50 protein-coding genes, 1 pseudogene and 4 riboswitches (1 of these 55 running past the window's edge) are annotated in these 56906 nt (G+C 66.9%); of the genes and pseudogenes, 15 read left to right on the forward strand and 36 right to left on the reverse strand.

Going from position 1 to position 56906, the window contains the following annotated elements:
• Window positions 1-347 precede the first annotated feature (347 nt).
• From RCH07_RS11155 to RCH07_RS11195, 9 genes are all read right to left on the reverse strand, one after another.
• The gene (locus RCH07_RS11155) at window positions 348-3371 is read right to left on the reverse strand and encodes an alpha-mannosidase (RefSeq protein WP_326967589.1); all 3024 of its coding nucleotides are present in this window, start codon (window positions 3369-3371) and stop codon (window positions 348-350) included.
• A gap of 107 nt (window positions 3372-3478) precedes the next feature.
• Complete coding sequence (gene fdhD, locus RCH07_RS11160) at window positions 3479-4351, reverse strand: formate dehydrogenase accessory sulfurtransferase FdhD (protein WP_326967535.1); 873 nt, start codon at window positions 4349-4351, stop codon at window positions 3479-3481.
• 80 nt (window positions 4352-4431) lie between these two features.
• Window positions 4432-5964: a molybdopterin molybdotransferase MoeA gene (locus RCH07_RS11165; RefSeq protein ID WP_326967536.1), complete on the reverse strand. Its 1533-nt coding sequence runs from the start codon at window positions 5962-5964 to the stop codon at window positions 4432-4434.
• Complete coding sequence (locus tag RCH07_RS11170) at window positions 5961-6248, reverse strand: DUF6457 domain-containing protein (protein WP_326967537.1); 288 nt, start codon at window positions 6246-6248, stop codon at window positions 5961-5963. The genes RCH07_RS11165 and RCH07_RS11170 overlap by 4 nt, the downstream gene beginning before the upstream one ends.
• On the reverse strand, window positions 6232-6951 hold the full coding sequence (gene mobA, locus RCH07_RS11175; protein WP_326967538.1) for a molybdenum cofactor guanylyltransferase: 720 nt from the start codon (window positions 6949-6951) through the stop codon (window positions 6232-6234). The genes RCH07_RS11170 and mobA overlap by 17 nt, the downstream gene beginning before the upstream one ends.
• A 56-nt stretch (window positions 6952-7007) precedes the next feature.
• Window positions 7008-7508: an HNH endonuclease gene (locus RCH07_RS11180; RefSeq protein WP_326967539.1), complete on the reverse strand. Its 501-nt coding sequence runs from the start codon at window positions 7506-7508 to the stop codon at window positions 7008-7010.
• A gap of 223 nt (window positions 7509-7731) precedes the next feature.
• Window positions 7732-8535, reverse strand: coding sequence for an NlpC/P60 family protein (locus RCH07_RS11185; protein ID WP_326967540.1), 804 nt, complete (start codon window positions 8533-8535; stop codon window positions 7732-7734).
• Window positions 8536-8844: 309 nt separating this feature from the next.
• A riboswitch (cyclic di-AMP (ydaO/yuaA leader) is annotated at window positions 8845-9014 on the reverse strand.
• A 137-nt stretch (window positions 9015-9151) separates the two neighbouring features.
• Entirely contained in the window at window positions 9152-9988 is an 837-nt protein-coding gene (locus RCH07_RS11190; RefSeq protein WP_326967541.1) for a M23 family metallopeptidase, read from the reverse strand.
• A gap of 5 nt (window positions 9989-9993) precedes the next feature.
• A riboswitch (cyclic di-AMP (ydaO/yuaA leader) is annotated at window positions 9994-10205 on the reverse strand.
• A gap of 164 nt (window positions 10206-10369) precedes the next feature.
• Window positions 10370-11065, reverse strand: coding sequence for a metal-dependent transcriptional regulator (locus RCH07_RS11195; protein WP_326967542.1), 696 nt, complete (start codon window positions 11063-11065; stop codon window positions 10370-10372).
• Window positions 11066-11341: 276 nt separating this feature from the next.
• Between RCH07_RS11195 and serC the strand changes: the two genes are divergently transcribed.
• Window positions 11342-12469, forward strand: coding sequence for a phosphoserine transaminase (gene serC / locus RCH07_RS11200; protein WP_326967543.1), 1128 nt, complete (start codon window positions 11342-11344; stop codon window positions 12467-12469).
• 169 nt (window positions 12470-12638) lie between these two features.
• Here the strand turns inward: serC and RCH07_RS11205 are convergent, their stop codons facing one another.
• From RCH07_RS11205 to RCH07_RS11215, 3 genes are read right to left on the reverse strand one after another with little or no spacing between them, the layout of a single operon-like run.
• Complete coding sequence (locus RCH07_RS11205) at window positions 12639-14003, reverse strand: MFS transporter (protein WP_326967544.1); 1365 nt, start codon at window positions 14001-14003, stop codon at window positions 12639-12641.
• Window positions 14004-14044: 41 nt separating this feature from the next.
• On the reverse strand, window positions 14045-14731 hold the full coding sequence (locus RCH07_RS11210) for a DUF3027 domain-containing protein (RefSeq protein WP_326967545.1): 687 nt from the start codon (window positions 14729-14731) through the stop codon (window positions 14045-14047).
• A gap of 8 nt (window positions 14732-14739) precedes the next feature.
• Entirely contained in the window at window positions 14740-15123 is a 384-nt protein-coding gene (locus tag RCH07_RS11215; RefSeq protein ID WP_326967546.1) for a cold-shock protein, read from the reverse strand.
• Between the two features lie 178 nt (window positions 15124-15301).
• On the opposite strand from RCH07_RS11215, the gene RCH07_RS11220 reads away from it, so the two are divergent.
• Genes RCH07_RS11220 through RCH07_RS11230 form a run of 3 tightly spaced genes read left to right on the forward strand, consistent with a single transcriptional unit; the run spans window position 15302 to window position 19735 of the window.
• Window positions 15302-15535, forward strand: coding sequence for a hypothetical protein (locus RCH07_RS11220; RefSeq protein ID WP_326967547.1), 234 nt, complete (start codon window positions 15302-15304; stop codon window positions 15533-15535).
• A gap of 10 nt (window positions 15536-15545) precedes the next feature.
• Window positions 15546-18083: a helicase-associated domain-containing protein gene (locus RCH07_RS11225; RefSeq protein WP_326967548.1), complete on the forward strand. Its 2538-nt coding sequence runs from the start codon at window positions 15546-15548 to the stop codon at window positions 18081-18083.
• Window positions 18080-19735, forward strand: coding sequence for a DNA repair helicase XPB (locus RCH07_RS11230; protein WP_326967549.1), 1656 nt, complete (start codon window positions 18080-18082; stop codon window positions 19733-19735). Before RCH07_RS11225 ends, RCH07_RS11230 begins: the two co-directional genes overlap by 4 nt.
• A 40-nt stretch (window positions 19736-19775) precedes the next feature.
• Here the strand turns inward: RCH07_RS11230 and RCH07_RS11235 are convergent, their stop codons facing one another.
• Both RCH07_RS11235 and RCH07_RS11240 read right to left on the reverse strand, forming a co-directional pair.
• On the reverse strand, window positions 19776-20375 hold the full coding sequence (locus RCH07_RS11235; protein ID WP_326967550.1) for an FHA domain-containing protein: 600 nt from the start codon (window positions 20373-20375) through the stop codon (window positions 19776-19778).
• Window positions 20376-20653: 278 nt separating this feature from the next.
• On the reverse strand, window positions 20654-20911 hold the full coding sequence (locus tag RCH07_RS11240; protein ID WP_326967551.1) for a hypothetical protein: 258 nt from the start codon (window positions 20909-20911) through the stop codon (window positions 20654-20656).
• 212 nt (window positions 20912-21123) lie between these two features.
• Here RCH07_RS11240 and RCH07_RS11245 point away from each other — a divergent pair, with 212 nt between their 5' ends.
• The 3 genes from RCH07_RS11245 to RCH07_RS11255 all read left to right on the forward strand — a co-directional run bounded on the left by RCH07_RS11245 (window position 21124) and on the right by RCH07_RS11255 (window position 23736).
• Window positions 21124-21834, forward strand: a complete 711-nt coding sequence (locus RCH07_RS11245) for a response regulator transcription factor (protein ID WP_326967552.1) — start codon at window positions 21124-21126, stop codon at window positions 21832-21834.
• Window positions 21835-21839: 5 nt separating this feature from the next.
• Window positions 21840-23330, forward strand: coding sequence for a sensor histidine kinase (locus RCH07_RS11250; RefSeq protein ID WP_326967590.1), 1491 nt, complete (start codon window positions 21840-21842; stop codon window positions 23328-23330).
• 118 nt (window positions 23331-23448) lie between these two features.
• Window positions 23449-23736 (forward strand): WXG100 family type VII secretion target, encoded by a 288-nt coding sequence (locus tag RCH07_RS11255; protein ID WP_326967553.1) that lies wholly within the window; start codon window positions 23449-23451, stop codon window positions 23734-23736.
• Between the two features lie 27 nt (window positions 23737-23763).
• Here the strand turns inward: RCH07_RS11255 and RCH07_RS11260 are convergent, their stop codons facing one another.
• From RCH07_RS11260 to RCH07_RS11285, 6 genes are all read right to left on the reverse strand, one after another.
• Complete coding sequence (locus RCH07_RS11260; protein WP_326967554.1) at window positions 23764-24735, reverse strand: ribonuclease HI family protein; 972 nt, start codon at window positions 24733-24735, stop codon at window positions 23764-23766.
• 235 nt (window positions 24736-24970) lie between these two features.
• Entirely contained in the window at window positions 24971-26608 is a 1638-nt protein-coding gene (gene groL, locus RCH07_RS11265) for a chaperonin GroEL (protein ID WP_326967555.1), read from the reverse strand.
• Between the two features lie 318 nt (window positions 26609-26926).
• Complete coding sequence (locus RCH07_RS11270) at window positions 26927-28144, reverse strand: ABC transporter substrate-binding protein (protein WP_326967556.1); 1218 nt, start codon at window positions 28142-28144, stop codon at window positions 26927-26929.
• Between the two features lie 140 nt (window positions 28145-28284).
• A complete protein-coding gene (locus RCH07_RS11275) occupies window positions 28285-28488 on the reverse strand; it encodes a cold-shock protein (protein ID WP_326967557.1) in 204 nt (67 codons plus the stop codon).
• Window positions 28489-28675: 187 nt separating this feature from the next.
• A complete protein-coding gene (locus RCH07_RS11280; protein ID WP_326967558.1) occupies window positions 28676-29296 on the reverse strand; it encodes a LytR C-terminal domain-containing protein in 621 nt (206 codons plus the stop codon).
• 84 nt (window positions 29297-29380) lie between these two features.
• The gene (locus tag RCH07_RS11285; RefSeq protein ID WP_326967591.1) at window positions 29381-29740 is read right to left on the reverse strand and encodes a DUF3263 domain-containing protein; all 360 of its coding nucleotides are present in this window, start codon (window positions 29738-29740) and stop codon (window positions 29381-29383) included.
• Between the two features lie 51 nt (window positions 29741-29791).
• Here RCH07_RS11285 and RCH07_RS11290 point away from each other — a divergent pair, with 51 nt between their 5' ends.
• Both RCH07_RS11290 and RCH07_RS11295 read left to right on the forward strand, forming a co-directional pair.
• The gene (locus RCH07_RS11290) at window positions 29792-30607 is read left to right on the forward strand and encodes a uracil-DNA glycosylase (protein WP_442784815.1); all 816 of its coding nucleotides are present in this window, start codon (window positions 29792-29794) and stop codon (window positions 30605-30607) included.
• 51 nt (window positions 30608-30658) lie between these two features.
• Window positions 30659-31498: a siderophore-interacting protein gene (locus tag RCH07_RS11295; RefSeq protein WP_326967559.1), complete on the forward strand. Its 840-nt coding sequence runs from the start codon at window positions 30659-30661 to the stop codon at window positions 31496-31498.
• A 631-nt stretch (window positions 31499-32129) separates the two neighbouring features.
• Here RCH07_RS11295 and RCH07_RS11300 read toward each other — a convergent pair.
• Window positions 32130-33626 carry a threonine/serine ThrE exporter family protein gene (locus tag RCH07_RS11300; RefSeq protein WP_326967560.1) on the reverse strand — a complete coding sequence of 499 codons (1497 nt, stop codon included), beginning with the start codon at window positions 33624-33626 and terminating at the stop codon, window positions 32130-32132.
• A 33-nt stretch (window positions 33627-33659) separates the two neighbouring features.
• Window positions 33660-34733, reverse strand: coding sequence for a lipid II:glycine glycyltransferase FemX (locus RCH07_RS11305; protein ID WP_326967561.1), 1074 nt, complete (start codon window positions 34731-34733; stop codon window positions 33660-33662).
• A 115-nt stretch (window positions 34734-34848) separates the two neighbouring features.
• On the opposite strand from RCH07_RS11305, the gene RCH07_RS11310 reads away from it, so the two are divergent.
• Window positions 34849-35418, forward strand: a complete 570-nt coding sequence (locus RCH07_RS11310) for a TspO/MBR family protein (protein ID WP_442784816.1) — start codon at window positions 34849-34851, stop codon at window positions 35416-35418.
• 3 nt (window positions 35419-35421) lie between these two features.
• Here RCH07_RS11310 and RCH07_RS11315 read toward each other — a convergent pair whose 3' ends face one another.
• The 6 genes from RCH07_RS11315 to RCH07_RS11340 form a co-directional block, all read right to left on the reverse strand.
• Window positions 35422-36849, reverse strand: a complete 1428-nt coding sequence (locus RCH07_RS11315) for an L-serine ammonia-lyase (RefSeq protein WP_326967563.1) — start codon at window positions 36847-36849, stop codon at window positions 35422-35424.
• Window positions 36850-36993: 144 nt separating this feature from the next.
• Entirely contained in the window at window positions 36994-38322 is a 1329-nt protein-coding gene (gene glyA, locus RCH07_RS11320) for a serine hydroxymethyltransferase (RefSeq protein WP_326967564.1), read from the reverse strand.
• Entirely contained in the window at window positions 38319-38702 is a 384-nt protein-coding gene (gene gcvH / locus RCH07_RS11325; protein WP_326967565.1) for a glycine cleavage system protein GcvH, read from the reverse strand. Before gcvH ends, glyA begins: the two co-directional genes overlap by 4 nt.
• 568 nt (window positions 38703-39270) lie before the next feature.
• Window positions 39271-40419, reverse strand: coding sequence for a glycine cleavage system aminomethyltransferase GcvT (gcvT, locus tag RCH07_RS11330; RefSeq protein WP_326967566.1), 1149 nt, complete (start codon window positions 40417-40419; stop codon window positions 39271-39273).
• Between the two features lie 12 nt (window positions 40420-40431).
• A complete protein-coding gene (gcvP, locus tag RCH07_RS11335; protein ID WP_442784817.1) occupies window positions 40432-43326 on the reverse strand; it encodes an aminomethyl-transferring glycine dehydrogenase in 2895 nt (964 codons plus the stop codon).
• Between the two features lie 39 nt (window positions 43327-43365).
• Window positions 43366-43482, reverse strand: a riboswitch (glycine riboswitch).
• 1 nt (window position 43483) lies between these two features.
• Window positions 43484-43582, reverse strand: a riboswitch (glycine riboswitch).
• 126 nt (window positions 43583-43708) lie between these two features.
• The gene (locus RCH07_RS11340; RefSeq protein WP_326967568.1) at window positions 43709-44248 is read right to left on the reverse strand and encodes a TetR/AcrR family transcriptional regulator; all 540 of its coding nucleotides are present in this window, start codon (window positions 44246-44248) and stop codon (window positions 43709-43711) included.
• Window positions 44249-44459: 211 nt separating this feature from the next.
• Between RCH07_RS11340 and RCH07_RS11345 the strand changes: the two genes are divergently transcribed.
• The 4 genes from RCH07_RS11345 to RCH07_RS11360 all read left to right on the forward strand — a co-directional run bounded on the left by RCH07_RS11345 (window position 44460) and on the right by RCH07_RS11360 (window position 49429).
• On the forward strand, window positions 44460-46001 hold the full coding sequence (locus RCH07_RS11345; RefSeq protein WP_442784819.1) for an MFS transporter: 1542 nt from the start codon (window positions 44460-44462) through the stop codon (window positions 45999-46001).
• Between the two features lie 315 nt (window positions 46002-46316).
• On the forward strand, window positions 46317-47249 hold the full coding sequence (locus RCH07_RS11350) for an ABC transporter ATP-binding protein (protein WP_326967570.1): 933 nt from the start codon (window positions 46317-46319) through the stop codon (window positions 47247-47249).
• Between the two features lie 5 nt (window positions 47250-47254).
• Window positions 47255-48559, forward strand: coding sequence for an ABC transporter permease (locus RCH07_RS11355; protein WP_326967571.1), 1305 nt, complete (start codon window positions 47255-47257; stop codon window positions 48557-48559).
• A gap of 120 nt (window positions 48560-48679) precedes the next feature.
• Window positions 48680-49429, forward strand: coding sequence for a CPBP family intramembrane glutamic endopeptidase (locus RCH07_RS11360; RefSeq protein WP_326967572.1), 750 nt, complete (start codon window positions 48680-48682; stop codon window positions 49427-49429).
• A 9-nt stretch (window positions 49430-49438) separates the two neighbouring features.
• On the opposite strand, the pseudogene RCH07_RS11365 reads toward RCH07_RS11360, so the two are convergent.
• The 3 genes and pseudogenes from RCH07_RS11365 to RCH07_RS11375 all read right to left on the reverse strand — a co-directional run.
• Window positions 49439-49764: pseudogene (locus RCH07_RS11365) on the reverse strand (transposase); the annotation flags it as partial.
• Window positions 49765-49895: 131 nt separating this feature from the next.
• Window positions 49896-50375 (reverse strand): Dps family protein, encoded by a 480-nt coding sequence (locus RCH07_RS11370; RefSeq protein ID WP_326967573.1) that lies wholly within the window; start codon window positions 50373-50375, stop codon window positions 49896-49898.
• Window positions 50376-50562: 187 nt separating this feature from the next.
• Window positions 50563-51381, reverse strand: coding sequence for a sigma-70 family RNA polymerase sigma factor (locus RCH07_RS11375; protein ID WP_442784818.1), 819 nt, complete (start codon window positions 51379-51381; stop codon window positions 50563-50565).
• 221 nt (window positions 51382-51602) lie between these two features.
• Here RCH07_RS11375 and RCH07_RS11380 point away from each other — a divergent pair, with 221 nt between their 5' ends.
• Window positions 51603-52127, forward strand: a complete 525-nt coding sequence (locus RCH07_RS11380) for a flagellar protein FlgN (protein ID WP_326967575.1) — start codon at window positions 51603-51605, stop codon at window positions 52125-52127.
• A 13-nt stretch (window positions 52128-52140) separates the two neighbouring features.
• Here the strand turns inward: RCH07_RS11380 and RCH07_RS11385 are convergent, their stop codons facing one another.
• The 5 genes from RCH07_RS11385 to RCH07_RS11405 all read right to left on the reverse strand — a co-directional run.
• A complete protein-coding gene (locus RCH07_RS11385) occupies window positions 52141-52386 on the reverse strand; it encodes a carbon storage regulator (RefSeq protein ID WP_326967576.1) in 246 nt (81 codons plus the stop codon).
• 74 nt (window positions 52387-52460) lie between these two features.
• On the reverse strand, window positions 52461-53510 hold the full coding sequence (locus RCH07_RS11390; protein WP_326967577.1) for a hypothetical protein: 1050 nt from the start codon (window positions 53508-53510) through the stop codon (window positions 52461-52463).
• On the reverse strand, window positions 53488-55536 hold the full coding sequence (locus RCH07_RS11395) for a flagellar biosynthesis protein FlhA (RefSeq protein ID WP_326967578.1): 2049 nt from the start codon (window positions 55534-55536) through the stop codon (window positions 53488-53490). Before RCH07_RS11395 ends, RCH07_RS11390 begins: the two co-directional genes overlap by 23 nt.
• A 49-nt stretch (window positions 55537-55585) precedes the next feature.
• Complete coding sequence (locus RCH07_RS11400; protein WP_326967579.1) at window positions 55586-56686, reverse strand: EscU/YscU/HrcU family type III secretion system export apparatus switch protein; 1101 nt, start codon at window positions 56684-56686, stop codon at window positions 55586-55588.
• On the reverse strand, window positions 56686-56906 hold the final stretch of the coding sequence (locus RCH07_RS11405) for a flagellar biosynthetic protein FliR (RefSeq protein ID WP_326967580.1). 538 nt of this gene lie beyond the right edge of the window; 221 of the gene's 759 nt are visible here — the last part of the coding sequence; the start codon falls outside the window, past its right edge; its stop codon occupies window positions 56686-56688. Before RCH07_RS11405 ends, RCH07_RS11400 begins: the two co-directional genes overlap by 1 nt.

Here is a 56906-nt window from a genome sequence, read left to right on the forward strand (position 1 = left end):
ACCCCGGCCGCACCGGCGGCCAACCTGGAAACCCCTACCCGGGGTGGGGCCAAAACAAGCGACTAACCCGGGGCCAAATCAACTTGCTATTCCCACCGCCCCAAGGGACATGCCCCGCGGCGAGGGCAGCGGGTGGGCATAGTGTCATTATGCCCAGTCCCGGGTGCGAAAAATGGGCATGTCCCGCTGGACTGGACACCGCCCCAAGGGACATGCCCCGCGGCGAGGCCGGCGGGTGGGCATAGTGTCATTATGCCCAGTCCCGGGTGCGAAAAATGGGCATGTCCCCCGCGCGCGAATACGTCCAGGCGCTGCCTGAGCCCCCGGCGAACCAAGGAAAATGCCCGCTAGCGCACGTATCTCAGGGTCACCAGCTGGAAGGGCCGGAGGGCCAGTTCCGCGGAATCGCGGCCTGCTGCCACGCCCGGTGACGCCACCGGCCGCTCCAGGAGGTCCACGGTGTGGACGCCAGCGACGTCGAAGTTGGCCGTCACAAGTCCCGTGGACCGCTCCCCCAGTGACTCGTACACGCGCACCACCACATCCCCCGAACCGTCTTCAGCAAGCTTGACGGCCTCGATGACCAAGGCCTGGTTGGACACGGTGAACAACGGCTCCACCCCATGGGCACCCTTGAACAACCGCGGCGCCAGGTTGGTGCGGTAGCCCTCCTCGACGGCCCCGGCGATGCTGGCACCGGGCCTGATCGTCACGTTCAGTTCATGCCGGCCGTGGTCCGCTCCCGGGTCCGGGAACTTGGGGGCGCGCAGCAGCGAGAGCCGCACGGTGGTGGTGGTTCCGCCGTCGTCCTCCCGGATGTTCCGGGTGACGTCGTGGCCGTAGGTGGAAGAATTGGAAACCGCCACCCCGTAGCCGGGTTCGGCGACATGGATCCACCGGTGCGCGCAGATCTCGAACTTCGCCGCCTCCCAGGAGGTATTGACGTGGGTCGGGCGGAACACATGCCCGAACTGGGTCTCCGAGGCCGAGCGGTCTGCCCGGACGTCGAGTGCAAAGCCGAGCTTCAGCAGCTTCTCGCTTTCCTGCCAGTCCACGGCCGTGGAAATGGACAGCGACTCCGAGCCCGCCTCGAGCGAGATCCGCTGCGTTATCGCCGAGGAGCCGGACAGCCGCTCCACCACAACGACGGCGTCACGGCCACCGCGTTCCAGCGTCACCGAGCGGGCCTCCGTCAGCGGGACCACGTTGCGGCGATAGAAGGCATCGATGTCCCAGGCATCCCATTCGTTGGGAGTGTCCCGGTGAAGTTCGAGGAGATTGCCGACCTGCCCGGGCGCCATCGCCTCGCGCCCGCTGGCGTAGTCCATCAGGGACATGAGCAGCCCATCCGCATTAACGACGGCGCGGATGATGCCGTTGTCCAGGATGTAGCCGCCCCCGGACTCGGTGACCAGCACGGGGTGCTCCGCCCGGACCGGCTCGGCGGCGGCGAGGGCGGGGACACCCTGGCGCGCGTGCGGAGCGGCGTTGAGCAGGAACTCCCGCTCGCCGCTGCCGAGCACCGCCGTGGCCGCATCCGCGATGATCGCCTCCAGCTGCTTCCCGACGGCGGCGTAGTTCCGTTCGGCGTCCTGGTGCACCCAGGCGATGGAGCTGCCGGGAAGAATGTCATGGAACTGCTGCAGCAGGACCAGTCGCCACAGGCGCTTGAGTTCGGCCGCCGGATAGCTGTAGCCGCGGCGTACCGCGGCCGTGGCGCACCAGAGTTCCGCCTCCCGCAGCAGGTGCTCGCTACGCCGGTTGCCCAGCTTGGTCTTGGCCTGGCTGGTGTAGGTGCCGCGGTGCAGCTCCAGGTACATTTCGCCGACCCAGACGGGAAGCGACGCGGATTCGGCCTCGGCCCGGTCGAAGAAGCTCGCGGCCGATCCGAGCCGGACCTTCGGGGATCCCTCAAGGTCCGCCGTGCGGCGCGCCGCCGCGAGCATCTCGCGGGTGGGACCGCCGCCGCCGTCGCCGTAACCGAACGGGACCAGCGACGTGGTGCCACGGCCATGGTCCCGGTAGTTCCGCTCGGCATGGGCGAGCTCCCGGCCGCTCAGCTCCGAGTTGTAGGTGTCCACCGGCGGGAAGTGCGTGAACAGCCGCGTGCCGTCGATTCCTTCCCAGTTGAAGGTGTGGTGCGGCATCTTGTTGATCTGGTTCCAGGAGATCTTCTGAGTCAGGAACCAGTCACTGCCGGCGGCCTTAACGATCTGCGGCATGGCAGCGGAGTACCCGAAGGAATCGGGAAGCCAGGCTTCCCGGCATTCCACGCCGAATTCGTCGAGGAAGAAGCTCTTGCCCTCCAGAAACTGGCGGGCCATCGCCTCCCCGCCGGGCATGTTGGTATCGGATTCGACCCACATGCCGCCCACCGGGACGAACTGGCCGGTCTTGACCTTGTCGCGGATCCGCCCGAACAGCTCCGGATACAGCTCCTTGATCCAGGCAAGCTGCTGGGCCGAGGAGCACGAAAACACGAAGTCGGGCTCCTCGTCCATCAGCGCGATGACGTTCGAGAAGGTCCGGGCGCATTTGCGGATGGTTTCCCGGACAGGCCACAGCCAGGCGGAGTCGATGTGCGCGTGGCCGGTGGCGTGAAGCTGATGGGCCGAGGCATAGGCCGGCCGGGACAGGACAGCGGTGAGAGCGTCCCGGCCAGCGGCTGCGGTTCCGGGCACATCGTCGGGATCCAGGATGTCCAGCATTCGCTCCAGCGCCCGCAGGATCTCGTGACGGCGGGGCAGGTCCATCGGCAGTTCGTGCATCAGCCCGCTGAGCGTCCAGATGTCCTGCCGCAGCTCCCACACGGTCTGGTTGAACTCCGCGATGACGATCCTGCCCAGCCGGTATTTCGGATCGCTGCCCGCAGTTGCCTTGTCACCGTAAGGGGTTGCCGCGAAGGTCCATCCCTGCGAGAGGTCGGGGTTCGCCGCGGCTTCGACGTAAAAATCGACGGACACGCCGCTGCCCAGCAGCTTGAGCGGGATGTACTGGTTCCGTGGGGAGATGGCCTTGATGATGGTTCCGTCGGGCCGCCAGGCGATTCCTTCGCACTGGAACCCTGGCAGGTCCGTGCCAAAGCCGAGGTCCACCACGATTTCCACCGAGGTGTCCGCCGCAGCCCCCCAGGCGGCCGGAACTTCGCCCTGCAGCCTCAGCCACTTAGTGCTCCAGGGCCTCCCCCAGGCGGCACCGTGCTCCTGCGGGGTGAACTCTTGCCGGAGTGCTTCCATGACCGGCACCGGCTCATCGGGGACGTCCCAGCTGCTCAAAGCCAGCGACACACTGCGCGGGTAGACCGCTGGGACAATGCGTTCACGCACGAAGCGGTCCAGCCGGACTTCCGTGAGACGGCGGTCGTCGTGCAATGTGATCCTCTTAGCGCTGGCGTGGATGTCGCTGAGTCGCATCCAATTGATGGATAAAACTTACTCCGCCGGGAGCCAGCGACCAAGCGCCGAGCCGAGTGTGACTGTCAGCCCGCCACGGGCGCGGGGACGGACACGCGGCCCTGCCCGGCGTAGACGTTCAGCGAGGTGCCGCGGCTGAACCCCGCCAGGGTCATTCCGCTGGCCTCCGCCAATTCGACCGCCAGGCTCGACGGCGCGCTTACAGCCGTCAGTACCGGGATGCCGGCCAGCGCGGCCTTCTGGACCAGTTCGAACGAGGCCCGTCCGGATACCTGCAGCACGGTTCCGCTCAGGGGCAGCATGCCTTCGCGCAGGGCCCAGCCCACCACTTTGTCCACGGCATTGTGACGGCCGACGTCTTCGCGCAGGCAGAGTAGTTCAGCGGAGCCGTCGTCGGCGATCCGGAACAGCCCGGCAGCATGAACGCCGCCGGTGACGTCGAAAACGGCCTGGGCCTCCCGCAGCAACCCCGGCAGCGAGGCGAGCGTTGTCACCGGCACCGTGAGCGGGTCCTCGGCAGGGCTGAAATGCGAGGACTTATGCACGGCGTCGATCGAATCCGTGCCGCAGATCCCGCAGGAACTGGACGTGAAGATGTTCCGTCCCGTGTCGGGCCGCACCACGTCGGGCCGCAACTGGGCTTCCACAACATTGAATGTCTGGACACCGCTTTCGTCTTCGCCCGCGCAAAACCGCAGGGAGACGAGCTGCTCAGGGCTCCAGATGACACCCTCGGAGACCAAAAAACCGGCTACGAGGTCAAAGTCATTGCCCGGGGTGCGCATCGTGACGGAGAAAGACAGGCTGCCGATCCGGATTTCCAGCGGCTCTTCGACGGCGAGGACGTCCTCGCGGTGGCGGACCGGGAACTCGAGGGCCCCGCGGGATCCGTCCAGAACAAATTTATGCACCTTGCGGCGCTGCGTGACGCGGCCCATCAGGTAATCCTCACCAACATAGTTCCATCATTGCAAGCGCGCGGCCGGGTGGCCAGCGCGGGGAGTTCGGGCGCGGCCGGCTACCCAAGCAGGGCGCTCCAGTCCACCGGCCCATTGGTACCGGCAGACTTCCGGATAGTCCGTTTCGGGGCGGACTTCGGTTTCGCCCCGTCAGCCGCCGGCTCCGGTATGGGGCCACCCCACGGCAGCGCGAAGGCCGGGACCGGCTCCCCCAGTTGTACGCCGTGGGGCGGAACCACCAGCACGCCGTCGGCGGCGGCCAGACCCCGCATCATCCCCGGAGCCGTGTGCCGAGCCGGCGACGCCATGCCGTAGAGCAAGCGGAACGGCATCAGCCGGGTACGGCCTGGATCCGGTTCGATCATCGAACCGCACGGCACCTGGCCGACGGGCGGTAGCTTCCGGTGCCCCAGCGCTGCCAGGAGCGGGGCGCCGATAGTAGCAAGCGCCATCATGGCCGCGAGCGGATTCCCCGGCAGGCCGAGAATGAAGCGGCCGTCCGGCAGCTCGGCCAGCACGGCCGGGTGGCCGGGGCGCATCGCGATGCCGTCGATCAGCAGCCGCCCCCCGAGCTCGGCGACCGAGCGCCTGAGATGGTCGGTTCCGGAGCGGCCCGTCCCGCCCGTGGTGATAACGACGTCGGCGGGCAGGGTCTCCGCCGCAGGCGCAGCGTCCGCTCCGGGGGCAGTGGCTGCCCCATTGGTAGCGGCCCCGCCGGTACCGGCCGGTTCGATGTCCTCAAGGGCGCTGAGCCATTCGGCGTAGCTGTCCCCGATCTTCGACTCGTCGGTGCAGATCCCGCCGAGCATCTCCACGACGCCGGCCAGTTGCGGGCCGAAGGTGTCGCGCACTTCCCCCGGCCCTGGAAGGCCCGATGCCATGACCTCGGAGCCGGTGAATAAAAGCCGGACCACGGCTTTGCCGAGCACGGGCAAAGTGTCGTGGCCGGCAAGTGCGGCGAGGGCCAGGTGGGCGGGGTTAAGGATGGTGCCGCCCGCGATGAGCAGGTCTCCGGCGGACGCTTCCTCGGCGGCCCTGCGGATGTGTTCGCCGTTTCGCGGTTCACCGGGCTTGGCGGCGCCGCCGGCCTGCAGCACCGGGAGTCCGTCCTCGTCCGTGCCGAGACTGCCGCTTTCGCTGCGCAGCACGGCCTTCGCGCCGGCCGGGATGAGCCCGCCGGTGACGATGGGGCTTGCCTGGTGCGGAGCCAGCCGGTGGCCGGGTTCCGCCAGGATCCAGGGCCCGCTGCCGTTGACGGCCCAGCCGTCCATCGCCGAGGAGGCATAGTGCGGCATGTCGTGGAGCGCTGCCACGTCCCCTGCCAGGGTGCGGCCCAGGGCGTAGCGAAGCGGCACGGGAGCGGCCGGAATGGGCGCCGCGCAGTCGAAGGCGAGCTGCCGGGCTTCCTGCCAGGTGTGGACGAGGTGCCGGCGCGGCGTACTCGGTCCGGGCGTCTCCGGTCCGGGCGTCTCCGGTCCGGGCGTCTCCGGTCCGGGCGTCTCCGGTCCGGGCGTCTCCGGTCCGGCGGTGTGGTCCGGGGTGTGGTCGTCCCCGGCGGGCGCCGCGCTGCCGTGCGGGGGTGCGGTCGTCATGCCCCGGAGGCTTCACTGGCCTGGTAGTCCTTGGCAAGCTTCCGGGCCACTGCCATGGCGGCCTGCATGGAAGCCGCATCGCTGGCCTGGCCCGAGCCGGCGGCCAGCCCGGCGGCAAAGCCGGCAATGAAGGTGGTCAGCGGGGCTGCGGGGCGCACGATCGAGTGTGCCGCAACGCCCGCGAGGGCCAGGACCTCGTTGATGTCGACCTCGACGTCCTCCAGTTCCAGGGCCTGTTGCAGGGCACGGCACCAGTCTTCCAGCGTTTCATCCTGGGTCTTCACCGTTTGCCTCCAAGGTCGGGGTCAGCTGCGAGGTTCCGGACCGGTTGCCCGGCTGGTGGCCGTGGATCAGTCCGGATACCCCAAGTGCGGAGGCATCGTCCCACGTGTCCACGTCGTCCGTGGCCCCGGAGGGGACAGTCACTTCCCGCACATCAAGACTAGCAAGAAGGCCGGATACCGAAGCGTTTATGAGCATGCCACGGCGTTCAGCTTCATCGACGCTTCTTTGTAGCGCAGTTGTGCCATATAGGCCGACGAGAGGTTGTCTCCGCCCGTCAGCAACCGCCATATAGCCGTCCCCAGGTGGCCCAGCCTCCGGCAAGGGCTGGCCGGAGGGGCTGCTGGTTCCGGCGGCCTCGAGGAGCACTCGCAGGGCGGCATCCACCCGCGGCATGTCGCAGGCCAGGACGAGGGTCAGCGGCGGGGCGACGCCCCCGGACCCCGCGCGGTGGCGTTGGAGCGCGGAGAGCCCGGCCGCAATGGCGGCAGCAGGACCAGCGAACGGCGGATCCTCGCGGCAGCTCAGCACGCCGCCGGGAAGTGTGCCAGGGTCCGGACCGACAACGACGACCGTTCCGGCGCCGCGTGCGGCCTGCAGCGCACCCTCCAGGAGGGTAGCGCCGTCGTACACCAGGCTGGCTTTGGCCACGCCTCCCAGGCGGGAGGACCGGCCGCCGGCGAGAATGACAGCAGCAAATTCCACCAGTCAAGCGTAGCGCGGGACGTGCGGGTCCGGGTGCGCCGTGCGCGGCGGACCGCTCAGGCAGCAGATTCCGGCAACAGGAACGGATCCCAGGCCGGCGTCGGCTTTTCCAGTTCCTTGATCTGCCAGATCGCGCCCTTCGGCGGCCCCGGGACGAAGCTGAGTTTCCAGCCCATCTCGGCCGGTGTGTGGTTACCCTTGGCGTTGTTGCAGCGCAGGCAGGCGGCGACGAGGTTTTCCCACGAGTCCGCTCCGCCCCTGGACTTGGGGTGGACATGGTCTATGGTGTGGGCTGCTTTGCCACAATAGGCGCAGCGCTGAAAATCCCGGCGGAGCACGCCGCGGCGGCTGACCGCCGTCCTGGTGTTGTACCGGGGCCTGATGTAGCGATTCAGCAGAATCACCGACGGCCGGCCTAGGATGTCGGTTGGCCCGACGACGGGATCGTCGCCTTCGGCCACGACGCTGGCCTTCCCAGTCAGCACAAGAACCAGCGCCCGGCGGAAAGTGACTACCGCCAGCGGTTCATATCCAGCATTCAGAACGAGAGTGCGCATCCGCATACCTCTTAACGGCCGCACCCGCCAGGGGCACAAGGGCCGGCTGCCCTGTGCATGGTCGGGCTATGGATCGACACCACAAGAGTAAACACGCGAGTGCCGGATCACCGAATTTCCATAGCCGGTGCTCACCCGTGTCGGCTGAAATTCATGCTCCGGCAACGCAAAGGACCCCTGCCGGGAGGGCAGGGGTCCTTTGGTGTCGCTGGAAGGGGTTGTCTTAGCCGCCGACGCGGATGAAGACCGGGCCGGAGCCGACGTTGACGCTTTGCAGAGAGGTGGTTCCGCCATTCCAGCCGCCGTGGACGGCCTTGCCGCCGCCGACGTAGACAGCGATATGCGCCACACCCGCGCCGCCGTTCTGGTAGTAGGCGAGATCGCCCGGCTGTGCCTCAGCGGCGCTCACCGTGCGGCCGAGGGACAGGTACCCTGCCGGCCAGCCGTGGTAGTTGATGCCGGCGGCAGCCAGTGAGTTCGTGACCAGCCTGGTGCAGTCCTGCCCGACGCCGAGCTGGGCGTAGGCAGCGGACGCGATGGTGGAACCCATGCCGCTGGCAACGCCGGCCGCAGCCGGTGCGGAAGCCGGTGCAGCGGCGACGGTGTTAGTGCCGACGGTCTTGACAGTGGCGGTCTTGGTCGCGGCGGTGCTGGTGCTGGCGGCCCGGGTGGCGGTCGGAGTTTCCTGGACCTTGACGACGGGCTTAGGGGCCTCGATAACCGGAGCGGCAGTGGTCGTGACGGCCGGCTTCTCGTAGGAGATCGCAATCGTGGAAGCAGCCGAGATGGCTGCCGGAGCTGCCGACTGGACTTCGAGCGTGGAAGCGGAGGTGGATTCGCGCTGAACGTTGGTCTCAGCAGCGTTGGCTGCAATACCGCTGGTCAGAACCAGACCGGAAGCGGCAGCGATAACTGCAGCCTGGCGGCCCATGCCTCCGGCATTGTGGCCGACAGTCTTGGCAATGACGGCCAGCGAGTTGGTCTTGGTGACCTCGGCGCGGTGGCGTGCGTTTGCACTAGTAGTCATTAAGTTCTCTCTTTCGTGATCCTTGGACTGCGCTTTTCAGGCGCAATCTGAGGACGCTCCGGCATCTTGGGGGTACGCCGGATCGCCCCGAATGGGTTACTTAGCGAAGGGTGTACTGCGAAGATGCGCCAAAAACGGCCACGGAATGCAGGTGCGTAGATTGCAGTCCGGAATCAGCAGAGGTTGAGCCGGCGGTGTGGGATCCGTTGCGGGCGCCGGCAAGGGCAGCACGATAGGTGGATTCCGGCGGGCTCGTAAGAGATGCACAAGCGCTGTAAAGCGCAGCATTGCGGCGTGAAGACACGAAAAGAAGCCTCTCCCAATGCCTGCGAGGTGAGCTGTCGGATTCGGATGGGAGTCACCCGGCCGCGCTGCTTCCTGGGAAGCTTTGCGACTTAACCCCAAGGTCTTCTTGCGAAGACCAAAATTGGTTCCCCCGCCCCTGCCAGACGATGTCATGCGGACGGACCTTGAGCGGTGGCAGAGCTAGGCAATCCACTCAAGAGCGCCAACTTCGGAAAAGTTGGCGTACCTCATACGGTACAGCAATTGGGGTTCAATGTCACATTCAGATCACGGCGCGTCACAGAAATGCGAGAGTGACCCATCGGCTTGGCTAGAGCCAGCCGGTGGGGTCGACAACTTCTCCGTTAACCATGACCTCGAAGTGGAGGTGGCAGCCGGTGGAGGCCCCGGTGGTCCCGGCCATCGCCACGGCATCGCCGCGGGAGACCTGCTGCCCGACGCGGACGCTCGAGGAGCTGAGGTGGTTGTAGGTGGTCTCCAGTCCGTTGCCGTGGTCGATCACCACGCGGTTTCCGCCACCGTAAGGGTGCCATCCGGCAAACGTCACGGTGCCACTTGCGGCGGCGTTGACTGCTGTTCCGCACTGGGCCGCGAAGTCCTGACCGCGGTGGAACTCGCCGGAACCGCCGGTAATGGGGCTGACACGCAGCCCGAAGGGCGACACGGAATCCATCCGCTCCAGCGGTGCACCAAGGCTTCCCGAAGACGCAGCACGCGTGATGGCGCCAGCGGCTTGGGCGCTCAGTAACTGCTTAAGCTTCCCGTCCGGATCGCCCTGCGTGGTGACGGCACTGCGGTTAAATTCAATCTTGGCGGCGGCAGGCGCAGTGACATCCGGCTGTGCCGCGGCGGAGGCCTCGGCAGAGGCTGAACTGACGGGCGGGCCGGCGTTGGTGACCGCGACCGGACCGGTCGCGGGGACGGTAACCGTCAGGACCAGACCTGTGGCGGCCAAGGCAATACCGGCCTTCTGCCCAACGCCGCTGGCGGCGGCGAAGTCGGTGACCTGCCGGAACGGGCTGCGCCGGCCCCGGCGTTCATCGCGGTGCGCGTCGCGCGGACGGTCGGCCAATGCGGCGACGGCCGGACGTGGCTCCGGGGCGGGACCGGCCGCACGACGGCGGCCCCTGGCGGTCTGGGTGGTCAAAAAGTAGTTCCTCTCTGGAGAGCCTGCGGAGTTAGCTGTCGGATTCGGGTCAGAGATCTAAGACCCGGTCCGCCGTAAGCAAGCACCCAGACACAAAGAGGTCCAATAAAGTCCCTCACTGGAGTGTGCTTGCCGCTGGCGGACTTCACCCCAAGGCTGTGTTGAAACAGCCGGAAGTGGTTCCCCCGCCCCTGCCAGAAGGTGACTCTGTTACTGATCCGCTGGCAGAGCTCGGCTTCGAATCAGATAACGCTTTGGTATCGGTACTGGTCATCAACTATAGGCGATGAAGCCGCCCAGTGATAAATCCGTTATCGGCGGTTGTGCATAACTCGTGGGTCATCCCACGAGTTATGACCCGGAGATGTGACCCGGGAGGTGTCAGCCGACGGTAACAAAAACGTGGGCAGCGACCTCGGGCGGCAACTCAAGGGCACCTTCGATCTCCGGCACCCGGACCGAGATGTATTCCCCGACGCGTTCCAGCGAAACCCGGGCACCGGGACGGATCCCTCCCTCGTCGAGCTGGACCAGCAGTTCCGGCTCCACCTGGATGGGCTCGGCAAGCCGGTCGACCGTAATCCGGGAACCGGCCCCGTAGCCGGCCATAGCCTCAAGCAGGTTCACGACGCCGTCCGCGTGCGGCAGGGACGGCGGACCCCCGAGGTCAGCGAGGCCAGGAATCGGGTTGCCGTAAGGGGAAACGGTCGGGTGGTTGAGCAGTTCAAAGATCCGCCGCTCCACGCGCTCGCTCATCACGTGTTCCCAGCGGCAGGCTTCCTCGTGGACGTAGGCCCAGTCGAGGCCTATCACGTCCGCCAGCAGGCGCTCGGCGAGACGGTGCTTGCGCATAACGCCAATGGCGCGTTTCCGGCCGGTTTCGGTCAGCTCGAGGTGCCGGTCGCCGGAGACAACTACCAGCCCATCACGTTCCATCCGTCCGATGGTCTGGGAAACTGTGGGGCCGGAGTGGCGGAGTCGCTCCGCGATGCGGGCGCGGAGGGCGATGATGTTTTCCTCTTCAAGCTCCAGGATGGTCCGAAGATACATCTCCGTGGTATCGATCAGATCCGTCATTCAGCTCAGCTCCTCGAGCGCCGTCCTTGCGTCATTTCCCGCCGTACCGCGTGCGGGATGAGCCCTGGCGAGCTCGGCCGTACGCTCGCAGGACAGCCTAGCCTATTTTGAGTTTGTCCGGATAATCTCCCGGAACGGTTCGATGACCGGACTATGACGGACTCCTTTCCCGCCAGCCCTCCGCAGTCAGGCAGAATGAAAAGTAGGCTCCCTCGCACCCAGCACGCCGGGCCACCTCCGGAGCCACACTTTGTAGCAGTCGAAAATTGGAGCCACGTGAGCGACACCAGCATCACTATCCCCGCAAACCTCCTTCCCCAGGACGGCCGGTTCGGCGCCGGACCGTCAAAGGTCCGACCGGAACAGATGGAAGCCCTCGCCTCATCGGCGATGCTGCTGGGTACATCCCACCGCCAGGCACCGGTCAAGAACCTCGTAGGCTCGGTCCGTCACGGTCTCAGCCGGTTCTTCCGTGCCCCCGAAGGCTATGAGGTGGTCCTCGGGGTCGGCGGTTCCACGGCGTTCTGGGACATAGCCAGCTTCGGCCTTGTGGAGAATAAGGCCCAGCACCTGTCTTTCGGCGAGTTCGGCTCGAAGTTCGCCGCGGCCACGAACAAGGCTCCGTTCCTTGCTGAATCCTCCATCATCGAGTCCGAGCCCGGTACTCGCCCGGAGGCCACGGCGGAGGCCGGGGTTGACGTGTACGCGTGGCCGCAGAACGAGACCTCCACCGGCGTTGCCGCCCCGGTCCAGCGCGTGGCCGGTTCCGATGAGGGTTCCCTCGTGCTGGTCGATGCCACGTCCGCGGCCGGCGGCCTGGCCGTGGATGTAGCCGAGGCTGATGTTTACTACTTCGCTCCGCAGAAGAACTTCGCATCCGACGGCGGCCTGTGGCTTGGTCTGTTTTCCCCGGCGGCGCTGGAGCGTGCGGCCCGGGTCAAGGCCAGCGGCCGCTGGATTCCGGACTTCCTGGATCTTCAGACGGCGATCGATAACTCACGGCTGAACCAGACGTACAACACCCCGGCGCTGGCCACCCTAGTCACACTGGACGCCCAGGTGCAGTGGCTCAATGCCAGCGGCGGGCTCGACTTCGCCTCGGCCCGGACTGCGGATTCGGCCGGGCGCATCTACCGCTGGGCCGAGGCCTCCGGCTATGCCACACCGTTCGTGGCTAAGGCCGAGGACCGCTCCAACGTCATCGCCACGATCGACTTCGACGACTCGATCGACGCCGCGGCAATCGCCACGGTGCTCCGCTCCAACGGCATCGTGGACACCGAGCCGTACCGCAAGCTGGGCCGCAACCAGCTGCGTATTGCCACGTTCGTGGCAATCGAGCCGGACGATGTGTCGGCGCTGCTCGAATGCATCGACCACGTCGTGGGGGAGCTCACGAAGTAGTCCGTCTGCGCGGCCGACCGCCGAAAGCAGAATGCAGAATGCAGAATGCAGAATGCAGAATGCAGAATGCAGAATGCGGAATGCAGAATGCAGAATGCAGAATGCAGAATGCAGAATGCAGAATGCAGAATGCGGAATGCAGAATGCAGGCTGCTGACCGCCGGCTGCGTCAGCGATCGACGGCGTCGTCCGGGTTTGCCGTCTGGCCGGCGTCGTCCGGGTTTGCTGCCTGGCCGGCGCCGTCCGCGTTGCCGCCGGCACCGCCGGCACCGAGGCCGGATTCGACGTGGAAGTATCGTAGCCCTCGGGCCCTGCGGTCGAAACGGATCCGCAGCCGCCTGGCCCGGATGATCCATAGCAGCCCAATCAGCGCGGCGATCAGGCCCGAAGCGGCCGCTACGCTCATGGACCAGCGGGGGCCGGCGACGTTGGCGACCCAGCCCACCAGCGGCGCCCCGATCGGTGTGCCGCCCATGAAGATCGCCATGTAGAGCGCCATCACCCGGCCGCGCATCACCGGGTCCGTGGTCGTCTGGACGTAGCTGTTTGCGCTTGTCATCATCGTGATCGCGAAAAGGCCCACGGGGACCAGCGCGGCGCCGAACCAGAAGTAGTCCGGTGCCAGCGCCGCGATGCCCGCGGTCACACCGAAGGCCCCGGCGGCCCCGAAAATGAGCCTCAGCCGGGGCTTCTGCCGGCCGGCCGCCAGCAGCGCGCCGGTCACGGAGCCGATGGCCATGATCGAGTTCATCAGCCCGAAGGCGCCGGCGTCGAGGCCGAATTCCGTACCGACCATGGCCGCGATGAACAGCACGAAGTTCAGCCCCAGGGTTCCCACGATAAAGATCGCCACGAGAACCACCACAATGTCCGGCCGGTACCGTACATAGCGAAGCCCTTCCCGGATCCGGCCCTTGCCCGCGGCCGCCTTCGGAAGCTGGCGGAGCGAGGCCGCTGGAATCTTCCACAGGCTCAGCAGCAGCGCCACAAAGGTGAGGGTGTTGATCAGGAAAACCCAGCCGGGGCCGACAGCCACCGTCAGGATTCCGGCTACCGCGGGGCCGATCATCCTGGCTACGTTGAAGGATGCACTGTTGAGGGCCACCGCGTTGGGCAGGTAGTCGTCGCGGACCAGCTCAGAGACGAAGGTCTGGCGCACCGGGGCATCGAGGGCGGACACGACGCCCAGCAGCAGGGCAAAGCCGTAGACGTGCCAGAGCTGCGCGGCGCCGATGACCACCAGGATGCCCAGGCCCGCGCTGAGCAGCGCCATCACGGACTGCGTTGCGACCAGCAGCCGTTTGCGGTTGAAGCGGTCCGCCACGAGCCCCGCCACCGGAGCCAGGAAAAGCTGGGGTCCGAGCTGCAGCGACATCGTGATGCCCATGGCGCCCGCGTCGTGCTCGGTCAGGTGGTCAAAGACCAGCCAGTCCTGGGCCGTGCGCTGCATCCACGTGCCGATGTTGGAGACGACCGCCCCGATGAACCAGATCCGGTAGTTCAGGACGTGCAGGGACTTGAAGGTGGACGTCATGCCCGGCCCCCGCAGTCCATTTCCCCAGCCGGTTCCAACCCTTAGTCGGGCTCGTCGGAGGCTGCTTCGCCGGATGCATCTTCGTTTGAGGCTTCATCGTCGTCCACATCAGCGTCGTCGTCGTCCACGTCGTCGGCGTCGTATTCGTCATCGGCGCCGTCGGCGTTGCCGTCCGCGTCGTCAGAGTCGTCTTCGGGGGTAGTGCCGTCTTCCGCGGAGTCGTCCTCTGCCGGGTCAGCCCCTGCTGAGGCGTCGTCAGTGCCGGGCTCAGCAGCACCCTGGTCCCGGGTCTCGGCACCGGCGGCCGGGGCCTCGTCCCCCTGTTCGTCCCCGGGGCGGACGCGTTCGGCCCACGGGACCCACTCGGGCGCCAGGATGGCATCCTCGGAGGGCAGCAGGCCCAATTCATCGACCGTGACGACCTTGGACCGCGAGTTGCGGGTGAGTACTGCGTACCACTGCCAGCCCCCGTAGCCGGCCAGCTTGGATTCGAAGAGGTGCGTGACCAGGCGGTCACCCTCGCTCTTGGCGCCCAGGTGCCGGCCGATCTGCCCGGCCGGGGCGATGCCCTCAACAGCGGTGCGGGCGACGTCGACGGCGGCGGCCAGGACGGCGTCGGCCTTGCCAGTGCGCCAGACGGGAACCCCAGCGCGGGGCTTGGCTGCGGCGGTCTTGGCTCCGGCTGTGCCGGGGGCCACGGGCGCGTTCTGTTCAGGTTCCGGAGTCATCGGGAGCCCTATACGTCCAGCTCGTCGGCAACCTTACGCAGGGCGACGGCGATCGCCTTACCCTTGTTGCCTTCCGGGTATTTTCCGGCGGAGAGAGTCCCGGACAGGTTATCCAGGACGGAGACGAGGTCCTGCACCAGCGGCGCGAGATCGCTGGCGCTGGGCCGCTTGGCTTTGGCGATGGACGGTGTTTTGTCGAGCACCCGCAGGCCCAGCGCCTGGGCGCCCTTGCGTCCGTCGGCCACACCGAACTCGACGCGGGCGCCGGCCTTCAGCTCCGTTACGCCCTCGGGCAGTGCGGACTTGGGCAGGAAAACTTCCTGGCCGTCCTCGCCCGCGAGGAAACCGAAGCCCTTTTCCTTGTCATACCACTTGACCTTGCCGGTAGGCACGTAATCAACCTTCTTCGTTCTGCTGGGGACACGGCCGGCAGCCACCGCATCCGTATGGATATGCGGGTTCAGGGTGTGACGGCCTGGACCATGTTGGTCTGTTCCCCCAAGGTTATCCTGCCCGACCCGGTTTGCGGCGTTGGGGCACGGGCTGGCCCGGGCTGTTAGCGTTACTCCCATGACACCACTGCGCGTCCGGCGACCCCTGCTGATCATGGCGGCGGCCGTCGCCGTGCTGTCCCTGGTTGCTGTAGGGGTTGTCATGGCCATGGCGTTCAGTAACGCTGTCGCCCCCGCCTGGATCACCTCCACCGCCCTCTACGGGCTGCCGCTGGCTTTCCTGCTGATGCTCTTCCTCGTGATCGACAGGGTCGCGGCCCGGCGCCGGACGCACGGACCCGGCGAAAGGTAACGTTGGTCTGATGTCCCTTATCCGCGCGCTCAGCAAGGAACTCCAGGCACGCAGCGACAACTCGTTGCGGGCCTTGTTCTCCGCGCGGCCGGACCTCATCTCCCCCGGTGTCCCGGACTTCGCCGCGCTAGCCGCACGCGCGAGCGGCCGCGTGAGCGTGCAGCGCGCGCTCGAGCGGCTCAACCGCCCCGAGATGCAGGTGCTGGAAACCCTGCACCTGTGCACCAACACGGACACCGGACACAGCGCCTCCGCTGCGATGCTGAAGAAGCTGATCAACGGGTCCACGCTCGCCGCCATCGAACGGCTCCTACATTCGCTTCAGGACCTGGCCCTCGTCCACCGGGCCGAACCTCCGCACGGGACCTCGCCCGTCGCCGCAAAGCAGCGGCACTACCTGCCAGTGGGCAGCCTGAAGGACGTCATCGGGATCTACCCGGCCGGGCTGGGGCGCAGCTACACCGAGCTGGTCCGGCTCCAGCCGGCGTTCGCGGCGCGCGTCGTGCAGCTTGTTGCGGAACTACACCGCAGCGGCGCGGCGATCTCCCTCGCCACCACGCCGATGGAAGCGGCACTGTCACTGCAGCACTGGACCGCCACGCCGGCATCCCTCCAGCAGATCCTTGAAGCCTCCCCGACCCGCACGACGGCGCTGCTCGCCCGGTTCGGGAACTGGGCCATGGGCGCCGTACCCCAGGCACAACGCCGAGCCTCCGTGCTCAACGAGGGCGCCGACGTCGGACCGGTGGACTGGCTCCTGGCCCGCGGGCTGCTGGTACCGCTGGACGCCGCCCACGTGGAACTCCCGCACAGCGTCGGCATCTCATTGCGCGACGGCTATATCGTCGAGAACTTCGCCCTGGCTCCCCCGGTGCCCCGGCTGGGCTATACCAGCGCCGCACTGCGCCGCAACGCGGCCCTGGGGGCGATCGCGGAGACGTTGCGGCTTGTGGGCGAACTGCTGTTCGTCGTCCGGGATCAGCCCCTCGTCACGCTGCGCAGCGGCGGCGTCGGCGTGCGGGAAATGAAACGGCTGGGCGACGCGCTGCGGATCGAACTGCACGAGGCCGGGGTGCTGGCAGAGCTTTGCGCCCTGTCCGGGCTGCTGCGGCTGGACGTGGACAGTTCCGGCTGGGTCCAGCCCCCGCAGCTGGAGTGGCTGACGCTCCCGCGGCAGGAGCAGTGGCTCTGGCTTGTCAACGCCTGGCTCGCCAGCGAGCGCGCGCCCTCGCTTGTGGGCCAGCCCGTCAACGGCGTCTCCTCTGGCCCCGCCGCGCACCGCGGCACCGCCGGCACCACCATCAACGCGCTCTCCGCGGAGGCCCAGCGGCCGGACGCCCCGGTGGTCCGGAAGCGGATCCTGGAAATCCTTCATGAGCTCACCCTGGAAGCCTCGGCGGCGGACGGCCGGGCCCCGGTACTGGACGCCGCGGCGGTGCTGGAGCGCGCCGACTGGACGCAGCCGCGGATGGCGCGGCGCTTCAGCTCGCTGGTCCGCGGTGTCCTGTCCGAGGCGGAGATGCTGGGGCTGATCGGTTCCGGCGCCCTCTCCCAGATCGGGGCGGCGATCGCCGCCGGGCGGCCCGACGACGCCCTGGTCATCCTGGGCGAACACCTGCCGGCGGCGCTGAACCATGTGCTGCTCCAGGCGGACCTCACCGCGGTGGCGCCGGGTTACCTTGCACCGGAGCTGAGCGAGAAGCTCCTGACCATGGCAGACGCCGAAGGCCAGGGCCCGGCCACTATCTACCGTTTCTCCGTCTCGTCGGTCCGGCGGGCCCTCGACGCGGGCCACGACGCGCAGACCCTGCTGGAGTTCCTGCGCCTGCACTCGGCCACGGCCATCCCGCAGCCGCTCAGCTACCTCGTCGAAGACACCGCAGCCCGGCACGCCAGGCTCCGGGTTGGCGCCGCGGCCAGCTTTATCCAGAGCGACGACGAAACCGCCGTCCTGGAACTGCTCAACACCTCCGCCGCAGCCGGACTGGGCCTGATCAGGCTCGCACCGACCGTACTGATCTCGCACGCGGCGCCCCGGGAAACGGCGCAGCTCCTGCGCAGCCTGGGGCTGTCCCCGGCCGTGGAGGAATCCGAGTCCGGCCTCGTCCGGCTGCGCCGAGGCGCCGCACTGCCGGGCGGCACCCGCCCGGTTTACAGCGCCCCGCGCACCGCCCCGCCGGAGGCCGACGTCGACGACCAGCTTGCGGTCCTGCGCAGCGACCGGACCTCCGGTGGCCCTGCCGACGGCGGCGCTGCCCACGGCGGCGCTGCCCACGGCGGCGCTGCCCACGGCCGCCCCGCGGCGGCTCCCGGCAGCGAGGAAGCGACCCAGCTGGGGCTGGAGACCCTGCAGAAGGCGATCCGGCTGAAACAGCGCGTGGTGATGAATGTCGTGGACAGCCTCGGGAATGCGGTTCGCGAAACCGTTGTTCCGGTAGCTGTGACCGGCGGACGGGTCCGGGTGTTCGATCCGGACAAGGAAACCGAACGCGTTCTGTCCATCCACCGGATTATTGACGTAGAGGCCGCAGAGGAATTGCTCCAGTGAACGATGGACCGTTGATCGTCCAGAGCGACAAAACCATCCTGCTTGAGGTTGACCACGAGCTGGCCACCGAAGCCCGCCACGCGATCGCACCCTTCGCGGAGCTTGAGCGCGCCCCCGAGCACGTGCACAGCTACAGGCTCACTCCGCTGGGCCTCTGGAACGCCAGGGCGGCCGGGCTCGACGCCGAAAAGGTGCTGGACACGCTGCTCAAGTACTCCCGCTTCCCGGTGCCGCATTCCCTGCTGATCGACATCGAAGAGACCATGTCCCGCTACGGCCGGCTGCGGCTCGAGAAGGACCCGCAGCACGGACTCGTGATGCGCACCACGGACTATCCGGTGCTCGAGGAGGTCAGCCGCGCCAAGAAGATCGCCCCCCTGCTGGGCCCGCGGATCGACGGTGAGACCGTGGTGGTGCAGTCCTCCCAGCGCGGGCAGCTCAAGCAGTTACTGCTCAAGATCGGCTGGCCGGCCGAGGACCTGGCCGGCTACGTTGACGGCACACCCCACCCGATCATGCTCACCGAATCCGGCTGGAAGCTCCGGCCGTACCAGCGGCTGGCCATGGAGAATTTCTGGGCCGGCGGCAGCGGCGTCGTCGTGCTCCCCTGCGGGGCCGGCAAAACGCTGGTGGGTGCCGCCGCGATGGCCACGAGTTCCACAACGACGCTGATTCTGGTGACCAACACGGTGTCCGCCCGGCAGTGGAAGGACGAGCTGCTCAAGCGGACGTCCCTGACCGAGGAGGAGATCGGCGAATACTCCGGTTCCGTCAAGGAAGTCCGCCCGGTCACGATCGCCACCTACCAGGTCCTGACCACGAAGCGCGGCGGGCTGTACCCGCATCTGGAGCTCGTGGACGGCAACGACTGGGGGCTCATCATTTACGACGAAGTCCATCTGCTGCCCGCCCCGATCTTCCGGATGACGGCGGATCTGCAGGCGCGGCGCCGGCTCGGCCTCACCGCCACGCTCGTCCGGGAGGACGGCCGCGAGGGCGAGGTGTTCAGCCTGATCGGCCCCAAACGCTATGACGCCCCGTGGAAGGACATCGAGGCCCAGGGCTACATCGCGCCCGCGGATTGCGTCGAGGTCCGGATCGATCTGCCCCGCGACGAGCGCGTCGCCTATGCCATGGCCGAAGACGCGGACAAGTACAGGCTCTGCGCCACCTCCGAGTCAAAAACCCTTGTAGTGGAGCGGCTCGTGGCCGAACACGCCGGCGAGCAGCTGCTCGTGATCGGGCAGTACATCGACCAGCTGGACGAGATCGGCGAGCGGCTGGGGGCCCCGGTCATCAAGGGCAGCACGCCGGTCAAGGAACGCCAGAGGCTTTTTGACGCCTTCCGGGCCGGCGACGTGCAGACACTGGTGGTGTCCAAGGTCGCCAACTTCTCCATCGACCTGCCCGAGGCCTCGGTCGCCATCCAGGTGTCCGGTTCCTTCGGGTCCCGGCAGGAGGAGGCCCAGCGCCTGGGCCGGCTGCTGCGGCCCAAGAAGGACGGCCGTGCCGCCCGCTTCTACTCGCTCGTGGCCCGGGACACTCTGGACCAGGACTTCGCGGCCAAGCGGCAGCGATTCCTCGCCGAGCAGGGCTACGCCTACCGGATCATGGACGCGGGCGACGTCGGAACCAACTCGCCCACCGACTGAGCCGGCACACCGCCGCGTTCCGGGCAAGCGGGATCCCGGATCAGCGGGTGTACGTCGACCCATCCTGTTCCATGGCCCCGGTCCGGGGATCGCGCTGTGGACGCTGGTAGGCGAATTCGCCGCCGCTCCGGCCGCCGAAGGGGCGTCCGTGGTCGGCAAATTCCTCACGGAAAAAGGCCAGGCACCACGGGCCCACCTGGATCCGGGCGCCGGTGCGCAGTACCGACGTCGATCCCGGACCGAAGCTTCCGCTGACTTTTCCGTGCCGGACCAGGACGTATTCATCCTGGTCATTGTGGACTATTTCCGCATGAACGCCGTCCAGTTCTGGAAGCTGCAGATCCGCGGATTCATCGCTGCCGATGCGCACCCGCTCCGCACTGAGGACGAACTCACGCGGGACCTGTCCGTCCCAGGACTTCGAGTCCCGGACAAAAATCAGGCGTGGCCTTCCGCCGCCCCGGGTGTAGTGGGTTGTGGTGATGCGCCGGGGAATGGTGCGTTTCACTGTCGGCAGCAGCGGCAGCAAGGTCGCAGGCGGCAGCAGGGAAAACTTTCGGACCTTGGAACGGCGGCCCCGTTTCAGCAGAGGCGCCAGAGCCCCCAACTTTCCCAGCTTGATGTGGGGCGATCTGGTCATCAGCCGCTGCGGGGCCGAAGCGCCAACGGCCCCCAGACTGATGATCCTGCCTCCCGGTCCTTCCACTACAAGCTTCAATCCCTGGTCTGACAGTGTCTTGGCAAGCGGCCTAACATCGCCAAGGGACGGCATCCGTTGCGAGATCAGGGCGTCCATTCGCTCCAGGGAAACCAGTACTTCGCTCCCGGAAGCCCGCACCGATCCGCGTGCCTCCACTCCGGATTCCTCCTGGAGGGAAAAGTCCAGGTTGATGTCGGCCCTGAACCGCGGGGGCACGTTCAGCCCCGGTTCTCGTCGGAACCCGCCGCGTCGTTGTCGCTTGTGGTCACGCGAAGACTTCCGTTCAATTTCCAGGTGGCCCGCGGCGCATCCGGGCCAATGTCGCGGGGAACCTCAATGGACATATCGATGAAGTTGTAGTTGATGGCCGCGCCCTTGCCCGTCAGGTAGGACCACATCTCTTCGGCGAGATCTGTCCAGTCGCGGATGCTCCGGTCGGCGGCGCCGGAACTGTCCGCTGCGTTGCTCTCAGTCATCACTTTGTGTCCTCTTCATTGGGTACCGGCGGTCATTCCGCCGCGGCCGGGTGATTTCGATAGGGCCACTCTAGTGTCGGCGCCGGCGGAGGGGAATGCCTTTCCAGTGCCCAGGTGAACAAACTTTGCCGGCACGGGCAATTGGCTGCCGCCCATAGAACACACATCAGCCAATCAGAAAACTCACAGACTCTGGGAGGATCATAGGAACCATGAAAAAGAACGGTCCAGAAGCCAAGCTGCTCGTCGTCGATGATGAACCGAACATCCGGGAGCTGCTGTCCACCTCGCTGCGCTTCGCCGGCTTCGAAGTGGTCTCGGCGGCAAACGGGCGCGAGGCCCTTGCCGCTGCGGAGCTCCACGCCCCGGACCTCGCGGTGCTGGATGTCATGCTGCCGGATATGGACGGATTCACCGTCACCCGCCGGCTGCGCGCCTCGGGCAAGCACTTCCCGGTCCTCTTCCTGACGGCCAAGGACGATACCGAGGACAAGGTCATGGGCCTGACCGTCGGCGGCGATGACTACGTCACCAAGCCTTTCAGCCTCGACGAGGTGGTGGCGCGCATCCGCGCCGTGCTGCGCCGCACCCAGCCGATGCAGGACGACGACGCCGTCATCCGGGTCGATGATCTGGAGCTCGACGACGATGCCCACGAGGTGCGGCGCGGCGGCACCGTGATCGAGCTGTCCCCCACCGAATTCAAGCTCCTGCGTTACCTGATGCTCAACCCGAACCGGGTGCTGTCCAAGGCTCAGATCCTGGACCACGTCTGGGAATACGACTTCAACGGTGACGCCTCGATCGTGGAATCGTACATCTCGTACCTGCGCCGCAAGGTGGATATCGATCCCGATGCACCCGCGCTGATCCAGACCAAGCGCGGCGTCGGCTACGTGCTGCGGACGGCCGAGAAGCGCTGACCTTGTTGCTCCAGCGCTGGAAGTCGGCCTCGCTCAGGTCGCAGCTCGTCGCCATCATGACAGCTCTTATGCTGGTGGCGCTCACCGCCACCGGCGCCGGAACGCTGACCCTGCTGCACAGTTACCTGCAGGGCCAGGTGGACGACAAACTCAAGGCCGCCGTCGATTCGGTGCGCCAGCAGCAGTCCTTCAGCCAGCTGCAGGACCAGAGCCAGAGCATTCCGACCGATTATTCGCTTATGCTGCTCACGCCGGGGCTCCCCGCTATTCCCTTCGGCGGCGACAAGGAACTGCGCCCGGCCATCAGCAGCATGACCGCCGCAGAGGCCAAGGAACGGGCCCAGATCCCGTTCCAGGTCCGCGGCACGGACGGGCGCAACTGGCGGGTGGTTGCCCTCAACGTCGTCGACAGCAGCCAGCGCAGCTCCGTCGTGGTCATCGGGCTTCCGCTGTGGCCGGTCGACTCCGTCATGGAACACGCCGTCCTGGTGGTGGTCGGAGTGGGCCTGCTGACCCTCGTGCTGGCCTTCTTCATCGCCACCTGGAGCATCGCCCGGTCCTTCCGGCCGCTGGCCAGGGTGGAGAAGACCGCCGCGGCGATCGCCGCAGGCGACCTTTCCCGGCGCGTGGACATCGAGAACCCCGGCACCGAGGTGGGCCGGCTCGGCAGCTCGCTCAATGCCATGCTGGCGCACATCGAAACAGCTTTCGCCGCCCGGATGGCGTCCGAGGCGCGGATGCGCCGTTTCGCGGCGGACGCCTCGCACGAACTGCGCACCCCGCTGGTGACCATCCGCGGTTTCTCGGAACTGTACCGGCACGGCGCTCTGTCCGCCCCGGAGGACATTGCCACCGCCATGGGACGGATTGAAAGTGAAGCCAAACGGATGGGGTCCATGGTGGAGGACCTGCTCCTGCTGGCGAGGATTGACGAGCAGCGTCCGCTGCAGCAGAAGCCGGCCGATCTGCTGCTGATTGCCAATGACGCGGCCGTGGACACCCAGGCCAGCGACCGCGGCCGGGCCATTTCCCTCACGGGACTCGACGGCGGTCCCGCCGCTCCGGCACCCGTGCTGGGTGACGAGGCGAAGCTCCGGCAGGTCGTGAGCAACCTGGTGGGCAACGCGCTGCGCTACACCCCCGAGGGCACGCCCATTGAGCTGGCTGTCGGCGTCCGGACCGGCGCGGACGGTGCGCGGTTGTCCGTCATTGAGGTCCGCGACCACGGCCCGGGCGTCCCGGACGAGGAAGCTGCCCGGATCTTCGAGCGTTTCTACCGCGCGGACACCTCGCGGACCCGGGAAACCGGCGGCAGCGGGCTCGGGCTGGCGATCGTGGCGGCCATTGTCGGCTCGCATTCCGGCACGGTCCGGGTCGAGAAGACCGACGGCGGCGGGGCCACCCTGGTGGTCAGCCTTCCGTATCTGGACGATGGTTCGGTACGCGACGACACCGCAGACCCCAGGACGGACGCCGACGACGACGCCCAGGCGTAGCTGTCACTGCGGTGGCTTTTCCACATACGCCGGACCGGGCATGGACGGAGATCTTTCCGGCTGCCTAGGCTCGAGGTGTCCGGAAGACCCGGGCGAGTCACTGTCGAGAGGTCATCCCATGAGCATCATCTCCGTCGATACGGAACTCCTCCAGCTCAAATCCGCCAACGTCAAGGCCACTGTCGACCGGATCAGCGCTGACGTCCAGGCCATGAAACGCGGACTCGACGAGCTGCAGGAAAGCTGGCGCGGTTCAGCCGCCACCAACTTTCAGTCCCTGGTCACCGAGTGGACACTGACGCAGGGCAAGGTCGAGGCGTCCCTGGCTTCCATCAACCTGGCGCTCAACTCGGCGGCCGCGAGTTACGCCCAGGCCGAACTGAACAACGCCCAGCGTTTCAGCTGAACGGCCCGTGCTGCCCCGGTGCCGCCCTCAGTCCTCGGGAGTGCCCTGGTGGAACCGCAGCCGCCACTGCGCGCCGTCGAGGACCCACAGTGAGCTCCGCAGAGCCGTTCCCGAACGGGCGTAGCTGCGGTAGGTCAGCAGGACAGTGCCCTCACTCACCCGGTCTGCCGCCAGCAGCTCCAGTTCGATGGGACGGTCCGGGTTCCCCTCCAGCGCCATCATGATGGCGTCGCGTGTCCAGATCCGGCCGGAGCTGCCGATTTCGGTGAAGTCCGGATGCAGCAGCACCCCGGTGCGTCCCATGTCGGCGCGGGTTTCCGGAAGGAGGAGCTCGCGCTCAAGTGCTTCAACGATGGCTTCCGGGCTGGAGTCCGTGCCCTGGGACGCCGCGACGTCATCTGCCAGTTCGCTGAATAGATCGGGTTCGCTGAATAGATCGGGTTCGCCGAACAGCTCCTGCTGGCCCGATCGGTCCGGGGCCGCCTGCGCTGCCGGGTGCGCCGTCTGTCCAGCGGGAGCGGGGTCTTCCGCTGCCGCACCGAAGCCGGGACCTTGGCGCGCCGCGACGCCTTGCTGGTAGGCGGTTGCCGCGGCCCGCGCGCGGTCGTCGGCTGCCTCGTTGAGTTCGTGCCCGGCGTGACCGCGCACCCATTCGAAGGTGTACTTCCGCCCGGACAGCTCCCGGTCGATCTCCTTGAGCAGCTCCACGTTCAGCACGGGCTTGCCGTCGGACTTGCGCCATCCCTTGCGCTTCCAGCCCGGCATCCATTTGGTCACCGAGTTGATGACGTACTGGCTGTCGCAGAGGATGTGCAGATCCTCGGCCGCGAGGTGTTTGGTGGACCGGAAAAGGTCCAGGACCGCCATAAGCTCGCCCTGGTTGTTGGTGCCATGCGGCCACCCGCCGGCCCGCCAGCAGCCGTCGTTCACGTACCAGGCCCACCCGGCCGGACCTGGATTTCCTAGAGCCGAACCGTCGGCCGCTGCTGTAATCGTCACTGCACTATCCTGCCAGACCCCGGGCTCTTGCCCGACTCTGCCCCACCTCCCCCGGGCTCCGGCCCGGCCTTGCCTCAGCAGACCTGCGGGAGCGCCGCTGCCAAAAGGACTGCCAAAGCGACCAGATGTGAGGGAGCGTCCGGGGGCGGGGGCGGGTTAACGCCGACGGCGGCCCCACCCGAAGGTGGGACCGCCGTCGTTGAACGGATAGTTCAGGTGGCTTGGAGCCGGGTGGTTAGAAACCGCCCATGCCGCCCATGCCGCCCATGTCGTCGCCGCCGCCCATGGCCGGGGAGTTCTTCTCCGGCTTGTCGGCCACAACGGCCTCGGTGGTGAGGAACAGGCCGGCAATGGATGCCGCGTTCTGCAGGGCGGAGCGGGTGACCTTGACCGGGTCGTTGATACCGGCAGCCAGCAGATCGACGTACTCGCCGGTTGCAGCGTTCAGGCCGTGGCCGGCAGGCAGCCCGCGGACCTTGTCGACGACAACGCCCGGCTCGAGGCCGGCGTTGAAGGCGATCTGCTTCAGCGGGGCGTCGATGGCAACGCGGACGATGTTCGCGCCGGTTGCTTCGTCACCCGTGAGGTTCAGGTTGGCGAAGGCCTTGAGGCCGGCCTGGATCAGGGCAACGCCACCGCCGGCGACGATGCCCTCTTCGACGGCAGCCTTCGCGTTGCGGACAGCGTCCTCAATGCGGTGCTTGCGTTCCTTGAGCTCAACTTCGGTTGCGGCGCCGGCCTTGATGACTGCAACGCCGCCGGCCAGCTTGGCCAGGCGTTCCTGCAGCTTCTCGCGGTCGTAGTCGGAATCGGAGTTCTCGATCTCGGCGCGGATCTGCGAAACGCGCCCGGCGATCTGGTCGGCGTCGCCTGCACCCTCGACGATGGTGGTCTCATCCTTGGTGACGACGACCTTGCGGGCGCGACCCAGGAGTTCGAGGCCGGCGGTTTCAAGCTTGAGGCCGACTTCCTCGGAGATGACCTGGCCACCGGTGAGGATGGCGATGTCCGCGAGCTGCGCCTTGCGGCGGTCGCCGAAGCCCGGAGCCTTGACGGCGACGGATTTGAAGGTGCCGCGGATCTTGTTGACGATCAGGGTGGCCAGGGCCTCGCCCTCGATATCTTCGGCAATGATCAGCAGCGGCTTGGAGGACTGCATGACCTTTTCGAGGACAGCGACCAATTCCTTGACGCTGGAGATCTTCGAGTTGACGATCAGGATGTACGGATCCTCAAGGACCGTTTCCTGACGCTCGGCGTCGGTCACGAAGTAGGCCGATATGTAGCCCTTGTCGAAGCGCATGCCTTCGGTGAGCTCCAGCTCGAGGCCGAAGGTGTTCGACTCCTCGACCGTGATGACGCCTTCCTTGCCGACCTTGTCCAGGGCTTCGGCAATCAGGGCGCCAATTTCGTTGTCACCGGCGGAGATGGATGCCGTGGCGGCGATCTCTTCCTTGGTTTCGATTTCCTTGGCGGAGGCCAGGAGTTCGCGGGTGACGGCTTCGACAGCCTTTTCGATGCCGCGCTTGAGGGACAGGGGATCAGCGCCGGCCGCGACGTTACGCAGGCCTTCCTTGACCAGTGCCTGCGCCAGCACGGTAGCGGTGGTGGTTCCGTCGCCGGCGACGTCATCCGTCTTCTTGGCAACTTCCTTGACCAGCTCGGCGCCGATCTTCTCGTAAGGATCGTCCAGCTCGATCTCCTTGGCGATGGATACACCATCGTTGGTGATCGTGGGGGCGCCCCACTTCTTTTCGAGGACGACGTTGCGTCCACGCGGGCCGAGGGTGACCTTGACGGCGTCGGCGAGGATGTTCAGGCCCCGCTCAAGGCCGCGGCGTGCCTCTTCATCAAATGCAATGATCTTGGCCATAACGGCAGTAGTCCTTTCGGGACAGTCGTTAAGAATGGACCTTCGCTGCGGTGCCCGCGACGGACGATCCTTCCCCGGCAGCCTCTGTACGCCACCGGGTCGGGGATCTCACCACAACCAGGTATTTCTTTCGCTCCCGGACCGGCTGCTCCACGTCGCGGCCGGTGGAACCGGGGCGTCGTTCTGGCAGTCAATACGCGGGAGTGCTAATTCAATAATTAGCACTCCCCCGGGGAGAGTGCAAGCAGTGGGCGTGCCGGGCGGCCCGGTTTCGGCACCGTACCGGCGCTCTGCCGGGGCACAATTCGCTGTGGGCGATTAACTCCCGCCGCTGCTCGCCGTTTCGCTTCCGCTCATTGTGGCCTTGTTGTCCGCGCCGAAGCTGTAGACAACGTAGTGGGCAGACGTCACGTCGCCGTTGGAATCAAAGTTAATCCGACCGGATTCGCCGTCGTAGTCGGGTCGCTTGCCCGCGCGCACGGTGTCGAGGCATTCCTTGTAGCTCCTGCACACTGCGGCCTCTCCGGAGGACTGGGCCCCGCCGGCCGGCTGGGCCTTGCCGCCGGAGACCGCGATCAGTTTCGACGCGATCGACGTGCCGGCGTCGTCCTCCGCCGCGGCCGCCGCGATCACGGCGAGGTTAACGGCGTCGTACGTCTCGGCGGCGAAGGTCATGTCCCGCAGGCCGGGGCCAACGGACACCAGTTCGCCCTGGAAGTGCGCGGACGCAAAAATTCCCGGCAGGATGCCCCGCGCGCCGTCGAGCGCCCGGGAGCCGAGCCCGGAGCCGTACTGGTCAACGGCACCGTCGCTGAGGATGAGCTTCTTGCCGGCCAGGCCGAGGTTGTTCAGCTCGGCGATGGCGCCCTGCGCACCGTCGCGGGCGATGAGGACGACGGCGTCCGGTCCCGCCGCATTCGCCGCGGCAGCCGCCTGCTGGGCCTGGCCCGGCTTGAATTCAGCGACCGTCACGGGGCCGAGTCCGGCCGCCTTGGCCGCCGCGGCAACAGCGTTGGACACGTCCTTGCCGTAGCTGCCTTCCTCGTACACGACGGCGACTGTTGCCGCGCCGCCGTCCCTGGCGAGCTTGACGAGTACGGAGCCCTGCGCAATATCGGCGGCCGAGGTGCGGAAGTAGTAGCCGTTGCTCTTGTAGCTGCTGAGCCCGCTGGCCGTGTTGGCAGGAGAAATCATGGCGATCTTGGCGTTGGAGAGCACATCGATGGCGCCGGGCGCGCGGCCGGAGTCGGTCGGGCCGATCACGGCGTCCGCTTTGGCCGCGACGAGCGCCTTGGCCTGGGCCACGGTGTCCTCGCTGATCGTCTCGGGCAGCAGTTCCACCGGCCTGCCCTTGTGTCCGCCGGCCGCGTTGATCTCCTTGACGGCGAGTTTGGCAGCGGCCAGCTGGGGTGCGTTGAGAAAGCCCTGCTTGCCCGTATTGTCAAGGATGAGTCCGATCCGGAGGGTGCCGTCACCGCTGGCGGCGGCCGTCTCCACACGGACACCGCCGGCGGGCCCGCACCCGGTCAAAGCCAAGGCTGCAACGGCCGCCGCTGTTACGGCGCGCCCCGGCCTGCGTGCACCCGCCCGGCGTCGGGCGGACACCGGCCGCCCGGTTTCCAGTCCGTCAGTGTCCACTGAGGCGTGCGGGCCGTGCAGTGCGGCGGGAAATATCACTAGGCAGGCCGGACGCTCTCGGCCTGCGGGCCCTTCTCGCCCTCGCCGACTTCCAGCTCGACGCGCTGCCCCTCGTCAAGGGCACGGTAGCCCTCCCCGGCAATGGCCGACCAGTGCACGAAGACGTCGGCCCCCGAATTGTCCACGGTGATGAAGCCGTAGCCCTTTTCGGCGTTGAACCATTTGACGGTTCCCAATGCCATGATGTCCACACTTTCAGTTGGCTGACGAACGGCGCACCACAATGTGCGCCGCGGAATGCGAGCCGCAGTATGCACAACGCAGTATGCACAACTCAGTCCGCAAGTACTGTACCCACAGCATCCTCCCGGAGTGCAGGCCGGGGACCGGCCCGGCCTGCAATAGTTATTCAGGCGTGACCGGAGCGGACTACTGGAAGCCGGGCCCCAGCACGACGACCAGCGGCATCTTGAATTCGGCCGACTCCATCATGGTCTGGATGCCGAGCAGCGAGCCCAGTGCCTCGGCGTTACCCTTCTGGGCGGCGCTGCTGTAGAAAATCACGGACGTCTGCTGTCGGACCCCACCCCAGTTACCCATGGGGCCCAGCACCCAGCCCGCGGTGGTGACCGTTCCGCCCGCGCGGCCGGCAAGTCCGGCGGTGGCCGTGCCGTTGTAGATCGCGACCGGCTGGGTCTTGTCGACGACGGCGGCGCCCGCCTTCGGCAGATCCGACGGCGTCGCGGACGCTGAGGGGGCCGGACTCGGTGCGGCTCCGGAGGGGCTGCCGGTGGGAGCTGCGGCGGCGGCCGATGCGGTGGCGCTGCTTCCGTTTTGTCCGGCCGATGCGTCCGAAGAGTTTCCGGGGGAGCTAAATCCGAGCTTCGGCAGGATCAGGAAAGCCACCAGGCCAATGGCCAATGCTGTGGCGCCGACGGCCAGAATGGGTCCGAGACGGCGGCGGCGGGATCCGGCCACTGCACGGTGGACACCCTGGCGCGTGGAGGTCTCCGGGACCCGATCAAATTCATCCCGAGCATATTTGGTCATGGTAGAAACGACGTCCTTGCTGATTTCTTACGAAGTTGCCAGGGCCGGTTTACCGCGCAGGAATCTGCACATCCGGCCATGGTTTTACGCGTCTGAGCCCAAGCGGCGAGCAGTGCGCGCGCGTTGGCGTGACGTACGCAGTCTACGCAACCTCTTGACCAGCATGGGATCGTGCGCCAGGGCATCCTCGGAATCGATGAGCGCGTTGAGAATTTGGTAGTAATGCGTGGCCGACAGGTCAAAGAGCTCCCGGATGGCCTGTTCCTTGGCCCCGGCGTACTTCCACCACTGCCGTTCCAATGCCAGCATCTGCTGGTCGCGGCTGCTCAGCGGCGACTCCAAGCCGGTCCCCTCGGCATCTGGCTCCGCCGCGGAGAGGTGGTCCTGCGCTTGTTCGGCCACAACACGCTCCCTGGCTGGCTCCGAAAAAAAGTATTCCCCCATGCTACGGGCGAATAACAAGCTTGTCATTTGGGACCCTGCGAGAATGGATCCGTGTTTGATTCAGATGCCCCTCATTCCGAGGCTCCTCGTTCCGAGGCCCGGGACCCCGATGCGCTGTTCGGGCTGGAGCAGCCAGCGGCCGAGGGCGTCGGCTTCGCCGAGCTCGCGCGGCTGCCCCTCGCCGAGCTGATGTCCCCTGATTGGGCGGACGCGCTGGCTCCCGTCGAGGGCAAGCTGCGCGACGTTCTGGACGTCCTCGCCGCTGAGGTGGCCGAGGGGCACCTGCTGTTACCTTCGCCGTCGAACGTGCTGCGGGCATTCAGGCAGCCGCTGGCGGGCGTCCGGGTTCTGATCGTCGGCCAGGACCCCTACCCGACGCCGGGCCACGCCGTCGGGCTGTCCTTCGCGGTGGACGGTGCAACCCGGCCTATCCCGCGAAGCCTCGCCAACATCTACAAGGAGCTCAATGCCGACCTCGGCCTGCCGCCGCGGGTCCACGGCGACCTCAGCCGCTGGTCAGCGCAGGGGGTCCTGCTGCTGAACAGGGTCCTCACTGTCCGGGCCGGGGCGGCAGCATCGCACCGGAACAAGGGCTGGGCAGCTGTCACGACGGCCGCCATCGCCGCCGTCGTGAACCGCCGCAGCGCCGACGGCACACCGGCTCCCCTCGTTGTGATCCTCTGGGGCAAGGACGCGGCATCCGTCACCCCGCTGCTGGGATCTGCCCCGGTAATCGCCAGCGCCCACCCCAGCCCGCTTTCGGCCTCGCGCGGCTTCTACGGCTCGCGGCCCTTCAGCCGCGCCAACAACCTGCTTTTGGAGCAGGGCGACGGCACGGTGGACTGGGAACTGCCGCCGCTTCCGTAGAGGGGCTTCACGGTCCGGCTTCCGCCAGCCATCCTGGCTAGGCTTGGTCCCATGACGTCAGCCCCCGCCGACACCTCGGCCACCCGGAAATCGCGACCGCAGACCAACCTTACGGTTCTGCGCCGCGAACAACTTTCACCGCACATGGTCCGGATCGTGGCCGGCGGCCCGGGCTTTGCCGGGTTCGTCAACAACGGCTTCGTGGACCGGTACGTCAAAATGGTGTTCCCGCAGGCCGGGATCGATTACCCGGATCCCCTGGACCTCTGGGAAGTCCGGGAATCCATGCCGCGCGATCAGTGGCCACACACCCGGACCTACACCGTCCGCTGGGTGGACATGGCCGCCGGAGAACTCGCCATCGACTTCGTGATCCACGGCGACGAAGGCCTCGCCGGACCATGGGCGGCCACGGCGCAGCCCGGGGACGCCTTCATCTTCACCGGTCCGGGCGGCGGGTACAACCCGGACCCGGCCGCCGACTGGTACCTGTTCGCCGGTGACGAATCCGCAATGCCGGCCATCGGCGCCGCGATCGAATCCCTGCCGGAAGACGCCCGGGGACTGGCCTTCCTGGAGGTGGACAGCGACGCCGACATCCAATCGATCGGCGCCCCCGCCGGTGTTGAGCTGCGCTGGCTCCTGCGCCGCGGCGTGCCCGCCGGGGCCAGCGGACTGCTGGTCGCCGCGGTCCGCGATGCGGCCTGGCCGGAAGGCCGGGTGCAGGTCTTTGCGCACGGCGAGCGCGGCTATATGAAGACCCTCCGGGAGGTGTTTTACGCACAGCGCGGGCTGGAACGCGGGCAGGTCTCGCTGTCCGGCTACTGGGCGATGGGCCGGGTGGAAGACGACTTCCAGGCGGAGAAGAAACTGCCGATCGGGAAAATTTAACCGGCCGGATCCCACCTCAGGATCCGGCACCAGTGGGCATTGTCGTTGGTTCGTCGAGGGCCGGGCGGGGCGGGATAGCGGGGTCAGGCCGCGCCAAGACCTTGTCGCGCCGGGGGACATGCTCATTCTTTGCGCCCTGGACTGGGCAAAATGACACTATGTCCACCGGCTGCTCCCGGCGCGGGGCATGTCCCTTGGGGCGGGCGTCCAGACCCGGGGATATTTTCGTTGACCTGCTCGGGCGCAGATGGCCGTTGGCAGCGCTCCTTCCCGGTTGCCGGCCGCCACACCGTCTGCCGGCCCGCGAAAGGCCCGGATTTCCGTGGCTCATGACGCCGTGCGACAAAGTAACTGGGCAGGAACGTCACGGCCTGCCGCGTTGGGCGGGTCTCCTCAGGCGTTGGGCGGGCCCGGCGGAGGGGAACCCGGCTTCGCCGCGGGGGACATGCTCATTCTTTGCACCCTGGACTGGGCATAATGACACTATGTCCACCTCCCGGCCCGGGCGCGGGGCATGTCCCTGAGCCGTGCCCTCCCGGCCCCCGGGCCAGGACTCCCGGACGAACTAACGAGAATGCGCACTAACGGTGCCGGGTCTCCCCGGCCGCCCGTGCGCCGCGGCGGACCGGAGCTAACGGCGCCGGGCCCGCCGTCGTTCATTGCTGGACAGGCCCCGGGTGAGCGGTCTAGCGAGCGTGTCGCCGAGCACGATGCCGGCCGCGACGCCCAACACGATCGCCCCGGCGTTAAGCATCCCGCCGGCGCCGATCAGGATCTCGGATTCCTCGATGGTCAGCACATACATGGACCGGAATATAGTGAGTCCGGGCAGCAGGATCAGCGCAGCGGGGACCGCCACGACCAGCTGCGGCGCACCCATCCGGAGCGCCACCACCCGGGCCAGCAAGCCGATGGCGACGGCCGCGAGTGCCGGCGAAAAGCGCGCCCCGATCCCGAGGGCGTCTCCGCCGAGCAGCACCAGATAGCCCACCACGCCCACGGCCGCGGTGGGCAGCAGCAGCGTCCAGCTGGTCTGCTCGGTGATGCCGATCATCAGCACCGCGATGGCGATCAGGATGATCACCGCCCATAACGGATACGCCGGCGGGAATGTTTCGGTCACATCGATGGGTTCCATGCCGGTCATGTCCCCTACCACGAACCCGATGGCGATGCCCGCGACCAGCGCCCCGAACGTCAGCATCGTGGACAGGAACCGGCCGGCCGCCGTGACGGGGAAGCCGTTGATCGCATCCTGCACTGCCGAGACGAGCCGGCCGGTGGGGAGCAGCAGCAGAATCCCGCCGACCACCACGATGGCGGGAGGTATCTGGATGCCTACCGGGTTGCCGAACCGCCACAGGAGCAGCGCGATGAAGGTGACCAGGAAGGAACAGGACGCCGTGATAAAGAAATCCGGTGTGCGCCAGCGTCCCAGCTGCCGGACCAGCAGGCTGACCAGCAGGTTGGACACGAACGCGACGGCAGAAGCGCCCAGGCCGCCGCCGAGCACCCCGACGAAGACGGCGGAGAACACCCCGTACGCCACCGTGACCATCCAGCGCGGGAACGGTTTGGCGCTGTGGGTGATTTCGTCGAGCCGGCGTACCGCCTCCTCGCGGCCCACGCCGCCGGCGACGATATCCGTAACCAGAGAGTGCACCTGGGCGAGGCCCGCGTAGTTGTTGGTCCAGGACCGCACGACGCGCAGCAGCGAGATCGGGGTCTGGTCCCTAGGGGCGTAGTTGATGGCCACCGACTGGTTGGTGATGTCCACCTCGATGTTCTTCAGGCCCAGGGCAGCCGTGATGGCGATGATGCTGGTCTCCACCTCCAGTGCTCCGGCGCCGTACCGGAACATGGACTCGGCCAGATGCAGCGCAAAGTCAATGGTCTTGCGGGCCGAGGTATCCACTCCGCCCACCTGGATCATCGGGTTGGCGTAGGGGCTGCCGGCGAGCCGGTCCACAATACTCATCGGAGCGGTCGGCGGGTTCTCGCCCTGGACCAGCCGGCGCAGCATCCGCTTGGCGGCAGCGTTTTGGTGCACCTGTATGGCCGACATCGGCTCAGTCCTGGGCAGGCCGTCCGTGGGCGGCCTGCGGCGGCCGTCGGGTCCTATGGTCATTCCGGCCTCCCTAATATCCTGTGTGCAGCCGGTTTAGTAGAACTGCTGGCCCGTGCGGCGGGTGTAGAGCTGGCGGGCGACGCGCTCCCCCGCGGCCATCCAGGCCTTGTACTTCAGCGGGCTCAGGACCTGGTCGTAGCAGCCGACAAAGTCCGTGACGGTCTTGCTGAAGCTGGTCTTGAACAGGCCGAGCCCGTGGAACGGGTTGGACGTGTCCTTAAGCTGGCCGCTCGGGGGCGTGCCGCAGAAGTCGTATTCGGTGCAGCCGAGTGCCTTGAGCTGGTTGATGGCCGTCCACTGCACGAGGTGGGAGTCACCGTACTGGCCGCGCTGCTGCAGGGAGCCGCCGTCCTTGTAGGTGCCCTTGCTGCCGTAGTTAATGACGAAGGCGCCCACCGACGGAACGCCGTTCTCGTGGACGAACAAGAGCCGGCCCTGGCCGCGGGCGATGAAGTTGGTCCAGAACTGGCGGTAGTACTCGTATTCGCGGACCCGGACCTGGGACTTGGCCTCCACCGTGGTGGTCATCAGGGCATACATGGCTTGGAAGTTCTCTTCCGTGGGCTCCGCGTTGTGGACCTCCACACCCTCGCGGAGGGCGCGGCGGACGGCGTTGCGGCCGCGGGAATGAAGGTTACGCAGCAACTGGTTTTCCGCCGGGGAGATGTCCAGCAGAGCCGTCGAGTCGTTGGGCTGCAGGTTGTGGGTCTTGACCAGACCGGCACTCTCGAGGACCCGTCTGGCGTCGTCGGAGAGCACGATGTCCGGTTCGATCTTGATCGCGAAGACCCCCAGCCGGGCACGCTTCACAAACTCGGCGTTGGCCGCCACAATGCCTGGGATATCCTCGACCGACGCCACATCGGGGCCCTTGATCAGGTACCAGAGCCTGCCAAGGAGCGGAAAGGACTTCTCGAGAATGAGGTTATAGCTCGTGTAATCGGCGGTCTCATACACCAGGTGCAGGGGCTTCCAGCCGAAGTGCTGCTTGACCTGGGCGAAGGCCTCCGATTGCAGGAGATTGCCGCCGTTGGGGTTTGCCGTGACGTGGGTATCCCAGTTGGCGATCTCTTCGGCAGAGGCAAAGCGGGCAGTGAAGTCACGCAAGGGTGCGGTATCCAATCATGGCGGTGCGAGCGTCGGCGGCATGCGGACATGCAGCTTCAAGTCTATCTGCCCGGCCCCCTGCTCCGGCCCGGCACAGACCCGCTACGCTGGAGGCATGCCGCGTGATCAGCAACCATTGACCGCAGGATCCGGGACCCCGCTACAAGGGAATCGAAAGCCTGCGCCCGGAGTGCGCGCGCTGGGCCCCCAGCTGCTGGGACTACTGGTCTTCGTTGGGGCCTCCGCCCTGGTTGCGGGACTCGGCGGACTGGCAAGTGCCAGCAACGTTGATGGCTGGTACGCCACCGCGGCCAAGGCGCCGTGGTCCCCGCCTAACTGGGTGTTCGGGCCGGCCTGGACATTCCTCTACACCGCGATGGCCGTGGCCGCCTGGCTCATCTGGCGCCGCCGGGCCGAAGGGAGCAGACGCGCCCTCACCGCCTACGCCGTGCAGCTGCTGCTGAACCTGCTGTGGACGCCGGCTTTCTTCGGCCTGTACCCGGCACTCGGCACCTCCGCCCTGTGGCTCGCCTTCGGCATCATCGTTGCCCTGGCGGTGGCGGTGACCGTCACAGTGCTGCACTTCGGACCAATCAGCCGGATAGCGGGGCTGCTGCTCTTGCCCTACCTCACCTGGATCGTGTTCGCCGCGTCGCTGAACCTGTGGGCGGCGCTCAACAACTGACGGCTAGCACTCCACCACGTTCACGGCGAGGCCACCCATCGCAGTTTCCTTGTATTTGGAGCTCATGTCCTTGCCGGTCTCTCGCATGGTTACGATCACTTCGTCGAGGGACACCCGGTGGGTTCCGTCGCCCCAGAGCGCCATCTTCGCGGCATTGATGGCCTTCGCGGCGGCGATCGCGTTGCGTTCGATGCAGGGGATCTGCACCAGCCCGCCGATCGGGTCGCAGGTCAGGCCGAGGTTGTGTTCCATCGCGATTTCCGCGGCGTTTTCCACCTGCTGCGGGGTGCCGCCCATGACCTCGGCCAGGCCTGCTGCCGCCATCGACGACGCCGAGCCCACCTCGCCCTGGCAGCCCACCTCAGCGCCTGAGATCGACGCCTGTTCCTTGTAGAGCACCCCGATGGCCGCGGCGGTCAGCAAGAACTTGATCACGACGTCGTCGCGGTCCTGCTGGGTTGCCTTGTCCATGCCCGGCGCGAAGTGCAGGGCATAGTAGAGCACAGCGGGAATGATGCCGGCGGCGCCGTTGGTCGGGGCAGTGACTACTCGGCCGCCCGAGGCGTTTTCCTCGTTGACGGCGAGGGCGATCAGGTTTACCCATTCCTGCCAGTATTTCGGGTCGCGGTAGTCGGGGTCCTGGCCGCGGGTTTCCTTCATCAGGCGTTTGTGCCAGTCGGGCGCCCGACGGCGGACCTTGAGCCCGCCGGGCAGCAGGCCCTCGCGTTTGAGGCTGACCTCGACGCAGCCTTCCATCACGGAGTAGATGTGCAGGAGGCCCTCGCGGATCTCCGCCTCGGTCCGGGAGGCGCGCTCGTTGACGAACATGATCTCGCCGATCGAGAGGCCCTTGGACTGGCATCGACCCAGCAGTTCCGCGGCGGTGCGGAACGGCAGGGGCAGTTCCTTCTTGGACTCGTCCAGCTCCTTGAGCGCCGCATCCTCCTCGCCGTCGCGGACAATGAAGCCGCCGCCGACGGAGAAGAAGGTGGCACTGTGCAGGATGCCGCCGTCGGCGCCTGAGACGGCGAACGTCATGCCGTTGGTGTGCCGCGGCAGGATGGTCAGCGGGCGCAAGACCATGTCCTTGGCTCCGTAGGGCAGGGGCACGCCGTTGCCCTGCCCGGAGCCCGCGAGCTGCAGGGTCCCGCTTTCGGCGATGGTGGCGAGCCGCTCCTCCACTTCCTCGGGGAGGATCAGCTCGGGGTGGAAACCTTCCAGGCCGAGCAGGATGGCGGTCATGGTGCCGTGGCCGTGGCCGGTGGCGGCAAGGGAGCCGTAGAGATCCACGCGCAGCGACGCCACCTTCTCAAGAACCCCGGAAGCCTTGAGTTCTTCGGAAAACACCGCAGCGGCCCGCATGGGGCCCACGGTGTGGGAACTCGAAGGCCCGATCCCAATGGAAAAAAGATCAAAGACACCAACAGCCATAGCCGGGTTCCTAACTAGATAAGTGGTCGGTCGGCGGAGGGAGCCGGCCGGCCGCGGTTTTCGAAAGCGTGCGTCAAAGCGACGGAGGAGCAGCACGCGTGAAAACTGGGGTCGGCCGGCCCCGGAGCCAGCCCGGGAGGGAAATCAGGCGAGGTTCGCAACCGAGGGGTACAGCGGGTGGGCGGCCGCGAGCGCCTCCACCCGGGCGCGGAGCCCGGACAGGTCCGCGCCGGCGTCGGCGATCAGGGCCTCAGCGATGATATCCGCAACTTCGGCAAACGCAGCTTCGCCGAAGCCGCGGGTGGCCAGCGCCGGGGTGCCGATGCGGAGCCCCGAGGTGACCATCGGCGGGCGCGGGTCGAACGGCACGGCGTTGCGGTTGACGGTGATGTCGATTTCCGCGAGCCGGTCCTCGGCCTGCTGGCCGTTGAGCTCGCAGTTGCGCAGGTCAACAAGCACCAGGTGCACGTCGGTGCCGCCGGAGATCACGGAGATGCCCTTGGCGGTGACGTCGGACTGGACCAGGCGCTCGGCGAGGATCCGGGCCCCGGCGAGGACCCGCACCTGGCGTTCCTTAAATTCGGGCGAAGCGGCGATCTTGAACGCCACGGCCTTGCCGGCGATCACATGCTCCAGCGGGCCGCCTTGCTGTCCGGGGAACACGGCCGAGTTGATCTTCTTGGCGATGGCGGCGTCGTTGGTCAGGATGATGCCGCCGCGCGGACCGGCGAGGGTCTTGTGCGTGGTGGAGGTGGTGACGTGCGCGTGCGGCACCGGTGACGGGTGCAGGCCGGCGGCGACGAGACCGGCGAAGTGGGCCATGTCCACCATCAGGTAGGCACCCACGGAGTCCGCGATCCGGCGGAACTCGGCGAAGTCCAGCTGCCGGGCGTACGCGGACCAGCCGGCAACGATCAGGGCCGGCTTGTGCTCCAGCGCCAGGCGCTCCACTTCGGCCATGTCGATCCGGTGGTCCTCTTCCCGGACCTGATACGGGACCACGTTGTAGAGCCGGCCGGAGAAGTTGATCTTCATGCCGTGCGTCAGGTGCCCGCCGTGCGCCAGGTTCAGGCCCATGATGGTGTCACCCGGCCGGATCAGGGCGTGCATGACGGAGGCGTTGGCCTGCGCACCGGAGTGCGGCTGGACGTTGGCGTAGTCGGCGCCGAACAAGGCCTTGACCCGGTCGATCGCGAGCTGTTCGACGACGTCAACGTGCTCGCAGCCGCCGTAGTAGCGTTTGCCCGGGTAGCCTTCGGCGTACTTGTTGGTCAGCACGGAGCCCTGCGCCTGCATGACGGCCTTGGCGGTGTGGTTTTCGGAGGCGATCATTTCCAGGCCGTCCCGCTGACGGGTGAGCTCTGCGTCGATCTGCACGGCGATCTCCGGATCAAGCGCTGACAAATCCGCGTCGAGACTGGGTGAGATGATCTGCTCGAAGGTCACGGTGCCTGCGGCACCCGTGCCGCTCACAGTTCGCCGCCGTTCTTCGACGCGTAATCCTGGGCCGAGAGCAGCGGGCCGTCTGACTCGGCGGCGACCTTGAAGAGCCAGCCAGCGCCGTACGGGTCGCTGTTGATCAGGGCAGGGTCATCCGCGACGGCGGAATTGATCTCGGTGACCTCGCCGGTAACGGGGGCATAGAGGTCCGAGACTGACTTGGTTGACTCGACTTCGCCGCAGGTCTCCCCGGCGGTCACCGTGGCGCCCACCTCAGGCAGGTCGACGTAGACGATGTCTCCTAGCGCGTCGGTGGCCACGGCCGAGATGCCAATGGACACAATGTTCCCGGCCTCCCGCGCAACCCACTCATGCTCGTCGGAGTACTGCAGTTCAGGGGCAACTCTTGCCATGTGCTTTTCCTTTGTCTTGGAGTGGTCTTGGTGCTAAATCAATTGTGGCCGGTTTCGTCGCAACCTTGGTCGGGTTGGGTGGCGCGTGAGGCAATTCCTCCGCGTGCTCGGTCGCGAAAGCGCCCGCTGAGCGGACGCGACGCTCCCTTAGACGCACGCTTCCGGAATCCCCTCACCCGCCGACCGCCAGTTTCAGTTTTCGAGGCCAACAGTTTTCGAACTCACCGCCAGTTCTCCGGATAAAAACCGTGGCCTTCGTATTCTCCTAGAGCCGACCCTCGGTAGGCGGTCCATCGTCAGCACCTTTGCCTTTCGAAGAGCGCTACTTCCGGTGGTCCTGTTGTGGCCGTGCGTCCAATAAGGTGAGCCTCCTCAAGGGGCTGGCTGGCCGCGGTTTTCGAAAGCGTGCGTCTAAGCGGGGGCCCACGCCGTCCGGGTTCCCTGGCCGAGCTTGCGAGGTTAGGGAGACGGTGGGGAGTACGAGCGAGCACGCGTGAAAACTGGGGCCAGCCGGCTCCCCGGAGCCGGGTACCGCTGAGGCGCCCGGTCCGCTGAGGTACTGGTTGGACTACTTTTGGCGCTTGTAGAACGGCAGTGCGACCACTTCGAACGGCTCCATCTTGCCGCGCAGGTCGACGTCGAGCGTGGTGCCGGGTTCGGTGAACTCAACGTCGACGTAGGCCATCGCGACTGGGTAGCCCAAAGTGGGTGAGGGCTGGCCGGAGGTGACTTCGCCGACCGTGCTGCCGTCCTTGAGGACCGGGTAGTGGCCGCGGCCGGCCCGGCGTCCGAGGCCCTTGAGCCCGACGAGCTTGCGGCCCGTGGTTGCTCCGGCGCCGGCTTCCTTCTTGGCGGCCAGAGCGGTCTTGCCGACGAAGTCGCCTTCCTTGGAGAGCGCGACGACGGGTCCCAGCCCCGCGGCGAACGGGTCACCGTCGAGGACAAGTTCGTTGCCGTAGAGCGGCATGCCGGCCTCGAGGCGGAGCGAATCCCGGGACGCCAGCCCGGCGGGCGTCAGCTCGCCGTCCTCGGCGATGGCGACGAGCGCCTGCCAGAGGGCGGAGGCGTCGTCGTTCGCGACGAAGATCTCGAAGCCGTCCTCACCGGTGTAGCCGGTGCGGGCCAGCAGGAGCTCCCGGCTGGTGCCGCCGACCATGAACGGGACGTCGACGGCGGCGTAGTACTTCAAGCCGGTGACGAGCGCGTGCTGCGCGGCGGGGACGAGGCGGAGCAGAATCTCCTGGGCCTTGGGTCCCTGCACCGCGATCAGCGAGGTCCCGGCGGACGCATCCTCGACGGCGACGTCGAAGCCCCCGCTTTTTCCGGAAGCAGCCCGCTCAGCGAGGGCCTCGGCCACGACCTTGGCGTTGCCCGCGTTGGGGACGACCAGGAATTTCAGCTCTCCGCGGCGGTAGGTGATGAGGTCGTCGATGATGGCTCCGTCCTCGTTGCAGATCAGCGAGTACTTGGCCTTGCCGATGGCCATCGCCGAGATCTTGCCGACCAGGGCGTAGTCCAGGAACGCGGCGGCGTCCGGGCCCGTGACCCAGACTTCGCCCATGTGGGAGAGGTCGAAGATGCCCGCGGAGTTGCGGACGGCGTGGTGCTCGGCCAGTTCGGAGCTGTATTTGAGCGGCATCTGCCAGCCGCCGAAGTCCGTGAAGGAGGCGCCGAGCTTCTTGTGCTCTTCGTAAAGTGCCGTGTAGTTCTCAGTCATCGTTGGCTGTCCTTAGTTGGCGGAGTCGTCGGAGTTTTCCTCGAAGGCTTCGAGGGGCGGGCAGGAGCAGATCAGGTTCCGGTCACCCGCGGCGCCGTCCACCCGGCCCACCGGCGGGAAGTACTTGTCCTGCCGGAGCGTATGAACCGGGAAGACGGCCTGCTCGCGCGGGTAGTCGTGGGCCCAGCCGGTGCTGATGACGGCGGCGGCGGTGTGCGGGGCGTTGCGCAGCGGGCTGTTTTCGGCGGTAAAGTCACCGTGCGCCACCTGGTCGATTTCGGCGCGGATAGAGACCATGGCGGTGATGAAGCGGTCGATCTCGCCGAGGTCCTCGGACTCGGTGGGCTCGACCATCAGGGTGCCGGCCACCGGGAACGCCAGCGTCGGGGCGTGGAAGCCGTAGTCGATCAGGCGCTTGGCCACGTCCTCGGCGGTCACACCGGTCTTGGCCGTCAGCTCGCGCAGGTCCAGGATGCATTCGTGCGCCACGAGTCCGCCTTCGCCGGTGTAGAGCACCGGGAAGAAGTCGTTCAGGCGGGCCGCGACGTAGTTGGCGGCGAGCAGCGCCGACTTGGTGGCGTCCGTGAGGCCCTGGCCGCCCATCAGCTTCACGTAGGCCCAGGAGATCGGCAGCACACCGGCCGATCCATACCGCGACGCGGAGATTGGGGTGCCGTCTGCGCCGTTGACCGGATCGGCGGCGTTGCCGGGCATAAACGGCGCCAGGTGTGCCCGGGCGGCCACGGGGCCCACGCCGGGCCCGCCGCCGCCGTGCGGGATGCAGAACGTCTTGTGCAGGTTCAGGTGGGACACGTCGCCGCCGAACTGTCCGGGCTGGGCCAGCCCGACGAGGGCGTTCAGGTTGGCCCCGTCGATGTAGACCTGGCCGCCTGCCGTGTGGACGGCGTCGCAGACCTCGCGGACATCGGCGTCGAACACCCCGTGGGTGGACGGGTAGGTGATCATGATGGCGGACAGCGCGTCGCGGTGCAGCTCGATCTTGGCCCGCAGGTCGGCGTGGTCGATCGTGCCGTCGGCGGCCGTAGCCACAACAACAACTTTCATGCCGGCCAGCACGGCCGAGGCCGCGTTGGTGCCGTGCGCGGAGGCCGGGATAAGGCAGATGTTGCGCTGGGCCTCGCCGCGGGAGTGGTGGTAGCCGCGGATGGCAAGCAGGCCGGCAAGCTCGCCCTGGGATCCGGCGTTCGGCTGGATGGAGACCTGGTCGTAGCCGGTGATCTCGGTCAGCTGGGCTTCGAGGTCCTCGATCAGCTCGCGCCAGCCTGCCGTCTGGGATTCCGGGGCGAAGGGGTGGATGGACGCGAACTCCGGCCAGGAGATGGCTTCCATCTCAGCCGTGGCGTTCAGCTTCATGGTGCACGAGCCGAGCGGAATCATGGTCCGGTCCAGGGCGAGGTCGCGGTCCGAGAGCCGGCGGATGTAGCGCAGCAGCTGCGTTTCCGAGCGGTGGGTGTTGAAGACCGGGTGTTGGAGGTAGTCGGAGGTGCGCTCGACGGCGGTGTCCAGGCCGAAGGCTGTGCCGGCGTCTGCGCCGGAGTCGGCAACACTGGCACCGAAGGCGGCGACGACGTCGGCGACGATCGCCGCCGTCGTTGCTTCATCGGTGGAGATCCCGACGGTGTCCGCGTCGATGCCGCGCAGGTTGATGCCCGTGGCTTCGGCGGCGGCGATGACCTGCGCGGCCTTGCCGGGGACGGAAACGGTGACGGTGTCGAAGAAGGACGTGTGCAGAACCTGCAGGCCGGCGGCCGTCAGCGAGGCAGCGATGACCTTGGCATGGCCGTGGGTGGTCTCGGCGATTGCCTTCAGGCCGTCCGGGCCGTGGTAGACAGCGTAGAAGGAGGAGACGATGGCCAGCAAGGCCTGCGCGGTGCAGATGTTGGACGTGGCCTTTTCGCGGCGGATGTGCTGCTCGCGGGTCTGCAGTGCTAGCCGGTACGCGGGGACGCCGGCGTTGTCCTTGGACACGCCTACGAGGCGGCCGGGCATGGACCGTTCCAGGCCCTTCTGCACTGCCATGTAGGCGGCGTGCGGACCGCCGAAGAACAGCGGGACGCCGAAGCGCTGGGCGGAGCCGACGGCGATGTCGGCGCCCTGCTCCCCCGGCGGGGTGATGAGCGTCAGCGAGAGCAGGTCCGCCGCGACCGTGACCAGGGCGCCGCGTTCCTTGGCGTCCGCGATGACGGCGGAGTGGTCGAACACGCGGCCGGACACACCGGGCTGCTGGATGACCACGCCGTTGATGACGCCGTCGGGCAGGCCCTCGGAGAGGTCGGCAACCTCAACCTCGAAGCCGAGTGCCTCGGCGCGGCCCTTGACGATCGCGATGGTCTGCGGCAGGCAGTCGGCGTCGAGGACGGTCTTGCCGTCATGGGCCGACTTATTTTTGTTGGCCCTGCGCATCATCAGCACGGCCTCGGCGACGGCGGTGGCTTCGTCCAGCAGGGAGGCGTTGGCGATGGGGAGCCCGACGAGGTCCTGGACCATGGTCTGGAAGTTCAGCAGCGCCTCGAGCCGGCCTTGCGAGATTTCCGGCTGGTACGGCGTGTACGCGGTGTACCAGGCGGGCGCCTCGAGGATGTTCCGGCGGATGACGGCCGGGGTGAGGGTGTCGTAGTAGCCCTGGCCGATCATCTGGACGGCCGTCTTGTTCTTCGCGGCAATCTTGCGCAGCGCGGCGAGGACTTCCACTTCGCTGAGGGCCGCGCCGAGCGCCAGCGGGGAGTCCTGCCGGATGACTTTCGGGACGGCGGTGTCCACCAGCGCATCGACGGTGTCGTAGCCGACAGCCTTCAGCATGGCATCGACGTCGGGCTGGCGGCGGGCGCCGATGTGCCGGTCAACGAAGGACGTGGAGGCTGAGGAAACAGTCACAAGGAACTCCATAACTAAGGCGGCGCAGGGTGCGCCGCATTGATTCGGGTTCCTCCCCGCTCTGTATTGGACCTGAGAGTTTCCGCGCGGCCGCGCTCTCGCAGGGCCCCGCTTGCACCGTCGGTGAGCACAGCATGTCGGAGGACAGCCTGCTACTTTCCAGAGTTGCCTTGCCGCGGCGGTACGTGGGCCTGAGAGATTCCTGGGGAGGGTTTGCTCCTACGGCGCCTGCTTGTACCTACTTGCAGGACTCTCCCGCCGCAGATCAATGGCATATTCAGTTGCTCGTGACCGCAGTCACAGCTCCCATTGTCCTATGCCCGGCCCCGGTCCGCAAACTTCGCCCGCCGGCGGACCCAGGTTACGGGCGTGCGGCCCACGGCGCGGGGGCACCTCAGCCGCGCAGCCGCTCGACGGCAGCGAGCAGGCTCTCGACGTCGCCGCTGATCTCCGGGAACAGCCCGCCGGGGCCGCGGGCCAGCATGGCGTTGAAATACAGTCCGTCCCCCATGTACAGGACGGCCTTGGCCATACCCGGCCCGACGTCGGCCGCCAGCAATTCCAGCCAGCCGGCCTGGGCGGCGGCAAAGCGGTGCAGTGTTTCCTGATGGGCCACTTCGGCCAGCCGGGTGGCGGCCACGAACACCCGGTCCAGAGGGGTATCCGCCCAGACCGACGACTTGATGAAGAACGCCGCGGCACCTTCCGGGGCGGCGGCCATAGCGTCAAGATCCTCGGCGAGCAGCCGGTCCAGCCGCTCCAGCAATACCGCGACCATCGCTTCCTTGTTGGGGAAGTGGTAAAGCAGTCCGCCCTTGGAGACGCCGGCCAGCCTGGCGACGGCGTCCAGGGTCGCGGCACGTTCACCCTCTTCAATCAGCAGGCATTCGAAGGCGTCAAGGACGGCTTCGCGGGCGACGGGTTTTCTGGCCATGGTTCCTATCATGCCCGGTGCCGAGACGGGTTTCTCAACCCGGGTTTCCTAACTATACCGTCCAGACGGTACAGTTATCACCATGAGCAACACATCTTTTACCCCGGACGGCACCGGCAGCACCGGCGGCTTGCTAACGCGGGCCACCGAGACGACGTCGGCGACGGTCCCGCGTGCGCCGTGGCGCGACTGGCTGGCGCTGGCGCTGCTGATGTTTCCGGTGCTGCTCGTGGCCGTCGACAACACGGCCCTCACCTTCGCCCTGCCGGCGATCGCCCGCAGCCTTGATGCCACCGGCGTCCAGCTGCTGTGGATTGTGGATGCCTATCCCCTGGTCCTCGCCGGCCTGCTGGTTGCGATGGGCAGCCTGGGCGACAGGATTGGCCGCCGCCGGCTGCTCTTCATCGGCAGCACGGGCTTCGCGGCTGTCTCCGCGGTCACCGCCTTTGCCTCGAGTGCCGAATGGCTGATCGCCGGCCGCGCGGGCCTGGGTTTCTTCGGCGCCATGCTGATGCCGTCCACCCTGTCCCTGATCCGCAACATCTTCCCGGAGCCCAACCGCCGGCGGCTGGCCGTGGCGATCTGGGCAGCGGGGTTCTCCGGTGGTGCGGCCCTGGGCCCGATCTTCGGCGGCTGGCTGGTGGAGAACTTCTGGTGGGGCGCCATCCTGCTGGTCGCGGTGCCGATCATCCTGCCCCTCCTGGTGCTGGGTCCCGCCCTCATCCCGGAATCCCGCGACCCCGCTCCCGGCCGGGTGGATGCGCCGAGCGTCATTCTGTCCCTGCTGGTCATGGTTCCGGTGGTCTACGGCATCAAGGACCTGGCCACGCACGGCCTCGCGCCAGAACCCCTCGCCGCGATCGGCTTCGGCCTGCTCATGGGGTACATCTTCGTCCGGCGGCAGCGGGCCTTGGTCGCGGCGGGCCTGAATAGTGCAGGCCGGGAGGACGCCGACCGGAAAACGGGCGCCCCGGCGAAGAGCGGCCCGGCCTCGCCGCTGTTGGATCTGAGCCTCTTCGGCAACAGGGTCTTCAGCACCGCGATTATTGCCAACGTCCTGGCCTTGTTCTCCTTCAACGGCTTCATCCTGTTCCTCGCCCAGCATCTGCAGCTGCTGGAGGGCCAGTCCCCCTCGGAGTCCGGGATCGCCATGGTTCCGGCCCTCATCGCCACCGTCGCGGCGGGCCTGCTGGTGGTGCCGCTTGTCCGGAAGGTCCGGCCGGGATTCGTGGTGGCCGGCGGACTGCTCCTGAGCGCGGCGGGGTACACCCTGGTGGCATTCGGCAATCACAGCAACGGCCCTGCCCTGCTGCTGGCGGCCCTGCTGGTGCTCTGTCTGGGAGTCGGCGCGGCGGAGACCATCTCCAATGACCTGATCCTCGGCGCCGCCCCCGCGGAAAAGTCCGGTGCGGCGGCCGCCATCTCGGAAACCGGCTACGAGGTCGGTTCGCTGCTGGGCACGGCCGTGCTCGGCTCGATCCTGACGGCGTCGTACCAGCAGAACCTCCGGCTTCCCGCCGGCGTCACCGGGACGGCCCCGGCAGAGGCGACGGCCCAGGCCGGCGAGACGCTCGCCGGCGCCATCGAGCTGGCCCACACCCTGCCGGGACCCCTGGCCGACGCCGTGACAGAGGCCGCCCGGGCCGCCTTTGACTCCGGTGTCCACATCACGTCCGCCATCGCGATGGTGCTGATGGCCGGCGCGTCAATCCTCGCCGCCGTCGTCCTCCGCAAGGTGCCGACCGCTAAATGAGCCGCTAAGTGGGTACCCGGCTAGCTCAGGTTGCCTTGGAAAATGGCCAGACCTGACCTCCCGCGGACGATCCTGGAGTTTCAAGCAAGGTTCGGCGACGTACAGGCTTGCAGAAGCATGAGGCAAGATCAAATGACCAGGAGGGCTCTGCTCGCTACGGGGTCGGACCTGGGTGTGGCGGGAGTCCTGGCTTTGGTCGGACCTCATCCGGTGGACCCGGCATCGGGCGGAGGTCATGGGGCCCACAGTACCGCACCGCCACATATGGCAGAGCGCCCAAATACCGCCCCTTGTGCACCCGGTTAGAGTGGGGGCATGACGTTGGGGGACGCGGCCGCCGAGCCGCTTGTACACATTCAGGACTTCCGTATGGACTTCGGGGACACGACGGTCATCAAAGACCTCTCCTTCGATGTCCGGGCCGGGGAAACCTTCGGGTTCCTCGGCAGCAACGGGTCCGGGAAGACCACGACGCTCCGGGCATTGCTGGGGATTTATCAGCCGACCGCCGGGATCCTCCACATTGGCGGTAGGCCTTTCGCGCCGCAGGACGGGGCGCGGCTGGGGTACCTGCCGGAGGAACGCGGCCTGTACAAGAAGGAGTCCGTCCTCGATGTGATGGTCTACTTTGGCCGGCTCAAGGGCCTGGACAAAGCCCATGCGAAGACTTGGTCGCGGAAATACCTGGAACGGGTCGATCTCGCCGACAAGGCGAAAATGCGGCTGGATAAACTTTCCGGCGGACAGCAGCAGAAGATCCAGCTCGGCGTCACCATCATGAACGACCCCGAACTGCTGATCCTGGACGAACCAACCAAGGGCTTCGACCCGGTCAACCGGCGCCTCCTGATGGACATCATCGAAGAGCAGAAACTCGCCGGCGCCACCGTCATCATGGTCACCCACCAGATGGAGGAAGTCGAACGTCTCTGCGACCGGGTCATCCTCCTCAAGGACGGCACCTCCCGGGCGTATGGCACGGTCGAGGACGTCCAGGAACGATTCGGCGGCACCCTCTACCGGCTCGCCTACGACGGGGTCCTGCCAGCGTCGGCACTCTATGACATTGTCAGTGCCGCCGGCGGGCACGCCGAGCTTTCCCCCCGCCCCGGCGGTGACGAAACCGCTGTCCTGCGCGAACTCATCGAGAACGGCGTGGCCGTGCGGTCCTTCACGACGGCGCGGACATCCCTGGACGAAATCTTCATCAAGGTCTACGGCGAAGCCCACGAAATGGCGGAGGCGTAACCCCCATGACACAGCCAACGATCACCAAACCCTCCCCCGCTCCCCCGCCCGGCCCGGCACCGGCGAAGCGGCCGTTCGCACAGCACAACCTCGGCACAGTCGTCGGGTTCGAATTCACCCGCACCCTGAAAAAGCGCGGCTTCTGGATCGCGACCCTGTCCATCCCTGTCGTGATCGCCATCGTGTTCGCTCTCGTCTTCCTCAGTAACTCCTCCACCGCGGCCAGCGCCGACGCCCAGAAGACCGCGGCTGTGTCCTTCACCTACACCGACGGCTCCGGGCTCATCACCCCGGAGATCGCAACAGCGATGGGCGGCCGGCAGACCAGCGATCCGGACAAGGCGCTGCAGGATGTCAAAGACGGCGCGACGGATGCCTATTTCCTCTACCCCGCCGACCCGGCCACGCAGCCGGTCAAGGTCTACGGGACAGATAAGGGCGTCTTCGAGAACGGCAAATACGATGCCGTCGCCAAACAGCTCCTCACCGCCTCAGCCCAGGCGGCGATCGGCTCCCCGCCGCTGACCGCCGCGGCCAGCGGCGATGTGAAGACCGAGTCCCAGACCTTCAAGGACGGTCAGCTGACCGGCGGCTTCGGCTCAGTCGTGCCGCCGCTGATGTTCCTGCTGATCTTCTACGTCTCGATCATTCTGCTCTCCAACCAGATGCTCAACTCCACTCTGGAAGAGAAAGAGAACCGGGTCACGGAGATGATCCTGACAACCTTGAACCCGACCACACTGATCATCGGCAAGGTCATCGCCCTGTTCATGGTCGGCCTGGTCCAGATCTTGGTCTTCCTCACCCCCATCGTCGTCGGATACCTCTTCTTCCGCGAGAAACTCGCTCTCCCCGACGTCGACCTCTCCAACCTGACCTTCGAACCCGGCACGATGGTCGTCGGAGCGCTGCTGCTCCTCGGCGGATTCACCGTCTTCACCGGTGTCCTGGTCGCGATCGGCGCGATCATGCCCACCACCAAAGACGCCGGCACAATCTTCGGACCCCTCATGGCGATGATCTTCATCCCCTTCTACACAGGCACCCTCATCGTCTCGGACCCGCACGCACCAATCGTGCAGATCTTCACCTACTTCCCGCTCTCAGCGCCCGTCACCGCGCTGCTCCGTAACGGCTTCGGGACCCTCAGCGCCCTCGAGGCAACCATCGTCATCGCCGAACTCTTCATCATCGGATTCCTCATCCTCCGACTCGCCGTCCACCTCTTCCGCTACGGATCCATCCAATACTCCAGCAAACTCTCCATCGCCGGAACCTTCCGCCAGCGCACCCCACCCGCCGGAGAATAGAGGCCCTCTCTCAGCAGCCCCTACAAGGTCTTCGGCGGAATACTGCCGGACCGGGTCCGCCGGAGGGTTGAATTACTGGTCACCGGGGTAACACCGCGGATCCCCCAATTGAGGAGTTGCATGCGCAAGCTGCAGGACACCAAGCCCGTCGGGCACGCACTAATCTGGATTGCGATCTACATCCTCGCCGTCAACATCGGCGACATCATCGGGGAGGCAATCGGTTTCCCCTGGTTCACGAGCATTGTGCTCATTCTCCTGTCGGCGGCGCTCATCATCTACCTGCGGGTTGGTGGCCGGCTCGCGTTCTATGGTGTTCGTCCCGTTCAACCCGGTGCACTGCCACTCACGCTCTTCTACATTCCGCTCTTCGCGATCTCCTTTCTGCAATATGCCAAGGGATTCGCCTCCAATATTGATCTGCCAACCATCCTCTTCGCGATTCTCCTGGTGGTAGCCGTCGGATTCACGGAGGAGCTTCTGTTTCGCGGCTTTCTGCTCCAGGCGCTGCGGACGCGCGGCAGCCTCACTCGCGCGATCATCATTTCGGGGGTGACCTTCGGCATCGGCCACATCGTCAACCTCCTGCGCGGGTACTCACCCACTGATCAGGCTTTCCAACTGGTCGCGGCAGTGCTTATCGGCATTTCCCTGGCATACTGCACGGCGCTCACCGGGAGCATCATGCCTGGCGTGATCTTCCACGCGATGTTCAACCTCAGCGGCACGCTCACCGCGCACTCCGTGCTGTGGGATTCCGTGATATTAGGAATCATCACGGCCGTGACGATCCCCTATATTCTGTTCTTGCGGAATCGCCTCGCCGAGGCTGGACCTGCAGTGAGCGCCCCTGCAGTCAAGGTCGCATGAAGCGGAATCACCCGCGTCGAGCTGGCGTTGCAACCGCGGCGCGGAGATCCCCAGGTGTTCCAGTCGTCATCAAATAGGCCGCCCAGAACCAAGGATGCAGTCCCGGTGTGCGTCTTGTGGAGCACCGTTCCGGCGGTCTGCGAGACCTGATAGTGGCAGGCAGCGCATTCCCACAGCCCGCGTGCGGCGATCTGCCCTGCGGACTGTCCCTTGCACCGGGGACAGATGTAGCCCTCAGGCCAGCGACAGTCGAACACGTAGTCCAGGCAAGTCTGTTAGTCGCTGAACCTTGCTTGAAACTCCAGGATGGTCCGCGGGAAGTCAGGTCTGGCCATTTTCCAAGGCTCCCCGAGCTAACCGGATACCCACTTAGCGGCTAAATAACCAGGTAACCGGAACGCTCCCGGGTCGGCAGGCGGCGCTGCTTATGCGCCCGGCGTCGGGCGCTGGGATCTGCCGGGGACGGCTACTTGCTGTCCGCGGTGGTGACGCTGGAGTTGGCGCCCATCGTCTCCGCGTTGACCATCCAGGCATACTGCTCCAGCTTGGCGATAAACGCGTGCAGCAGGTCCGCCGTCGTCGGGTCCTCTTCGTCCACTTCGTCGTGGACTTTGCGCATGGTGCCGACGGCGGCCTCGAGAGCCGCGACGATCCGCTCGATGGCGTCCTTGGTGTTGATCAGTCCGGCCGGGAACTCGGCGAGGGCGGTGGACGTGGACACCGTGGAACTGCGGCCGTCCGGCAGGGCATGGAGGGCCCGCATGCGCTCCGCCAGGTCATCCGCGAAGGCGCGGGCAGCATCGATGATTTCGTCCAGCTGCAGGTGGAGGTCCCGGAAGTTCGTCCCCACGATGTTCCAGTGTGCCTGCTTGCCCTGGACATGAAGTTCGATCAGGTCCACGAGCACTGCCTGCAGGTTGGTCGTGAGGGTGGGTGTTGCTTTCATGGGTCCTCCTGGGTAGGTCCGATTCCGTTGCGCCCCCATACTGCTGGGGCCGATGCTTCCGACGCTACCCGAGCGCGCCGAGGTGCGCGCCGGTCCCGGCGGAATTTCTCGGTCAGCTTACTAAGTCGACTTACTACCGTCTGTGGTGAAAGTTCGCTGCGGGCCCACTGCAGCCCGCAGCGCAGGCTCAGACCGCCTCGTTAAGCACCGGCCCCAGCGGGAACAGAGCGCGGGTGATGCCCCCTGCGGTGGCCGTGTCCAGCTGCGACAGGTAGTCATTGCGGCGCCGCGGGGCGATCCGGGACTGCGGTTCGAAGCCCCGATCAGGATCGTCCGCGTAGTGGGCCGTGAGGCCGTCACGCATCAGCCGGATGGCCTCGGCGCGCTGCTGGGAGACCGCCGCGTGGGTGGACCCGAGTTCTGCGGCCAGGTCCTTGACAGTCCTGTCGCCGAAGTAGATCTCCTCGACGACGTAGCGCATGCGGTCCGGGAGGGACTTCACGGCTGCGCGGAGGTACTGGAGCCGTTCGTCCGCGAGCACGGAGTGTTCCGGCGTCAGCGTTTCTGCGGCCAGTGTGTCGACGACGGCATCATCGAGCGGCGTCAGGGTGCGGGAGGCGTCGGCGAGGGCCGCTTCGACGACGCTCTGCTGGACGCCTAGGGACGACGCGATCTCGTCGACGCTGGGGGTGCGTCCGAGGGCTGCGGCGAGGGTTTCCTGGACCGACATCGTTTCCTTGATCCGGCGGCGCGCGGACCGTGTGGCCCAGTCGCTGGCACGCATCTCGTCGGCAAACGCGCCGAGGATACGCCGGCGCGCGAACGCACCGAACGGTACGCCGAGGTCCGGGTCGAAGGAATCGGCCGAGGTGATCAGGGCAATGGCGCCGGCAGACGCCAGGTCATCGCGGGAAAGGTGTGATGCCTTTGAGCACAAGTCTGAGACAAGGTAGCCAACCAGCGGAAGATGCTGTGTGACCATCTCGTTGCGTTCCACGCGATTCAATAGTTCCCCCAAAGAGCCCAGATCCGGAGGCCTTAAAAAGGCCGAGAGCCGCAGCCGACAACGGTCCCGTGCTTCCCCTAGGGAAGTCGGTGTGTGAAACCCGGGCGCAGCACCCATGACGAAACGTATCACCCGAGTCACAATCTGCGTGTAACCTCAGGGAAAAGCTTGGCTGAAAATGCGGTAACTCTTTTCATCGGGGCGGCAAGGGAATGGGGCCTATGGGTGCAGGTGATCTATCGGCGGCTCTCTGGCAGGAGCGCCGCCAGCTGGAACTGCTGCTTTTCAGGTTGGAGACGCAACGGCTCCATGTCCTGGCCGGCAACCTGAAATGGCTTGGTTTTACGGCTTCCGAGATGGAGAGTGTCCTCGATCGGATGCGCTTTGAAGCCCTGGCCCGGAGTGTCGAATCGGCCGCGGTGGCGGCGGAATGGGGCTTGCCGGCCCAAGCGCCCCTGGTCGGGCTCGTGGCGGGGGCTCCGCCCGGTGCCTGGCCCGAGGTCTTGCAGGATCATCTGGAGGGGCTGCGCGAGTTGCTCCGGCAACTCGGCGACGCTGCCCGTGCCAATGAGGATACTCTGCGTCGCGTGGACCGTCAGCCGGCTGCCGGCGCGTCCGGTGAGACGGACACGGCCGGGGATCTCGACCATCTGACGACGGCGGGAAACATTGAGCGCGCGATGGCGGTCACCCGCCGGACAACCCAGCCCCTGCTCGAGAACTACCTCGACGGAACCCTGGACTGATCAGGGGCGCCGGTCAGCGCGTTGTGGGGGCAGGCGGCGGCAGCAGGCCGCGGAGGGCGTCCTCGGATTCCACGCCCGCCTGGGCTGCGGCAAGGTTGGCGGCCGCGATGGCCTCGATGACCTCGCGGCGCTGGATCGGAACGCCGCGGGGTGCCTCGATGCCGATCCGGACACCGTCGCCGCGGCCTTCCAGCACCGTGATGACGATCCCGTCGCCGATCATGATCTGTTCGCCCGGTTTGCGTGTGAGTACCAGCATTCTCTCAATCTACCCTTCGCTGTGTGGCGCCGCGGACGATTCCCGATGCCACGGCCGTGCCACTTCTGCCCATCTCAGATCGTCACGGCGTGTGCCGGGGCGGAATCGATCCACCCCAGCGGCAATCCGAGCCTGTTGACGGTTTCGGGGGTGGACGTTTCGGCGGCTCCTACGACGGCCACCGCGCTGATGGTCAGCTGCGCTGCGAGGACCCCGACCCAGCGTGCGGTGTCCTCGGCCTTACGTCCCGCGTCCACCGCTACCCAGAGCTGGTCAGCGGAGAGCGCGGCGACGGACTGGAGCCGGGCGATGGCATCGCGGGCCTTCCCGAGTCCGAACGCCACTACAACTGTCTGTTCCGTCAGCACTGCGTGGGCGCGGGCCGCCGTGGCGCCCTGGCGTCCCTCCACGTGCAGGTGGCCGTAGGCCGACAGCTTTCCGGCCGTGCGCACATCGGCGCCGCCGGCTGCAGTGGACATGGCCAGGGCGGCGTCGAGAGCATCGTCCCCCAGCCCGACAAGGACCACCAGGTCCCCGACGCCGCTCAGCACGGTGGGGACCATCTCGCGCCGTGGGGCGGGCGCCGTGGTTGTGGGAGCGGCGGAAACGGCGGCCGCGGCAAGGGCGGCGTCATATCGGGCGCGGTCCGGGACGACGGCGGCCGGGGCGGCGTCATATTGTGCGCGGTCCGGGACGACGGCGGCCGGGGCGCCGAGCCCGGCGCCAAGCTGCTCAAGCAGTTCGGCAAAGTCCGGCGACTCGGTGGACAGGCCGGCGCTAACGGGCCGGTGCAGCTTCAGTTCAGCCGCATCCGCCTCGTCGAGCAGGGCCGCGATCGCCGCACCCTGCAGCTGGTGTGCGGGAGCTGCCGCCGCACGCGGGGCGGCGGCAGCATCCGCCTCGACCGGGAGGACCGCCTCGGGAACCACTTCGCCGGTGACCACCTCACGGCCGGCCGGCACCTCGATGATCGCCTCGTACCGGTCACCGGCGAAGAGCCCGGCAATTCCGGGGCTGGTGATGCGTTCCGCGGAGACAATGCGGGCGGCGGGCCCGTGCTGAAGTGCGGCCTTACGCCGGATCTCCTCCAGCGACGCTCCCTTAAGCCGATAGGGGTTCGGCATGGCGTACAACTCCTACAGTTTCGATCCGGACGTTAGCGGAGGTGACTTCCCGGTAGGACAGTACGGGCACAGAGCCCGGCTGCGATCCCACGAGCCGGTGAATGGCGGGCCGGAGCGCCGGAGCGCAGACCAGCACGGCCTGGCGGTTGGCCGCGGCGGCGGAGTCGACGGCGTGGCTCACCGAGCGCAGCACGGCGTCGAGCCTGTCCTGACCCATCACGATCTGGCTGCCACCCTCGGCGGGGCGCATGTCCTCGAGCATGGACTGCTCCAGGAGCGGGTCGATCATGATGACGTTCAGCACGGACCCGTCCATGAACCTGGCCGTCAGCGCGGGGCCGAGGGCCTGGCGGGCGGACTCGACCAGCGACTCCGGGTCGGTGGAGATCTTGGCGCGGAGCGTCAGCGCCTCGTAGATGCGGGCCAGATCGTTGATGGGCACCTGTTCATCCAGCAGGCCCTGGAGTACGCGCTGCAGCTCTGCGAGGGAGAGCAGTGCGGGGGTGAGTTCGTCGACGGCGGAAGGACTCTGCTTCCGCACCCCTTCGGTGAGCACACGCACGTCCTCGCGGGAGAGCAGCCGGGCGGCATTGGCCGTGACGATCGACGAGAGGTGCGTCACCAGGACGGAGACGCGGTCGATGACTGTGGCGCCGGTCATTTCGGCGTTGTGCCGCATTTCCGCCGGGATCCATTTGCCGGCCAGGCCGAAAACCGGCTCGATCATTGCGATGCCGGGGAGCGAGTCGAGGCTGTCACCCAGGGCGAGCATCTGGCCGCTCGGGGCGGTGCCGCGGCCGGCTTCCACGCCGGCAATCCGGATCGCGTAGCTTGCCGGCGGGAGGTCCACGCTGTCCCTGGTGCGGACGGGCGGGATGACAAGGCCCAGCTCCATCGCAATCTTGTGCCGCAGGGACCGCACCCGGGCCAGCAGGTCGTCGGAGGCGCCGGAGACCATGTCCACGAGGTCCGGGGCCAGCAGGATCTCCACCGGGTGGATGCGCATATCCTCGAGGAGCTTGTCGTTGGGATCCATCTCCGGGAAGTTCAGCGCGGCCGCCTCGGCTTCGGCCGACTTCTCGTTGTGCTGCTGCCGTGCGGCGATCCGGCGGGACGCGAAGAGCAGCCCGGCTCCGACCAGAAGGAAGGGCAGCGGCGGCATGCCGGGGATCAGGGCCATGGCGATCGCGGCGACGCCGGCGATCATCAGTGCGTTGGGCGACTGCATCAGCTGGGTGGACGCCGTGCGGCCCATGTCCGATTCGGTGTTCGAGCGGGTCACGATCATGCCGGTGGACACTGCCATCAGCAGGGCCGGGATCTGGGTTACCAGCCCGTCGCCCATGGTCAGGATGCCGTAGGTGCTCACGGCGTCGCCGATCTCCATGCCACGCTGCAGCATGCCGATGGCGATGCCGCCGATGAAGTTGATGATGATGATGATCAGTCCGGCAATCGCGTCGCCCTTGACGAACTTCGAGGCACCGTCCATGGCGCCGTAGAAGTCGGCCTCGGCCGAGACCTCGGCGCGCCGTTCGCGGGCCTGGGTGTCGGTGATCAGGCCGGCGTTGAGGTCGGCGTCGATCGCCATCTGCTTGCCGGGCATGGCGTCGAGGGTGAAGCGGGCGCCCACCTCGGCGACGCGTTCGGCTCCCTTGGTGACAACCACGAACTGGATGACCACCAGGATCAGGAAGATGACCGCGCCGATGATCATGGAACCGCCCACTGTCACCTTGCCGAAGGCTTCGATGACCTGGCCGGCGTGCCCCTCCCCCAGAATCAGCCGGGTGGAGGCGACGTTGAGGCCCAGCCGGAACAAGGTGGCGACGAGCAGCAGCGAGGGGAAGACGGAGAAGTCCAGCGGCTTCTTCACGAACATGCTGGTCAGCAGGACCAGCAGCGCCAGCAGGATGTTGCAGACGATCAGGACATCGAGCAGGGGCGCGGGCACCGGAACAATCAGCAGCAGCACAATGCCGACAATGCCGATGGGCACCGTCAGCGGGGCGAGCTTCTTGATCATGGTGCGGTCCTTTCACAGACGCTGGTTCGAAAAGTGTTCACGCGGTGCCTCATACGGCGGCTCCCACAGCTGCGGTTGTGCTGCTCATTCGGTGCATCCCGACGGCGGCGCCGCGGGACTTGAGTGCCATCACGAAGGCGAGGACACCGGCGACGGCGCGGTAGAAGTCCACCGGGATCTCCTGGCCCAGCTCGCAGGCGCTGTGCAGGGCCCTGGCCAGCGGAATGTCCTGGACCATCGGCACGTTCTTCGCCTCGGCCTCCGCCCTGATTCTGGTCGCGATGTGGCCGGAGCCTTTGGCCACCACACGGGGCGCGGATTTGCCGGGTTCATACTTCAGTGCCACCGCCACGTGCGTAGGGTTCACCAGCACGACGTCGGCGTCTCCGATCGCGGCGATCATGCGGTTCCGGCTCATAGCCATCTGCCGGGCCCGGCGCTGGGAACGGATGAGCGGATCGCCTTCACTGTTCTTGTTCTCGTCCTGGACTTCCTTTTTGGACATCCGGGTTTTCTTGCGGTTGCGGCGCATAACCACGAAGAAGTCGGCCGCCGCCAGCACGATTCCGGCGGCCACGGCGAACTGGATCAGGGCGGCGATGCCCCCGCCCGCGGCCTGCACCACACCCGCCACGGGCATTCCCCCGGCGGTCAGCAGGACCGGGACCAGGCCCTGCACCACGCTGTACAGGACGAGGCCCACCACGCTGGCCTTCAGCAGCGCCTTGACGCCGCCCCAGACTGCCTGCATGCCGAACATCCGCTTCAGGCCGCCGAGCAGTTTGAAGTGCTCGAAATCGAACTTGAACTTCTTCAGGTGCACGCCGCCCTGCAGCGCGGATCCGGCGAGGACCACAACAAAGACGACCATCAGCATGGGACCGACGATGCCGGCGATGGCGGCGAGGCCGTCTTCCAGCGCCTTCACGGCTTTGCCCGGGTCCGGCGCGGCCACGATGCCGCGGACGCTGAAGAGCTGGTCCGTGGCAGCGTTGGATGCGCGTTCCACCGTGGCGGGGATCATGATGGCCGCGGCCCCGACGCCCAGCCACGCGGTGAGGTCCTGGGACCGGGAAAGCTGGCCCTTGGAACGGACCTCCTTCATCCGTTTGTCGGTGGCTTCCTCGGTCTTTTCCTGTGAATCCGACATCAGCCCACCCCCAGCACGGACTTGGCGGCCTGGCCGGCCAGGCTGGAGACGATCCTGGGCAGCGCGAGGAACATAAAACCTGCCAGCATCAGCGTCAGCAGGATCTTGAGCGGGAAGCCCAGCGAGAAGGCGTTCAGCGCCGGTGCCACGCGGGTCAGCAGGCCCAGTCCGACGTCGGCAAGGAACAAAACCACCACCAGGGGGCCCGCGATCTGGACTG

The organism is Arthrobacter sp. CG_A4, assembly GCF_035985125.1.
Lineage (GTDB): Bacteria > Actinomycetota > Actinomycetes > Actinomycetales > Micrococcaceae > Arthrobacter.

Excerpts from the sequence above, each read along its gene's own strand:
- fdhD (WP_326967535.1), bottom strand. The coding sequence starts at position 4,351 with ATGGGCCGCGTCACGCAGCGCCGCAAGGTGCATAAATTTGTTCTGGAC.
- RCH07_RS11165 (WP_326967536.1), bottom strand. The coding sequence starts at position 5,964 with ATGACGACCGCACCCCCGCACGGCAGCGCGGCGCCCGCCGGGGACGAC.
- RCH07_RS11180 (WP_326967539.1), bottom strand. The coding sequence starts at position 7,508 with ATGCGCACTCTCGTTCTGAATGCTGGATATGAACCGCTGGCGGTAGTC.
- RCH07_RS11185 (WP_326967540.1), bottom strand. The coding sequence starts at position 8,535 with ATGACTACTAGTGCAAACGCACGCCACCGCGCCGAGGTCACCAAGACC.
- RCH07_RS11195 (WP_326967542.1), bottom strand. The coding sequence starts at position 11,065 with ATGACGGATCTGATCGATACCACGGAGATGTATCTTCGGACCATCCTG.
- RCH07_RS11205 (WP_326967544.1), bottom strand. The coding sequence starts at position 14,003 with ATGACGTCCACCTTCAAGTCCCTGCACGTCCTGAACTACCGGATCTGG.
- RCH07_RS11210 (WP_326967545.1), bottom strand. The coding sequence starts at position 14,731 with ATGACTCCGGAACCTGAACAGAACGCGCCCGTGGCCCCCGGCACAGCC.
- RCH07_RS11220 (WP_326967547.1), top strand. The coding sequence starts at position 15,302 with ATGACACCACTGCGCGTCCGGCGACCCCTGCTGATCATGGCGGCGGCC.
- RCH07_RS11225 (WP_326967548.1), top strand. The coding sequence starts at position 15,546 with ATGTCCCTTATCCGCGCGCTCAGCAAGGAACTCCAGGCACGCAGCGAC.
- RCH07_RS11235 (WP_326967550.1), bottom strand. The coding sequence starts at position 20,375 with ATGACCAGATCGCCCCACATCAAGCTGGGAAAGTTGGGGGCTCTGGCG.
- RCH07_RS11240 (WP_326967551.1), bottom strand. The coding sequence starts at position 20,911 with ATGACTGAGAGCAACGCAGCGGACAGTTCCGGCGCCGCCGACCGGAGC.
- RCH07_RS11245 (WP_326967552.1), top strand. The coding sequence starts at position 21,124 with ATGAAAAAGAACGGTCCAGAAGCCAAGCTGCTCGTCGTCGATGATGAA.
- RCH07_RS11255 (WP_326967553.1), top strand. The coding sequence starts at position 23,449 with ATGAGCATCATCTCCGTCGATACGGAACTCCTCCAGCTCAAATCCGCC.
- groL (WP_326967555.1), bottom strand. The coding sequence starts at position 26,608 with ATGGCCAAGATCATTGCATTTGATGAAGAGGCACGCCGCGGCCTTGAG.
- RCH07_RS11275 (WP_326967557.1), bottom strand. The coding sequence starts at position 28,488 with ATGGCATTGGGAACCGTCAAATGGTTCAACGCCGAAAAGGGCTACGGC.
- RCH07_RS11280 (WP_326967558.1), bottom strand. The coding sequence starts at position 29,296 with ATGACCAAATATGCTCGGGATGAATTTGATCGGGTCCCGGAGACCTCC.
- RCH07_RS11285 (WP_326967591.1), bottom strand. The coding sequence starts at position 29,740 with ATGGGGGAATACTTTTTTTCGGAGCCAGCCAGGGAGCGTGTTGTGGCC.
- RCH07_RS11295 (WP_326967559.1), top strand. The coding sequence starts at position 30,659 with ATGACGTCAGCCCCCGCCGACACCTCGGCCACCCGGAAATCGCGACCG.
- RCH07_RS11300 (WP_326967560.1), bottom strand. The coding sequence starts at position 33,626 with ATGACCATAGGACCCGACGGCCGCCGCAGGCCGCCCACGGACGGCCTG.
- RCH07_RS11310 (WP_442784816.1), top strand. The coding sequence starts at position 34,849 with ATGCCGCGTGATCAGCAACCATTGACCGCAGGATCCGGGACCCCGCTA.
- RCH07_RS11315 (WP_326967563.1), bottom strand. The coding sequence starts at position 36,849 with ATGGCTGTTGGTGTCTTTGATCTTTTTTCCATTGGGATCGGGCCTTCG.
- gcvH (WP_326967565.1), bottom strand. The coding sequence starts at position 38,702 with ATGGCAAGAGTTGCCCCTGAACTGCAGTACTCCGACGAGCATGAGTGG.
- gcvT (WP_326967566.1), bottom strand. The coding sequence starts at position 40,419 with ATGACTGAGAACTACACGGCACTTTACGAAGAGCACAAGAAGCTCGGC.
- gcvP (WP_442784817.1), bottom strand. The coding sequence starts at position 43,326 with ATGGAGTTCCTTGTGACTGTTTCCTCAGCCTCCACGTCCTTCGTTGAC.
- RCH07_RS11340 (WP_326967568.1), bottom strand. The coding sequence starts at position 44,248 with ATGGCCAGAAAACCCGTCGCCCGCGAAGCCGTCCTTGACGCCTTCGAA.
- RCH07_RS11345 (WP_442784819.1), top strand. The coding sequence starts at position 44,460 with ATGTTTCCGGTGCTGCTCGTGGCCGTCGACAACACGGCCCTCACCTTC.
- RCH07_RS11350 (WP_326967570.1), top strand. The coding sequence starts at position 46,317 with ATGACGTTGGGGGACGCGGCCGCCGAGCCGCTTGTACACATTCAGGAC.
- RCH07_RS11355 (WP_326967571.1), top strand. The coding sequence starts at position 47,255 with ATGACACAGCCAACGATCACCAAACCCTCCCCCGCTCCCCCGCCCGGC.
- RCH07_RS11360 (WP_326967572.1), top strand. The coding sequence starts at position 48,680 with ATGCGCAAGCTGCAGGACACCAAGCCCGTCGGGCACGCACTAATCTGG.
- RCH07_RS11370 (WP_326967573.1), bottom strand. The coding sequence starts at position 50,375 with ATGAAAGCAACACCCACCCTCACGACCAACCTGCAGGCAGTGCTCGTG.
- RCH07_RS11380 (WP_326967575.1), top strand. The coding sequence starts at position 51,603 with ATGGGTGCAGGTGATCTATCGGCGGCTCTCTGGCAGGAGCGCCGCCAG.
- RCH07_RS11385 (WP_326967576.1), bottom strand. The coding sequence starts at position 52,386 with ATGCTGGTACTCACACGCAAACCGGGCGAACAGATCATGATCGGCGAC.
- RCH07_RS11390 (WP_326967577.1), bottom strand. The coding sequence starts at position 53,510 with ATGCCGAACCCCTATCGGCTTAAGGGAGCGTCGCTGGAGGAGATCCGG.
- RCH07_RS11395 (WP_326967578.1), bottom strand. The coding sequence starts at position 55,536 with ATGATCAAGAAGCTCGCCCCGCTGACGGTGCCCATCGGCATTGTCGGC.
- RCH07_RS11400 (WP_326967579.1), bottom strand. The coding sequence starts at position 56,686 with ATGTCGGATTCACAGGAAAAGACCGAGGAAGCCACCGACAAACGGATG.